The 57,262-nt window shown below is 70.2% G+C and carries 47 protein-coding genes and 3 pseudogenes (1 of these 50 cut by a window edge); 35 read left to right on the top strand and 15 right to left on the bottom strand.

The window, feature by feature from the left end; genetic code table 11:
* The 4 genes and pseudogenes from AQJ54_RS18810 to AQJ54_RS18800 form a co-directional block, all read left to right on the top strand.
* Positions 1-412, top strand: the 3' portion of a protein-coding gene (locus AQJ54_RS18810; RefSeq protein WP_211278559.1) for a universal stress protein. The gene continues 419 nt to the left of window position 1, outside the view; 412 of the gene's 831 nt are visible here — the last part of the coding sequence; its start codon lies beyond the left edge, outside the window; it ends in the stop codon at positions 410-412.
* Positions 413-539: 127 nt separating this feature from the next.
* The gene (locus AQJ54_RS18805) at positions 540-2,924 is read left to right on the top strand and encodes a phosphoketolase family protein (protein WP_062238775.1); all 2,385 of its coding nucleotides are present in this window, start codon (positions 540-542) and stop codon (positions 2,922-2,924) included.
* A gap of 111 nt (positions 2,925-3,035) precedes the next feature.
* Positions 3,036-3,137: pseudogene (locus tag AQJ54_RS47595) on the top strand (universal stress protein); the annotation flags it as partial.
* Between the two features lie 85 nt (positions 3,138-3,222).
* The gene (locus AQJ54_RS18800) at positions 3,223-3,909 is read left to right on the top strand and encodes a universal stress protein (protein WP_346265464.1); all 687 of its coding nucleotides are present in this window, start codon (positions 3,223-3,225) and stop codon (positions 3,907-3,909) included.
* Positions 3,910-3,942: 33 nt separating this feature from the next.
* Here the strand turns inward: AQJ54_RS18800 and AQJ54_RS18795 are convergent, their stop codons facing one another.
* The gene (locus AQJ54_RS18795) at positions 3,943-4,395 is read right to left on the bottom strand and encodes a pyridoxamine 5'-phosphate oxidase family protein (RefSeq protein ID WP_062238773.1); all 453 of its coding nucleotides are present in this window, start codon (positions 4,393-4,395) and stop codon (positions 3,943-3,945) included.
* Positions 4,396-4,597: 202 nt separating this feature from the next.
* Positions 4,598-4,996: a hypothetical protein gene (locus tag AQJ54_RS18790; RefSeq protein ID WP_062238772.1), complete on the bottom strand. Its 399-nt coding sequence runs from the start codon at positions 4,994-4,996 to the stop codon at positions 4,598-4,600.
* 216 nt (positions 4,997-5,212) lie between these two features.
* Between AQJ54_RS18790 and gap the strand changes: the two genes are divergently transcribed.
* Positions 5,213-6,241: a type I glyceraldehyde-3-phosphate dehydrogenase gene (gene gap / locus AQJ54_RS18785; protein WP_062238770.1), complete on the top strand. Its 1,029-nt coding sequence runs from the start codon at positions 5,213-5,215 to the stop codon at positions 6,239-6,241.
* A 116-nt stretch (positions 6,242-6,357) separates the two neighbouring features.
* Positions 6,358-8,082 carry a GAF domain-containing sensor histidine kinase gene (locus tag AQJ54_RS18780; protein ID WP_062238768.1) on the top strand — a complete coding sequence of 575 codons (1,725 nt, stop codon included), beginning with the start codon at positions 6,358-6,360 and terminating at the stop codon, positions 8,080-8,082.
* Between the two features lie 236 nt (positions 8,083-8,318).
* Here AQJ54_RS18780 and AQJ54_RS18775 read toward each other — a convergent pair whose 3' ends face one another.
* Positions 8,319-9,002 (bottom strand): DUF4389 domain-containing protein, encoded by a 684-nt coding sequence (locus AQJ54_RS18775; protein ID WP_062238766.1) that lies wholly within the window; start codon positions 9,000-9,002, stop codon positions 8,319-8,321.
* A gap of 329 nt (positions 9,003-9,331) precedes the next feature.
* Here AQJ54_RS18775 and AQJ54_RS18770 point away from each other — a divergent pair, with 329 nt between their 5' ends.
* The 8 genes and pseudogenes from AQJ54_RS18770 to ppdK all read left to right on the top strand — a co-directional run bounded on the left by AQJ54_RS18770 (position 9,332) and on the right by ppdK (position 16,259).
* Complete coding sequence (locus AQJ54_RS18770; RefSeq protein WP_062019262.1) at positions 9,332-10,072, top strand: CBS domain-containing protein; 741 nt, start codon at positions 9,332-9,334, stop codon at positions 10,070-10,072.
* A gap of 104 nt (positions 10,073-10,176) precedes the next feature.
* On the top strand, positions 10,177-10,740 hold the full coding sequence (locus AQJ54_RS18765; protein WP_062238764.1) for an Rv1733c family protein: 564 nt from the start codon (positions 10,177-10,179) through the stop codon (positions 10,738-10,740).
* 135 nt (positions 10,741-10,875) lie between these two features.
* Positions 10,876-11,004 (top strand): hypothetical protein, encoded by a 129-nt coding sequence (locus AQJ54_RS47395; RefSeq protein WP_279389246.1) that lies wholly within the window; start codon positions 10,876-10,878, stop codon positions 11,002-11,004.
* Positions 11,001-11,312 (top strand): Hsp20/alpha crystallin family protein, encoded by a 312-nt coding sequence (locus tag AQJ54_RS18760; RefSeq protein WP_243659379.1) that lies wholly within the window; start codon positions 11,001-11,003, stop codon positions 11,310-11,312. Before AQJ54_RS47395 ends, AQJ54_RS18760 begins: the two co-directional genes overlap by 4 nt.
* 194 nt (positions 11,313-11,506) lie before the next feature.
* Positions 11,507-11,788: pseudogene (locus tag AQJ54_RS18755) on the top strand (universal stress protein); the annotation flags it as partial.
* A 137-nt stretch (positions 11,789-11,925) separates the two neighbouring features.
* Entirely contained in the window at positions 11,926-12,192 is a 267-nt protein-coding gene (locus AQJ54_RS18750) for an SHOCT domain-containing protein (protein ID WP_062019256.1), read from the top strand.
* 15 nt (positions 12,193-12,207) lie between these two features.
* The gene (locus AQJ54_RS47590) at positions 12,208-13,515 is read left to right on the top strand and encodes an Acg family FMN-binding oxidoreductase (RefSeq protein WP_346265463.1); all 1,308 of its coding nucleotides are present in this window, start codon (positions 12,208-12,210) and stop codon (positions 13,513-13,515) included.
* 56 nt (positions 13,516-13,571) lie between these two features.
* Positions 13,572-16,259, top strand: a complete 2,688-nt coding sequence (gene ppdK, locus AQJ54_RS18735) for a pyruvate, phosphate dikinase (protein ID WP_062238759.1) — start codon at positions 13,572-13,574, stop codon at positions 16,257-16,259.
* Positions 16,260-16,468: 209 nt separating this feature from the next.
* Here the strand turns inward: ppdK and AQJ54_RS18730 are convergent, their stop codons facing one another.
* Positions 16,469-16,987, bottom strand: coding sequence for a DUF2231 domain-containing protein (locus tag AQJ54_RS18730; RefSeq protein WP_062238756.1), 519 nt, complete (start codon positions 16,985-16,987; stop codon positions 16,469-16,471).
* A gap of 767 nt (positions 16,988-17,754) precedes the next feature.
* On the opposite strand from AQJ54_RS18730, the gene AQJ54_RS18725 reads away from it, so the two are divergent.
* Complete coding sequence (locus AQJ54_RS18725; protein ID WP_062238754.1) at positions 17,755-18,612, top strand: NAD-dependent epimerase/dehydratase family protein; 858 nt, start codon at positions 17,755-17,757, stop codon at positions 18,610-18,612.
* A gap of 42 nt (positions 18,613-18,654) precedes the next feature.
* Positions 18,655-19,518 (top strand): LysR family transcriptional regulator, encoded by an 864-nt coding sequence (locus AQJ54_RS18720; protein ID WP_062238752.1) that lies wholly within the window; start codon positions 18,655-18,657, stop codon positions 19,516-19,518.
* Between the two features lie 116 nt (positions 19,519-19,634).
* On the opposite strand, the gene AQJ54_RS18715 is transcribed toward AQJ54_RS18720, so the two are convergent.
* The gene (locus AQJ54_RS18715; protein ID WP_062019212.1) at positions 19,635-20,018 is read right to left on the bottom strand and encodes a MerR family transcriptional regulator; all 384 of its coding nucleotides are present in this window, start codon (positions 20,016-20,018) and stop codon (positions 19,635-19,637) included.
* Positions 20,019-20,081: 63 nt separating this feature from the next.
* On the opposite strand from AQJ54_RS18715, the gene AQJ54_RS18710 reads away from it, so the two are divergent.
* Together AQJ54_RS18710 and AQJ54_RS18705 are read left to right on the top strand one after the other, a co-directional pair.
* Entirely contained in the window at positions 20,082-20,870 is a 789-nt protein-coding gene (locus tag AQJ54_RS18710) for an SDR family NAD(P)-dependent oxidoreductase (RefSeq protein WP_062238751.1), read from the top strand.
* A gap of 200 nt (positions 20,871-21,070) precedes the next feature.
* Positions 21,071-21,856: a DUF1963 domain-containing protein gene (locus AQJ54_RS18705; RefSeq protein ID WP_079069973.1), complete on the top strand. Its 786-nt coding sequence runs from the start codon at positions 21,071-21,073 to the stop codon at positions 21,854-21,856.
* A 57-nt stretch (positions 21,857-21,913) separates the two neighbouring features.
* Here the strand turns inward: AQJ54_RS18705 and AQJ54_RS18700 are convergent, their stop codons facing one another.
* Positions 21,914-24,295 (bottom strand): Orn/Lys/Arg family decarboxylase, encoded by a 2,382-nt coding sequence (locus AQJ54_RS18700; protein WP_062238749.1) that lies wholly within the window; start codon positions 24,293-24,295, stop codon positions 21,914-21,916.
* Positions 24,296-24,523: 228 nt separating this feature from the next.
* Positions 24,524-25,939, bottom strand: a complete 1,416-nt coding sequence (locus AQJ54_RS18695) for a non-reducing end alpha-L-arabinofuranosidase family hydrolase (protein WP_062019209.1) — start codon at positions 25,937-25,939, stop codon at positions 24,524-24,526.
* 496 nt (positions 25,940-26,435) lie between these two features.
* Between AQJ54_RS18695 and AQJ54_RS18690 the strand changes: the two genes are divergently transcribed.
* The 3 genes from AQJ54_RS18690 to pntB all read left to right on the top strand — a co-directional run bounded on the left by AQJ54_RS18690 (position 26,436) and on the right by pntB (position 31,129).
* Positions 26,436-27,896, top strand: coding sequence for an alpha/beta hydrolase (locus tag AQJ54_RS18690; RefSeq protein ID WP_428843802.1), 1,461 nt, complete (start codon positions 26,436-26,438; stop codon positions 27,894-27,896).
* A 203-nt stretch (positions 27,897-28,099) separates the two neighbouring features.
* Positions 28,100-29,656 carry a Re/Si-specific NAD(P)(+) transhydrogenase subunit alpha gene (locus AQJ54_RS18685; protein WP_062238745.1) on the top strand — a complete coding sequence of 519 codons (1,557 nt, stop codon included), beginning with the start codon at positions 28,100-28,102 and terminating at the stop codon, positions 29,654-29,656.
* 6 nt (positions 29,657-29,662) lie between these two features.
* Complete coding sequence (gene pntB, locus AQJ54_RS18680; protein ID WP_062238742.1) at positions 29,663-31,129, top strand: Re/Si-specific NAD(P)(+) transhydrogenase subunit beta; 1,467 nt, start codon at positions 29,663-29,665, stop codon at positions 31,127-31,129.
* A 129-nt stretch (positions 31,130-31,258) separates the two neighbouring features.
* On the opposite strand, the gene AQJ54_RS43580 is transcribed toward pntB, so the two are convergent.
* Entirely contained in the window at positions 31,259-31,537 is a 279-nt protein-coding gene (locus AQJ54_RS43580; protein WP_079069920.1) for a WhiB family transcriptional regulator, read from the bottom strand.
* A gap of 377 nt (positions 31,538-31,914) precedes the next feature.
* Positions 31,915-32,640: a glycoside hydrolase family 16 protein gene (locus tag AQJ54_RS18675; RefSeq protein ID WP_062019205.1), complete on the bottom strand. Its 726-nt coding sequence runs from the start codon at positions 32,638-32,640 to the stop codon at positions 31,915-31,917.
* A 283-nt stretch (positions 32,641-32,923) separates the two neighbouring features.
* Here AQJ54_RS18675 and AQJ54_RS18670 point away from each other — a divergent pair.
* A pseudogene (locus AQJ54_RS18670) lies at positions 32,924-33,349 on the top strand (winged helix-turn-helix domain-containing protein); the annotation flags it as partial.
* A gap of 23 nt (positions 33,350-33,372) precedes the next feature.
* On the opposite strand, the gene AQJ54_RS18665 reads toward AQJ54_RS18670, so the two are convergent.
* Entirely contained in the window at positions 33,373-34,224 is an 852-nt protein-coding gene (locus AQJ54_RS18665) for a patatin-like phospholipase family protein (protein WP_062238738.1), read from the bottom strand.
* Positions 34,225-34,279: 55 nt separating this feature from the next.
* Between AQJ54_RS18665 and AQJ54_RS18660 the strand changes: the two genes are divergently transcribed.
* Complete coding sequence (locus tag AQJ54_RS18660) at positions 34,280-34,870, top strand: TetR/AcrR family transcriptional regulator (protein WP_159055531.1); 591 nt, start codon at positions 34,280-34,282, stop codon at positions 34,868-34,870.
* 80 nt (positions 34,871-34,950) lie between these two features.
* Here the strand turns inward: AQJ54_RS18660 and AQJ54_RS18655 are convergent, their stop codons facing one another.
* A complete protein-coding gene (locus AQJ54_RS18655; protein WP_062238733.1) occupies positions 34,951-38,682 on the bottom strand; it encodes a S1 family peptidase in 3,732 nt (1,243 codons plus the stop codon).
* Entirely contained in the window at positions 38,679-38,993 is a 315-nt protein-coding gene (locus tag AQJ54_RS18650; protein ID WP_063802898.1) for a trypco2 family protein, read from the bottom strand. The genes AQJ54_RS18655 and AQJ54_RS18650 overlap by 4 nt, the downstream gene beginning before the upstream one ends.
* A gap of 550 nt (positions 38,994-39,543) precedes the next feature.
* On the opposite strand from AQJ54_RS18650, the gene AQJ54_RS18645 reads away from it, so the two are divergent.
* The gene (locus AQJ54_RS18645; RefSeq protein WP_062238731.1) at positions 39,544-40,011 is read left to right on the top strand and encodes a hypothetical protein; all 468 of its coding nucleotides are present in this window, start codon (positions 39,544-39,546) and stop codon (positions 40,009-40,011) included.
* On the opposite strand, the gene AQJ54_RS18640 is transcribed toward AQJ54_RS18645, so the two are convergent.
* Positions 39,993-41,204: an MFS transporter gene (locus tag AQJ54_RS18640; RefSeq protein ID WP_062019200.1), complete on the bottom strand. Its 1,212-nt coding sequence runs from the start codon at positions 41,202-41,204 to the stop codon at positions 39,993-39,995. The genes AQJ54_RS18645 and AQJ54_RS18640 overlap by 19 nt on opposite strands.
* Positions 41,205-41,694: 490 nt before the next feature.
* Between AQJ54_RS18640 and AQJ54_RS18635 the strand changes: the two genes are divergently transcribed.
* The 11 genes from AQJ54_RS18635 (at position 41,695) to AQJ54_RS18590 (ending at position 55,461) form a co-directional block, all read left to right on the top strand.
* On the top strand, positions 41,695-42,504 hold the full coding sequence (locus AQJ54_RS18635) for a phosphatase PAP2 family protein (protein ID WP_079069972.1): 810 nt from the start codon (positions 41,695-41,697) through the stop codon (positions 42,502-42,504).
* 783 nt (positions 42,505-43,287) lie between these two features.
* Positions 43,288-43,599 carry a WhiB family transcriptional regulator gene (locus AQJ54_RS43575; RefSeq protein ID WP_079069917.1) on the top strand — a complete coding sequence of 104 codons (312 nt, stop codon included), beginning with the start codon at positions 43,288-43,290 and terminating at the stop codon, positions 43,597-43,599.
* Between the two features lie 868 nt (positions 43,600-44,467).
* Positions 44,468-45,358: an SDR family oxidoreductase gene (locus AQJ54_RS18630; protein WP_062019198.1), complete on the top strand. Its 891-nt coding sequence runs from the start codon at positions 44,468-44,470 to the stop codon at positions 45,356-45,358.
* Positions 45,359-45,979: 621 nt separating this feature from the next.
* Entirely contained in the window at positions 45,980-47,395 is a 1,416-nt protein-coding gene (locus AQJ54_RS18625; protein WP_063806436.1) for an amidase, read from the top strand.
* 653 nt (positions 47,396-48,048) lie between these two features.
* The gene (locus tag AQJ54_RS18620) at positions 48,049-49,683 is read left to right on the top strand and encodes an ABC transporter substrate-binding protein (RefSeq protein ID WP_248845381.1); all 1,635 of its coding nucleotides are present in this window, start codon (positions 48,049-48,051) and stop codon (positions 49,681-49,683) included.
* Positions 49,684-49,693: 10 nt separating this feature from the next.
* On the top strand, positions 49,694-50,689 hold the full coding sequence (locus tag AQJ54_RS18615; RefSeq protein WP_062019194.1) for an ABC transporter permease: 996 nt from the start codon (positions 49,694-49,696) through the stop codon (positions 50,687-50,689).
* Positions 50,690-50,728: 39 nt separating this feature from the next.
* Positions 50,729-51,547, top strand: a complete 819-nt coding sequence (locus AQJ54_RS18610) for an ABC transporter permease (RefSeq protein WP_246090829.1) — start codon at positions 50,729-50,731, stop codon at positions 51,545-51,547.
* Entirely contained in the window at positions 51,544-52,539 is a 996-nt protein-coding gene (locus AQJ54_RS18605) for an ABC transporter ATP-binding protein (protein ID WP_062019192.1), read from the top strand. The genes AQJ54_RS18610 and AQJ54_RS18605 overlap by 4 nt, the downstream gene beginning before the upstream one ends.
* Positions 52,536-53,327: an ABC transporter ATP-binding protein gene (locus AQJ54_RS18600; RefSeq protein WP_062238725.1), complete on the top strand. Its 792-nt coding sequence runs from the start codon at positions 52,536-52,538 to the stop codon at positions 53,325-53,327. Before AQJ54_RS18605 ends, AQJ54_RS18600 begins: the two co-directional genes overlap by 4 nt.
* Positions 53,328-53,401: 74 nt before the next feature.
* A complete protein-coding gene (locus tag AQJ54_RS18595) occupies positions 53,402-53,878 on the top strand; it encodes a hotdog family protein (protein WP_062019190.1) in 477 nt (158 codons plus the stop codon).
* Positions 53,879-53,901: 23 nt separating this feature from the next.
* Positions 53,902-55,461, top strand: a complete 1,560-nt coding sequence (locus AQJ54_RS18590; RefSeq protein WP_062019189.1) for a class I adenylate-forming enzyme family protein — start codon at positions 53,902-53,904, stop codon at positions 55,459-55,461.
* Between the two features lie 59 nt (positions 55,462-55,520).
* Here the strand turns inward: AQJ54_RS18590 and AQJ54_RS18585 are convergent, their stop codons facing one another.
* Together AQJ54_RS18585 and AQJ54_RS18575 are read right to left on the bottom strand one after the other, a co-directional pair.
* Complete coding sequence (locus AQJ54_RS18585; protein WP_243659369.1) at positions 55,521-56,111, bottom strand: TetR/AcrR family transcriptional regulator; 591 nt, start codon at positions 56,109-56,111, stop codon at positions 55,521-55,523.
* 906 nt (positions 56,112-57,017) lie between these two features.
* Positions 57,018-57,262, bottom strand: a 245-nt coding sequence (locus AQJ54_RS18575) for a tyrosine-type recombinase/integrase (RefSeq protein WP_211278557.1), incomplete at its 5' end; no start/stop codon positions are given.

The following is a 57,262-nucleotide window of genomic DNA, read 5'->3' as shown; positions in this document are numbered from 1 at the left end:
CGACACCGACGCGGACGCGGCCGCCTACGCCTTCCAGGAGGCGGAGCGCCGCGGGGCCCGGCTCACGGTCCTGCACGCCTGGAGCCACCGGCACGAAACGCCCGAGCTGCCGTCGCTGCTCCCCGGGACGAGCCCCGCACAGCGGGATGCGGCCCGGCGCGAGGCGGGCGAGGAGGCGGTCGGACGCTTCGACGTGGCCGAACTGCGTCAGCGCCACGCCGGGGTCGGCGTCGCGACCGTGACGGTCCGTACCGATCCGGCGCACGCCCTGCTGGAGAAGACACGGGAGGCCGGGCTGGTCGTGATCGGGGCCCGCCGACACGGCCACGGCAGCACGCCGCGGCTGGGCACGGTCGGACACGCCCTGCTGCATCGCTCGCACTGCCCCGTGGTCGTGGTGCCGGCCCGATAGGGGGCACCTGGGCCGCAAGGGGTGGCCCGAACGGCCCTGTCGAGGGCCCCACAGACGGACGGAAGCTGGTTCTGTGCCGCACCGCGCGCACGTCCGACCCCGAGATCCGCCACGGAAGGGAAACCCGATGTCCGTCGACACGCAGCAGGCGCCCGCCGAGCTCACGGACGAGGAGCTGAAAGCCCTGGACGCCCACTGGCGCGCCGCGAACTACCTGTCCGTCGGCCAGATCTACCTCATGGCGAACCCCCTGCTGGAGGAACCCCTGCGCCCGGAGCACGTCAAACCGAGGCTGCTCGGCCACTGGGGCACCTCACCTGGGCTGAACCTCGTGCACACCCACCTCAACCGTGTCATCAAGGCCCGTGGCCAGGACGCCGTGTGCATCTGGGGTCCGGGCCACGGAGGGCCGGCCGTGCTCGCCAACTCCTGGCTGGAGGGCAGCTACTCGGAGACGTACCCCGACGTCAGCAGGGACGGGGCCGGGATGGAGCGGCTCTTCCGACAGTTCTCCTTCCCCGGCGGGGTGCCCAGCCATGTGGCACCGGAGACCCCGGGATCGATCCACGAGGGCGGCGAGCTGGGCTACTCCCTGGCCCACGCCTACGGGGCCGCACTGGACAACCCGGACCTGCTGGTCGCCTGTGTCATCGGCGACGGGGAGGCGGAGACCGGGCCGCTGGCCGCCTCCTGGCACTCCAACAAGTTCCTCGACCCCGTCCACGACGGCGCGGTCCTGCCCATCCTGCACCTGAACGGCTACAAGATCGCCAACCCGACCGTGCTCGCCCGGTTGCCCGAGGCCGAACTCGACGAGCTGCTGCGCGGCTACGGACACGTGCCGATCCATGTCACCGGTGACGACCCGATGGCCGTGCACCGGGCCATGGCCGCGGCCATGGACCACGCCCTGGAGCGCATCGACGCGATCCAGAGCAGCGCTCGCGAGGACGGGGTCTCCGAACGGGCCCACTGGCCGGTGATCGTGCTGCGCACCCCCAAGGGCTGGACCGGCCCCGCCGAGGTCGACGGCCTCCCGGTCGAGGGCACCTGGCGTGCCCACCAGGTCCCGCTGTCCTCCGTACGGGACAACCCCGAGCATCTGCGGCAGCTGGAGGCGTGGCTGCGCTCCTACCGCCCGCAGGAGCTGTTCGACGAGCAGGGAAGCCCGCGCTCCCAGGTCCTCTCCTGCGTACCCGAGGGCGAGCGCAGGCTCGGCGCGAGCCCGCACGCCAACGGCGGCCTGCTGGTGCGTGAACTGCCTCTGCCCGAACTGGAGTCGTACGCCGTCGAGGTCGACAAGCCAGGCGCGACGATGCACGAACCCACCCGGATCCTGGGCGATGTGCTGGAGTACGTCATGCGCATGACGCGCGAGCGGCGCGACTTCAGGATCGTCGGTCCGGACGAGACCGCATCCAACCGGCTCCAGGCCGTGTACGGCGCGAGTGGCAAGGCCTGGCAGGCGCAGACCCTGCCCGTCGACGAACACCTGGAACGGCACGGCCGGGTGATGGAGATCCTCTCCGAACACACCTGCCAGGGCTGGCTGGAGGGCTATCTGCTCACCGGCAGGCACGGACTGTTCTCCTGCTACGAGGCCTTCGTGCACATCGTCGACTCGATGGTCAACCAGCACATCAAGTGGCTGCGCACCACCCGCAGGCTGCCCTGGCGCGCGCCCATCGCCTCCCTCAACTACCTGCTCACCTCGCACGTCTGGCGCCAGGACCACAACGGCTTCTCCCACCAGGATCCCGGCTTCGTCGACCACATCCTCAACAAGAGCCCCGAAGCCGTCCGGGTCTACCTGCCGCCGGACACCAACACCCTGCTGTCCGTCGCCGACCACGTGCTGCGCAGCCGCGACTACGTCAACGTCGTGGTCGCCGGCAAACAGCCCTGCTTCGACTGGCTCTCCATGGAGCAGGCCCGGGTGCACTGCGCACGCGGCGCCGGGATCTGGGACTGGGCCGGTACCGAAGGCAGCGGCCGGGAACCCGACGTGGTCCTCGGCTGCGCGGGCGACGTGCCCACCCAGGAGGTCCTCGCCGCCGCCCAGCTGCTGCGCCGGCACCTGCCGGACCTGACCGTCCGGGTGGTGAACGTCGTCGACCTGGCCCGGCTGCTGCCGCAGGAGGAGCACCCGCACGGCATGCCGGACGCGGAGTACGACGCGCTGTTCACCCGCGACAAGCCGGTGATCTTCGCCTACCACGGCTACCCGTGGCTGATCCACCGCCTCGCCTACCGGCGGGCGGGCCACCCGCACCTGCACGTACGCGGCTACAAGGAGATCGGTACGACCACGACTCCGTTCGACATGGTCGTCGGCAACGACCTCGACCGGTACCGGCTGGTCATGGACGTCATCGACCGCGTACCAGGGCTCGCCGTGCGCGCCGCCGCCGTACGACAGGAGATGGAGGACACCCGGCTGCGACACCACGACTGGATCCGCGCCCACGGCACCGACCTGCCGGAGGTCGCGGACTGGACCTGGGACGGCTGAGCGGCACCGATCGGCGGCGGGGCCGTCCGGCGGCCCCGCCGGGACCTGTGGCCCCTTCTGCAACCGTCGTACCTCCGAGGAGAGTGGAGGCACGAACTCGAGGAGGACCCCATGTGCCGCACCGTCACCGTCGGTCTGGACGGTTCACCCGAGAGCCTCGCTGCCGCGGAGTGGGCCGCCGACGAGGCATGGTTGCGCGCGATCCCACTGCGCCTCGTGCACGCCGGGGACCAGCCGCTGCACGACTACGTACCGTTCGCGGGTCACCCCGTGGAGACTCCCGGCATGGACCGTGCCGTTGCGCGAGGTCGCGGCGGTCCTCGCGCATCGCCGGCCCGGGCTGCGTCTGAGGTGGGACCGGCTCGACGGGAGTCCGGCGGCCGCGTTGACCGGTGCGGCCCGCGAGGCGGACCCTCTGGTCCTCGGATCGAGGGGGCTCGGCCGTACCACCGGCCATCTGCTCGGTTCCGTGGCCTCGGCCGTTCTGGCCCGGGCCGAGCGGCCGGTCGTCCTCGTCCGGGCCGCGGCCGATCGACGGCCGGACGGGGCGGGAATCGCGTGGCAGCACGGTGCGGAACGTGATGTGGTCCTCGGCCTCGACCTGCGCGACGGCCAGACCGAAACCGTCCTGGACTTCGCCTTCGACACCGCTGCACGCCGTCGGGCGGCTCTGAAAGTCGTCCACGGCTGGAACCCCTCCGCCCTTCAGGACGCCGGCCCCGACGACGAACAACCGGGCCGCCGGGCCGAGATCCTCGCTGAAGCGCTACGGCCCTGGCGGGACAAGTACCCCCAGGGCGAGGTGGCCGAGGAGGCTGTGGTCGGCACCGCCGGATCGCATCTGGTGGACGCCTCGCGGGACGCCGGGCTCCTCGTCGTGGGCCGCAGGCGCCGCTCCGCGCAGCTGGGCCCGCACATCGGCCCGGTGACGCACCACGTCCTGCGGGAGGCGGTCCCGCCGGTGGCGGTCGTGCCGCACGACTGAGCCGCTCCCCGCGCCCGTCGGTCCGGCGACGGCTCAGGCGCCGGGCGCGGTGAGGCGGATCCCTGTGACCAGATCCGGCCGGATGCGGACCGCGTAGTCCATGGTCTGCTCCGCCCAGGGTCGCAACAGCGCCTGGTACCGGGCCAGTTCCTCCGGATCTGTGATCAGGCGGGCATAGCCCGTGACCACCACGCTCCAGCCGAGATGGGTGTCCGGGTCGATGTCGTCGGCCTCGTACGCCACGACGACTCCGAGATCCCGAGCCTGCCGGGTTCGTGTCGTCAGAGCCGCGCCTGCATGGGTGCGGATGACGATGTCGCCGTCGGCCAGGACGTGGTTGACCGGGCGGATCGTCGGCAGCGCCTGCTGGGTGAAGACGATCCGCCCGAAGGAGACACTGCCCAGGAGCCGCAGTGCCTCGACGCTGTCGATACCCGTGCTGCGGCGGGGCTCGAAAGGGACGGGCTGGGCGTTGCCGAGGATCATGGCGGATTCCCTGAGAACGTGCGGATCGTTTGTTCGTGGTTGAAACATCTGAGCCGCTCGACGCCGGTGCCGACAGGGCCGATCGGCCCCGATGCGGTACCCACCCGGACCCTCCGCATGCGGAGACGAGATCTGTGTGGTGCTGACGGCCGCGACGACAAGGGGCTCCCCGGACTTCGTCCCGGGGAGCCCCTCGCCCCTGCTAACCCTGCCTCTCGCCCGCCCCGCCGCCCCGCCACGGAGGCGGTTCTGCGCCCCGGCGGGCGGCATCCGCGCGGTGCGTCAGGCGCTCCACCAGGCCGCGCAGCCGGTCCTGCAGCCGGTCGGCGAGCTCGTGCGCGCTCGCCTCCCGGGCGTGCACGACCACCACGTCGCGTCCCACCCGTATCTCACCGCCCGCCGTCCAGGGCAGCCCGGCGTGATGCGCGATCGCACGGGAGATCCGCACCTCACCGATGGCGGGCGGGAGACCCGGGCGGTCGAGTGCCGCCCGCACCTTGGCCCGGATGTAGGCGAGCTCCTGCTCGTCCACGTCGCCCTCGGCCCGAACCCCGACGGGCCCCGCGACGGGGTCGACGGCCCCGGTCTTCCTGGGAGTCATGCGTGCCACCCCTTCGATCTCGTGCCGACGATTCCAGAGTGGCCGGTGTGCCACGCCGCTCCCAGAGGCCACTCGGCCCTCCGGTGGGGCCGTCGGGTCCCGCCGGAGGGCGTTGGGCCGGACGTCCCCCGGTTGCCCCGTACGGCCCAAGCCCCGCTGCCGGCCCCGGCAGCAGACTGGCAGGCAAACGGACATCGACCGGGGAGGACGACGGACATGAGCGTGCGCGTGGGCATCAACGGCTTCGGCCGTATCGGACGCAACTACCTGCGCTGTGTGCTGGAGCGCGCCGAGAACGGCACCGGCACACCGGTGGAGGTCGTCGCCGTCAACGACATCACCTCGCCGGCGGCACTGGCCCATCTGCTGGCCTACGACTCGACGTACGGTCGCATAGGCCGCCCCGTCGAGCACGACGAGGGCTCCCTGACCGTGGACGGGCACCGCATCACGGTCACCGCCGAACGCGACCCGGCCGCGCTGGCCTGGAGCGAGCTCGGCGTCGACATCGTCATCGAGTCCACAGGGCGGTTCCGCACCCGCGAGCAGGCCGGGGCCCATCTGAAGGGCGGAGCGCGCAAGGTGCTGCTGTCCGTACCGGGCAAGGACGTGGACGCCACACTCGTCATGGGCGTCAACGAGGGCACCTACGACCCCGAGCGCGACCACGTCGTGTCCAACGCCTCCTGCACCACCAACTGCGTGGCCCCCATGGTGAAGGTGCTCGACGAGCACTTCGGCCTGGTCAAGGGGCTGATGACGACCATCCACGGCTACACCAACGACCAAGTCGTCCTGGACGGCCCGCACAAGGACCTGCGGCGTGGCCGCACCGCCGCCGTCAACATCATCCCCACCTCCACCGGGGCCGCCCGCGCGGTCGGCCTGGTGCTTCCGGAGCTCGCCGGCACGCTGGACGGGATCGCCGTACGGGTGCCGGTCGAGGACGGGTCGCTGACCGACCTCAGCGTGGTGCTGGAACGGCCGGTGACGGCCGAGGAGGTCAACGCGGCCTTCCGCGAGGCCGCCGACGGGCCGCTCAAGGGCGTCCTGCGAGTGTCCGACGCTCCGATCGTCTCCCGGGACATCGTGGGAGACCCCGCGTCCTGCGTCCTGGACGCCCCGCTCACCCAGACGCACGGCGACCTGGTCAAGGTGTTCGGCTGGTACGACAACGAGTGGGGTTACACCAACCGGCTCGTCGACCTGACCCAGTACGTCGGCGAGCGCCTGCCGCGCATCTGACCCCACGGCCACGCGTGCGGGACCACCGCTCGCCTGATCCCGTACCGTCCGGACCCCCGGACCACTACCGTGGCACTCGACGGTACTGGCCCGGCCGGGGAGCTGGAGGATCACACGTGGGTGGCTCGGACGGAACCGAAAAGGCCCGCATCAGGCTGCCGCAGCTGAGGCTGGACGAGCTCCTGGAGGAATTGCAGGCCCGACTCGACGCGGCCCGCGGCACCCGCGACCGGGTGCACAGCCTCCTGGAGGCGGTGCTCTCGGTCGGCCGTGAACTGGATCTGGAGCAGGCGCTGCACAGCATCGTCGAGGCGGCCGCCGCACTGGTGGACGCCCGGTACGCGGCACTCGGCGTGATCGGCCCCGACGGCAGGAGCCTGTCCGCCTTCCACACCGTCGGAGTCACCGACGAGCAGATCGCCAGGATCGGACCCTATCCGGAGGGCCACGGCATCCTCGGGGAGCTGATCCGCCACCCCGAGCCGCTGCGGCTGACCAAACTGTCCTCGCACTCCGCCTCGTACGGGTTCCCACCCCACCATCCGCCGATGAACACCTTCCTCGGCGTCCCGATCCGGGTCCGGGACCAGGTCTTCGGCAACCTGTACCTGACCGAGAAGCGAGGAGGCGTGCAGTTCGACGAGGAGGACGAGGCCGTGCTGTCGACGCTGGCGGTGGCCGCCGGCGTCGCCATCGACAACGCCCGCCTCTACGAGGACTCCCGCCTGCGCGAGCGCTGGCTTCAGGCCAACGCGGAGATCACCCACAACCTGATGTCGGGCGGCGCGCACACGGAGGTTCTCCGGCTGATCGCGGACCGGGCCCGGGAGAACACCGGCGCCGCCCTCGCCCTGGTCGCGACCCCTATGGGAGACACCGAGTCGCTCACCGTGGAACTTGCCGTCGGACAGGGAGCCGAGGCGCACCGAGGGCTCGTCCTTCCCTTGGACAGCAGTCTCATCGGACACGTCTTCGCTTCCGCCTCACCGGTGACCAGCGTGGATGTCTCCACCGACGAGAGGATCTCGTCGGCTCCCGAGCGCTTCGGCGGCCTGGGGCCGGCCGTCGGAGTGCCGATCGGCTCCGGCGCCGACGGGGTACGCGGGGTCGTCCTGCTGGTCCGCGAGGCCGGTCGGACCCCCTTCACCGACAAGGAGATCGAACCCCTGCGCGGTTTCGCCGCGCAGGCCGCCGTCGCGATGGAACTCGCCGAACGCCGCCGGGACGCGGAGGAGATCGCGGTGCTCAAGGACCGCGACCGCATCGCCCGCGACCTCCACGACCTGGCCATCCAGCGACTGTTCGCCACCGGCATGACCCTGCAGAGCGTCGGGCGCCGCATCGAGAACGCCGAGGCCGCCGAGCGCGTGGTACGCGCGGTGGACGACCTGGACGAGACCATCAAGATCATCAGGTCCACCATCTTCGGTCTGCGCTCGCGCGAGGACGGCGCCGGAACAGGGCTGCGGGCCCGGACCGTCCGGGTGGTGGGGGAGGCGGCACCGGTGCTGGGATTCGCCCCCAGCATCCGGATGGAGGGCCTTGTGGACACCGACGTGCCCCGGGAGACCGCCGACGACGTGATCGCCGTCCTCTCCGAGGCACTGACCAACGTGGCCCGGCACGCACGCGCCGGACGCGCCGACGTGGTCCTGGAGACCGACGGGCGCGAGGTCCGGCTGACCGTGTCCGACGACGGGGTGGGCATTCCGGCCGAGGGCCGCCGCAGCGGGCTGCGCAACATGGCCGAACGGGCGGAAGGGCTCGGCGGGGACCTGACCATTGACTCTCCCGAGGCGGGCGGCACCACCCTGGTGTGGCGGGTCCCGGTGACCGACTGAGCCGACTCGGCAACAGGGGCCCGGCGGACAGGTGTTACGGTCGGGCGACCCATCGCTCTGTTTCGCGTGCCCGACGACCGTTGACGGTGAACCTCTCAGCACACCGCCTCCAGGAGGCCTTGGCGCGGGGGGCCGTTCGACCGCTGCGGACCGTTCCTGCCGGTGGCTGGTCGTCGTAAGGTCCCGAGGGGAGCCGCCTGTCCCGGCTCCCCTCGGACCCCGGAGAAACCGCGTACTCACCGGGTGAGCGCCGAGGCGTCCCGCTGCTCCGGTCCGGCCGGTTCCGCGCCTCCCATGTCCAGGCGGAACGGTGGGTACTGGTCCGTCATCAGGGCGACATAGGCCGCGACCCTCAGCACCCAGCGGTTGAGGCCGAGCACCAGGTCGAAGATCTGCTTCGGGTACTTCTCGGTGAAGGTCAGAATCACGGCCGCGACGAGCGTCAGCACGGCGATCAGCCCGCCGTCCCACCAGCCCCTGCGCAGGCCGCCGAGGAAGAACCCGATGACGACGTAGTGCGGAATGGCCAGCAGCCACCACTTCACCAGCACCAGACCGCGGGAGAGGTGCTCGGGGTAGGCGACGTCCAGCCGTGCCGGATAGTCCGGCTCCTCCTTGAGGCTGAACGGCGGATAGCGGTCCGTGGCGAGGGCGCCGTAGGAGTAGTACGCGACGCGCCAACTCCAGCGCAGCACGCCGAGATTGAAGTCGAACAGGGGGAGTGGGTACCGCCCGGTGAACAGGATGGCGAAGAACGCGACCACGCTCACGAAGACGAAGCCGACCCAGAGGAAGAACAGCACCACGTAGTGGGGGATGACCAGGATCCACTTCACCAGCCACAGCCATCGTGACAACGGCGCGTCGAGCACCGCTTCGACCCGGACCGGTCGGTCCGGTACTCCAGTCAGGGTCGTCATCTCGATCAGCTCCTTCGCCCCGGGCGGGACAGCCGAAACCCCTCCTGTGTCCAGCGTGAACGCCGCACGCACGCGGCCGCCAGGGCCGTCCGGACCCGCCGACGGGTCCGAGGGCCCAGGCCGGACGAACCTGCGCCAAGACCGGCACCAGGACCAGCCGAGGCGCCTGAGCGTGGGACCACCTCCGTCCGCGGGCACGGCTCAGGACCTTGACAGGGACCGATCGGCCCATGTGCTTCGCACGCCGACGACGGAGTCTGTTGTCAGGACGCGGTACGCCCGCTCAGGAGGGCACGGCCGTTCGTATCTCGGGAGCACCGGAGGCCACCATGCACGGCACCCCGCACACCGTCGCAGACGTGATGACCCGCACCGTCGTCGCCGTGGTGGGCGACACGGTCTTCAAGGACATCGTGAAGGCCATGAGCCGGTGGCGCGTGAGCGCCCTGCCTGTCGTCGACGGTGGCCACCGGGCCCTGGGTGTGGTGTCCGAGGCGGACCTGCTGCCCAAGGAGGAGTTCCACGACGGCGACCCGGACCGATACGCCCGGCTGCGCCGTCTTTCCGACCTGGCCAAGGCCGGGGCGCGAACCGCCGAGGAGTTGATGACGGCGCCCGCCGTCACCGTCAGGGCCGACGAGACCCTCGCCCGGGCGGCGCGGATCATGGCGCGCGGCAAGGTCAAGCGACTGCCCGTGGTGGACGCCGACGGAGTCGTGGAGGGGATCGTGAGCCGTTCGGACCTGCTCAAGGTCTTCCTGCGGGACGACGAGGACATTGCGGACGAGGTACGTCATCAGGTGGTCGCGTTCCTCTTTCCCGATCCGGAGAAGCCGATCCGGGTGGTGGCGCACGACGGTGTCGTGACCCTGACCGGGCGGGTGCGCGACACCTCGATCGTGCCGGTCGCGGTCCGTCTTGTGAGGGCCGTGGAAGGAGTCGTCGGCGTGGACTGCGAGCTTCTGGGTCCACCCCGCAGGCCGGATCTCGACGCGGACCTTCCCGACGCCCCACCTACGGACGATGCAGCCCAGGACCGCGAGATCGCGTCGGACGGCTGCTCGTCCTGACGGACGTGCCGGGACGGCCCTGTCGGAGGTCCGTCCGCTCACAAAGCGGTTCGAGAGGAAGGGACAGGGGGTGTCGGACCATGGCAGGGACGAGGCACGCGCGTATGAGGAGGAAGCTGCTGTGGCGGTGGCGGCGCAATCCGCTCCGTCGGCGCAGTGACAGGGTGGAGACCTGGATCGTCCTGACCACCTGGATCGTGGCCCTGGCCGGCGGCCCGCTCGCGGGAAAGGCGGCGGGCTCGGCCATGGAGGACGACCTCGCCCACCGGAGAGCCGCTGTGCACGCCGTGTCCGCGGTGCTCACCGAGGACGCGGACGCAGCGCCCGCCGTCACGGAGGACGGCATCGGTGACATGGTGCACGCGAAGGTTCGCTGGACGGCCCCCGACGGTTCCGCACACACCGGACTGACCCGGATCGAACCGGGGCGTGTGAAGGGGAGCCCGGTCGCCGTGTGGATCGATCGCCAGGGCGACCTGGTCCGTGCACCGCTTGCTGCCGACCAGGCGGGTCTGCAGTCGGCGTTGACGGGCGTGCTGGTCGCGGCCGGTACCGGCGCCGTTGCCTTCGGCTGCGGCCGACTCGCCCGGCTCCGTCTGGACCGTCGGCGGATGCGGGACTGGGAGTCGGAGTGGGCGCGCGTCGCGCCGAGCGGGGGAAGGACATGACCGGCGCGGCAGAAGGGCAAGGACGTGACCGGGCGAAAGAGCCCGACCGGATCCCTCGCAGGGCGGACCGGCTTACGCGCGTGCCCCTCCTCGCGCGTGACGCTTGAGTCGTCAAGAGGGAAGGAGACGGCGGACATGGACGGCATGCTCGAGCGGCTCACCGGCCGGCCGACCCTGCCCGACCTGTTCGGCTGGGTCGAGACCGGGCTTCCCGTGGTGCACACGCGCCGGGGACGCACGGTATCCGCATCGAGGAGCGGTTGACGGACGGCACGTACGTCCTGCGCGCGGAGCTGCCTGGCGTCGACCCCGCGAAGGACGTCGAGATCACCGTCACGGAGGGGGTGCTCGTACTGCGCGCGGAGCGGACCGAGGAGACCGAGGACAAGCACCACACCGAGTTCCGCTACGGCACCTTGACCCGTTCCGTACGGCTCCCGGCCGGAGCCGAGGGTGACGATGCCACGCCAGAGTACGAGGACAGCGTGCCCACCATCACGGTTCCGGTATCGGAGCTGGAGACGGGGGCGAGGACCATTCCGTGCAGCAGGGCTGAACGCGTGCAGCGGTGAGCGGGAGCAGTGGGTGTGCACCCGGACCGTTGCCCAGGCGCACACCCACTCACGGCGTGCTGCCACTGGGCCTCGCTCCTGGCCTCCCAGGCGGGGGCCGAACGGCCTCTGGCGGCGCCCGGCCGACCGCGCGACCGTGATGGTGGACCCCTGAGCCGTACACCCGCACGGTACGACGAAAGGCGGTGAGGACGATGGAGCTGCCCCTGATCGTGGGAGTCGACGGATCGGACTTGAGCCTGGTGGCGCTCGACCGGGCGACGGACGAAGCGGTCCGGCACGGCACCGCCGGGGAGCGCGTCCAGCGGCGCCGTCCCGAGGTGAAGGCTTCGGCGGACGTGGTTGCCGAAGACGCGGCGGTGGAGGTGCTGTTGCGTGCGGGCCACAACGCCTGCGCGCTGTTGACGGGCTCCCGTGGACGCGGCGGGCTGAAGGGCTTGCTGCTCGGCTCGGTCGGTCTGACCGTGGCCGCCCGGGTCGTCGGTCACCGGCTCGCCGAGCGGCTCGTGGGACCCCGAACCGGTCCCGTCACCAAAGGGGCCGTCCAGCACCTCGACTGTCCGGTCGCTGTGGGCCGCACCCCTGAGGACTCGGCAGCGAGGGAGTGAACGCCATGTATCCGAACCACCACGACATGTCAGGCTGGGACTGGTTCGCCGCATCGGTCGGCGGGGTCCTGTTCTGGGCCCTGATCATCACCGTCGCCGTCCTGCTGTACCGATCCCTGACGGTTGGTCCGCAGCAGCCGCCCACCCACGTCCCACCGTCCCCCGAGCAACTGCTCGCCGAGCGCTTCGCCCGGGGCGAGATCGACGAGGAGGAGTACCGGCGCCGTATGTCCGTGCTGGACTCCGACGACGTCGGTCTCACCAAACGCTGAGGGGAGGTGGCAGCCATGCATGCGCCTCCGTACGACGAGGAGACCGTCACGGCGTTGGTGACGGCCGCGACGGCCGCTCCCTCGCTGCACAACGCCCAGCCGTGGCAGTTCTGTTGGCGCTCCGCCACACGCACTGTCGAACTGCGCGCCGACCTCCGCCGCGCGATGCCCCGCACCGACCCCGACCACCGTGCCCTGCACCTCGGTTGCGGCGCGGCCCTGTTCAACCTTCGCGTTGCGGCGGCGCACCTGGGCCTGGACATCCAGTCCCGGCTGCTGCCCGATCCATCCGACCCGTACCTGCTGGCCGCGGTCCGCATCGGTGGCCTCGGCCCGCCCGACCGCGAAGCGTCCACGCTGTTCCCCGCGATCGAGCGGCGCCACACCAGCCGCCAGCCGTTCGCCGACCGGCCTGTACCGGCCGACGTGCAGCAGGCGCTGCGGGACGCCGCCGCCCGGGAGGGCGCACAGCTCCTCTTCCCCGGTGCATGGCACCTGGAGGCCCTGCTCGACCACGTCCGGGATGCGGAGGGGCGCGACGCGCTGGATCCGGAGCGCCTGGAGGACCTGCGGCGGTGGACTCACAGGGGCGCACAGGCCACCGACGGGATCCCGGACCACGCCCTCGGGCCGCGCCCACGCTCCGGCCGCTGTCCGCAGGTGCGCTTCGAGGAGGAGCAGGTGGAGGGGCCCGCCACTGCGGCCCTGTTGCGGGCGGCCGCACAAGCGGACGTGCTCGTGCTGGGCTCACGAGGGCTGAGCGGTTTCACGGGATTCCTGGTGGGATCGGTCGCCCTCGGCGTCGTCGCGCGGGCCGCTCGGCCGGTCGTCCTCGTACCGGCGGGCGGAACGGGCGCGGACGGGTACGAGACCGCCGGGCCCCAGGGGAGCGGTCGGCGGGACGTGGTCCTGGGACTCGACCTGGCGGACCCGTGCGACGAGGTGATCGAGTTCGCCTTCGAGGCCGCGCGGGATCGTGGGAGCCGGCTGCGGGCGGTGCATGCCTGGCAGTCGCCTGTGCCGTTCGGATTCGGTCCCGGGGAGATCGGTCTGATCGAGGCGCCGTGGCGCGCCGACGAATGGCGGGACTTCATGGCCGCCGTCCTGCAGACCTGGCGCGACAAGTACCCCGGCGTCGAGGTCGTCGAGACCCTCACCGAGGGCCGGCCCGCCGCTCCGTTGATCCACGCTGCCTCCGGAGCGAGCCTGCTCGTCGTGGGCCGCCGGATCGCGCAGGGGCCGGCGCCCGCCCGTACCGGGCCCGTCGCGCACGCAGTCATCCAACACGCCGGCTGCCCCGTGGCCGTCGTTCCCCATGAGTGAGATCCATCAGCGAGAGCCATGAGCGAGATCCCACGAGCGAGAGGTCTGGAGCCGTGATGAGCACGCCGACGAAGTACGTGTACACGTTCGCCGAGGGCAGCCGGGAGATGGCCGCACTCCTGGGCGGCAAGGGCGCCGGACTGGCCGAGATGACCCGGCTGGGACTGCCCGTGCCGCCCGGGTTCACGGTGACGACCGAGGCCTGCAAGGTCTATCTGGCCACCGGCGAGGAGCCGCCCGAACTGGGTGTCGAGGCCGCCCGGGCCCTGGCCGGACTGGAACACGCCATGGGCCGCACCCTCGGCGCCGACGACGACCCGCTGCTGGTGTCCGTCCGCTCGGGCGCTCGCTTCTCGATGCCCGGCATGATGGACACGATCCTCGACATCGGCCTGAACGACGACTCCGTCGCCGGGTTCGCCAAGGTGACCGGTGACGAACGCTCCGCCTGGGACTCCTACCGGCGCCTCGTGCAGATGTTCGGCCACACCGTGATGGGGGTGGACGGCGACCTGTTCGAGGAAGCCATCGCCGCCCACCGGACCGCGCTGGGAGTGGCCACCGACCACGAACTCGCCACCACCGAACTCGTCGTGCTGGTGGAGGAGTTCAAGGCGCTGATCCGCAGGGAGACCGGCGAGGACTTCCCCCAGGACCCGGCCGAGCAGCTCGCCCGCGCCGTCCGTGCCGTCTTCGACTCCTGGAACGGCGAACGCGCCCGTGTCTACCGCCACCGTGAGCACATCCCCGAGGACCTGGGCACGGCCGTCAACGTGCAGGCCATGGTCTTCGGCAACCTCGGTCCGGATTCCGGCACCGGAGTCGCCTTCACCCGCGATCCCGCCACCGGCGCGCGCGGGCTGTACGGCGACTACCTGCCGGACGCCCAGGGCGAGGACGTCGTCGCGGGCGTACGTGACGCGCTGCCGATCAGCGAGATGAAGCAGCTCGACCCCCGCTCCTACGTCGAACTGGGCGACCACATGCGGACGTTGGAGGGCCACTACCGCGACCTGTGCGACGTCGAGTTCACCGTGGAGCGCGGGCGGCTGTGGATCCTGCAGACCCGCGTCGGCAAGCGCACCGCCGAGGCCGCCTTCCGTATCGCCCACGACCTGCGCGAGGAGGGCACCGTCACGGCGGACGAAGCCCTCACCCGGGTGAGCGGCGCCGAACTCACCCGCCTGATGTTCCCCCGCTTCGACGTCAAGGCCACCGACGCGCCCCTCGCCCACGGGATCCCCGCCTCGCCGGGTGCCGCCGTCGGCGCCGTCGTCTTCGACTCCGCCGAGGCCGTACGGCGGGCCGCCGCCGGTGAACAGGTGGTCCTGGTCCGCAGGGAGACCACCCCCGACGACCTGCCCGGCATGATCGCCGCCCAGGCGGTGCTGACCAGCCGGGGCGGAAAGACCAGTCATGCGGCGGTCGTGGCCCGCGGGATGGGCAAGGTGTGCGTGTGCGGCGCGGAGGACCTCTCCGTCGACCCCGTCGCGCGCCGCTTCAGCACCTCTTCCGGCACGGTGGTCCACGAGGGCGACACCGTCTCCGTCGACGGCACCGCGGGCACCGTCCACCTCGGCGCCCTGCCGCTGACCGCGTCCGACGTCGGTCGCGCACTGGAGTCCGGCACGGGCGAGGGGGCGCTCACCGAGGCCGTCCTCGGCGCGCTGGCACACGCCGACGCGGTCCGGCGTCTTCAGGTGCGTGCCAACGCCGACACACCCGAAGACGCGGTACGGGCACGGGCGTTGGGCGCCCAGGGCATCGGACTGTGCCGCACCGAGCACATGTTCCTCGGTGAGCGCAGGGCCCTGGTCGAGGCGATGATCCTGGCCCGCGACGACACCGCGCGCGCTCAGGCGCTGGAGGCCCTGCTGCCGCTCCAGCGCGCGGACTTCACCGCCATCCTGGAGGCGATGGACGGCCTGCCGGTGACGATCCGGCTCATCGACCCGCCGCTGCACGAGTTCCTGCCCGACCGCACCGAACTCGCCGTCCGCCTCGCCCAGTCGGTCCACCCGGACCCCCACGACCGTCAACTCCTGGACGCCGTCGAGCGGATGCACGAACAGAACCCCATGCTGGGCCTGCGCGGGGTCCGTCTGGGCCTGGCCGTGCCCGGGCTGATGGCCATGCAGGTGCGGGCGATCGCCGAGGCGGTCGTACGGCGCGTGGGCGACGGCGGCCGACCGTGCGCCGAGATCATGATCCCGTTGGTCGGCACGGTGGAGGAACTCCGCCTGGCCCGCGCGGAGACCGAACGGGTCCTTGCCGAGGTCGCCGCCGAGACCGGCACACCGCTGGACTGCCCGATCGGCACGATGATCGAGCTGCCCCGCGCCGCGCTCACCGCGGCCCGGATCGCCGAGGGCGCCGACTTCTTCTCCTTCGGCACGAACGACCTGACCCAGACGACCTGGGGGCTGTCCCGCGACGACGCCGAGGCCTCCTTCTTCCCGCTCTACCTGGACAAGGGCGTCTTCACGGTCTCGCCCTTCGAGTCGATCGACCAGGAGGGCGTGGGCAGGCTGGTGGAGATGGCCGTCGCGGCGGCCCACGAGGTCGATCCGGGACTGGAGACGGGCGTGTGCGGCGAGCACGGCGGTGACCCGGCCTCCATCCACTTCTTCCATCGGGCGGGCCTGGACTATGTCTCCTGCTCGCCCTTCCGCATCCCGGCGGCGCGTCTGGAGGCCGGCCGGGCGGCGCTCGTCGACACCACGGCCACCAGCGAGACGAGGTGATCCCTCGACGGGGGACGCTGGGTGGCCCTCACCCGGAAGGCGGGCAGTGGTGGTGAACGCATCCGACCGGGCACGCAGCCTCCGGCACACCGCCGCGCACCAGGGACTCGGCGATGCCGCGGTCGTCCTCCACGACCAGCACCCGCGTCTCCTCGGCACCGCCTCTGGTCCGGCCGCTCGCCCCGAACGCCGGGGCGAGCGGCTGCGGGTCAGTGATCGTCCCCGTCGCCGCCCGAGGCAGTCTTGGAGTAGCCGTCGTGCCACGCGGCCTTCGCCCCCGAATCACCGATGCGGTAGACGTCCACGGAGGCTCCAGCGGCTATGACGAGTGACAGAACGGCCATCGCGATGCGCACCGGCGCGGCGGACGGGCGTATGCCGCGCGACGTCTCGGACCCGGACGTGGTGGCGCGGCGGGCCGCCCACCAGACGAGGACCGCCAGAAGGAACAGGCCTCCGGCCCAGGGCAGCAGGCCGTCGCCGAGGTCGGCGTGCCGACGCACCAGGGCATTGCTGTCGACGTGTGCCTCCAACCACTCCCCGGCCTGCGTGGCCAGGGGAACGCTCACGAGGGTGACCAGGGCCAGCAGCGGCAGCACGATGCCCATGCGCTGCGCCGCGCTCGGCCAGATCGCGCAGACCGCGAGTGCCAGTGCGGTGAGCGGAACGAGCACGACGACGAAATGCACGATCAGAACATGCGCGGGCAGGCCGTTGATCAGGCTCATAGGTGTTCCTCCAGCAGGTTGGTCACACGCGATGTGTCGAAGGCGCGCCAGCCTCGCACAGGAAGTTCTCAACCTCCTCTGAGCCCCTCGGACCATCTCCTACGTCGTGAGGCTGTCGAGCTGCGCGGAGCAACACAAAGATGGCAAGGGCGAGAACGTCCAGGCGGTTGCGGGGGAATGCCGCTCGTAGCGGAGGCTGAGTCGGCGGTCGCGGGACAGCGGCGAATCGGTGGAAGATTCCGGGCGGGTCCGCCGCCGGAGCGACCACGGAACCGTTCGCTCCAGGTGACCGGATCATCACCGAAAAGGCCTGCCGCTCGCTCCTCACCCAGGTCTGGAGAGGAACTCTCACCCGATCAAGTCGCCGGCTGGCGCCTACGGTTGGTCGAAAACATCGGATACCGGCTGAGACTTCCGTGAGCTGCCCACCGAAGCTGAGGCCAGCGATCCGAGAGGGACTGCCGTCCCAGGATTCAGACATCCCGATCGGCACCGGCGACGTTACCGCCCCCGGCCCCGAGAACCCTGCCTCACCGGACTCGACGACTGCTGTGCGGGCCTGCCGCGGACCGCGAAGGTGGCGAGCGAACCGGGCGTCGACCTCGGCCGTCTCGGCATCGCCGGGGAGAGCGTGGGAGGCGGCCCCGCCGCAGGGAGCCACCACCTCTGTGATGCCGCACCGGCATCACAGAGGTGTAAACAGGTCTTGGACGCCGAACGGTTCCCACGACCAGGCTGGAGGCATCCCGAGCGAGAGGCACCTCACCATGAAGGTATTCGTCACTGGCGGCTCCGGTTACATCGGGCAAGCCGTCATTCACCGTCTGCGTCGGCACGGACACACCGTCACCGCCCTCGCCCGCAGCGAAAGCTCCGCCACGGCGGTCAGCTCCGCGGGCGCCACGGCGGTTGACGGATCCCTGACCGACCTTGCCGGCCTGAACCAGGCCGCCGCACGCGCGGAGGCCGTCATCCACCTCGCGCAGGCCGACACCGGCGAGGCCGACCTCGCCGCGGCCACCGCGATGCAGGACGCCCTGGGCACCGGCACCTACATCCACACCGGCGGCACATGGGTCTACGGCAACACCCACGGCCTCGTCGACGAGGACGCCCCCTGGGACCCGCCCCAGCTGGTCGCCTGGCGCCGCCCCGTCGAGGACGCGGTCCTGGCCCGGGCCGAACACGGAGGCCACCCGGTCGTCATCCGCGCCGGACTGGTCTACGGCGGAGCCAACCGGCTCATCGACACCTTCTTCACCCAACCGGGCGCCGCGGCCGGAGCCATCCCCTACATAGGGGACGGCTCCCAGCACTGGGCCCTGATCCACGTCGACGACCTCGCCGACCTGTACGTCGCCGCCCTGCACGCAAAGCCCGGCTCGGTCTACGCGGGCGTGGGCGGCATCAACCCCACCGCACACGACGTCGCCCAGGCCATCAGCACCGGCCAGGGGCTGCACGGCAAGATCCGCTCCCTCACGCTCGACGCGGCCCGCGCCCAGATGGGCTCCATCGCCGACGCCTTCGCCCTGGACCAGCAGCTCACCCCCGCCCGCGCCCTGACAGAGTTGAACTGGCAGCCCCAGCACACCCGCCCCCTCGACCATTTCGCCCGCAGCTGACCCCACCTCCAGGCAGCCCGGCCCGAACAAGAAAGATCCCCTATGGACGTGGACCTGAGGAGACTGCGCTACTTCGTCGCAGTCGCCGAGCAACTCCACTTCGGCCGGGCTGCCGACGCCCTGCACATCGCCCAGCCCGCCCTCTCCCGACAGATCCGCGCCCTCGAAGACGATCTCGGCGTCGCCCTGTTCCTCCGTGACCGGCGCGGCACCACCCTCACACCGGCCGGCCGGCAACTGCTGCACGACGCCGGACCACTGCTGGCCGCGGCGCAGGCTGCCGTCCGCCGCTGCGTACAGGCCGCTGCCCCCACGCAGCGGTTCACCATCGCCTTCATGCCCGGCATCACCGTCACAGCAGCTGTCAAAACCCTGACCGCGCAGCACCCGCACCTCGACATCCGGCTGCTGCGCACCAGTTGGGACAACCAGACCGAAGTGGTCCTGGACGGCCGTGCCGATGTCAGCATCGTCCGGCTGCCTGTCGATCCCCAAGGCCTCCGGATCCAGCCGCTGTTCACCGAACCCCGCGTGGTCGTCATCGCGCGCGACCACCCCCTGGCCGGCAAAGACGCACTCAGCCTCACCGATCTGGCCGGCGCCCATCTGCTTCAGGATCCCGCAGCAGTGCCCGAATGGCAGGCAGAGACCCGCGCACCCCACGCCAACGCGCCGACAGCAGTCCCGGTCGCACACAGCGTGGAGGAAAAACTCGAACTCGTGGCCACCGGCGCCGGCTTCTGCGTCCTGCCCCAGTCGACCGCATCTTTCTACACCCGGCCCGACGTCGTCGTCCGGCCCGCACCCGGCCTCGCCGACAACGAGGTCGCTCTCGTCTGGAGCAAGGCCCACGAGACACCACTCGTCCACGCCTTCGGCGCCGCCGCGCACCAACTCCAGCCCTGAACACACCAGACGGCATCCTGGCCGGCGTCGTCCCGGCACCCAGCGAAGACCAGCGAAGGTTCACCACCTGTGCAAGGACGCCAACCGCCCGCAGGGGCCACCAGGTTGCGGGTCCTTCAAGCGGAGCAGTCGGGCTGGTCGCCGAGGCCGACGGGGGTCGCCGTGCCGGAGAGGTACCTGTCGAGCATCTCGCGCCGCTGGGCGATCTGCTGCTCCTGGCGGGCGAGTTCGTCGCGGACCCGCCGGACGCGGGCCAGGAGTTGTGCGCACTCGCCGGCAGGCGGGGTCGGTGTGGTGCAGGGAAGGATGTCCCGGATGACCTCGGAGGGCAGTCCCGCGCGGTAGAGATCCTGGATGAAGGCCACCTGGCGTACGGCGTCCTCACCGTAGTCCCGGTAGCCGTTGGAGCGGCGGTCGCTGGAGAGCAGCCCTTGGTCCTCGTAGTACCGGAGCGAACGGGTGCTGGCCCCGGTAGCCCTGCTGAGTTCTCCGATGCGCACGCCGTCTCCTCCACCGAGCCAGGCTTGACATTGACGTCAATGTCAAAGTTTACCGTCCTGGACATGAGGAGCAGAGAAGACATGAGGCGGCGCACTGCGGTCGTGACCGGCGCCGCGACGGGCATCGGGGCCGCGATCACCGAGCGCCTGGCCGGAGAAGGAATGCATCTGGTTCTGGTCGCACGGGACGGCACACGCCTGGAGGCAGCGGCCAAACGCCTGCACGACGAGCACGGGGTCGAGGTGTCGACGCTGGCGCTGGACCTGTCGCACCAGGGCGCTCCCTCCCACCTGGCCGCGTGGCTGGCGCGTGCGGGAACCCATGTCGACGTGCTGGTCAACAACGCCGGCGTCGGCTTGCTGGAACCGGTCGCCGCAAGCGATCCCGCGCGGGTGCGGGCACTGGTCGACCTCAATGCCGGTGCGGTGGCGGAATTGACCGCGCTCCTGCTGCCCGCCATGGTCGCGCGGGGGAGGGGAGTGATCGTCAACATCGCGAGCACCGGTGCTTACACGCCTGCTCCGTATGCGGCCGCCTATGCGGCCTCGAAGGCTTTCGTGCTCTCCTTCACCCAGGCGCTGTGGGCCGAGACAAGAGCGACGGGGGTACGGGTCGTGGCGGTCAGTCCCGGGCCGACCGACACTGCGATGATGACACGGCGCATGCGGGGAAAGCGTGCGCCGGATGCCGTCGCGGACACCGTCATGGCCGCCGTGCGCGGCCGCGGCCCCGCAGTCGTCGACGGCCGTCTCAACAGGGTCCAGACGTTCGTCTTCAGCCGCCTGTTGCCCGCGTCGGTCGCCACCCTGATCGCGGAACGAGCCTTGCGCAAGGCGGCGCGCGGTGATTGAAGCTCCGCGTCCGCCCCGGATCCATGACGTCCTGCCAAGAAGCAGCACGGCGATGGTCGACTCCCCATCCGGCTGCGCGGAGAGCCAAGTTACAGCCCTGATCAGCGCATTGCCTGGCCGTCCGACCGCACGGTACATGGTTCTGTCCGGCGGGAGTTGAGGGTCAGTCGGTGTCAGTGGCTCCTGGCATGATCGCGACCATGACGACGTCGAACGTGCGAGAACTTGTTCTGCGGACCGCCGAGAAGCATGGCGTCCCGGAGCCGGTGGCACAGGAGTTGCTCGCCCACTCCCGACCGTGCCTCCACCTGGTCCACTTCCAGGACCTGACGCCCGCCCAGCAACAAGGGGCCCGACCCGTCGCGCGCACGGGAGGCCTCCCCTGCCTGCCGGAGGGCGTCGACTGGCCCGAGGGGCGCAAACCTCTGGTGTTGACCGTCGATTGCGGAGCGCTCCCTCGCGAAGCCCTGGACATCGAACTGCCGTCCGACGGCAGCCTGTTGTTCTTCACCTCGATCGAGTACGAGCCGGAGTCATCGGTGGTGCTCCACGTACCTGCCGACGCGTCGACCACGCAACGCTCGGCGGCGTACGAGCTCGACGGCCGGCCGGAGCAGGTCCGGGTCTACGAACCGGACGTTCTGTATCCCGTACCGGGACTGACCGTCTCACCCGATTGGCGCGACGCCCCGGCGACCAGCGCGTTTCTCGGCAGTGGGGTCGACGGGGACGACGTCCTGGACAACTTTGAGGACGCCGTGCGGAGAGCCGCAGCGGGCGGGGCGTCCTACGGAGTCGCCGTCCAGTTGGGAGGTTTCTCGAGCCCCTGGCAGTCGGCACCGGACGAGGGAGACCTTGTCCTCCTCGCACAGATACACGGTCAGGCGATCGACCTCGACGTCTACACCCAGACCCTCATTGTCGGCACGCGCGAGGACATCGCCGCACGCCGGTACGAAGCCTTGGAGTTCGAGCAACAGGTCTGAACACCCACCGGACCTTCCCTGCAAACCCTAACCGGCACGCCCGGACGAGTTCTCCGGTCACCGCTCCGCGCCCTGGGTCAGGCACTCGATCAGATAGTCGCCCGTGCCGTCGTCGATGATCACGCCGTGGGTCTCGCTGCGGAAGCCTGGGAAGCAGCGGTCGAAGGACTCCAGAGCGGTGAGATAGCGCAGCAGCGGCCCGTCGAGTGCGCCGACGGATTCGCCCGGCATCAGCACCGGGATTCCGGGCGGGGTGACCGTCACCATGGCGGCCGCCACTCGGCCCGCCGCCTCCGAGATGCGGACCCGTTCGGTCTCCCCTCGCACCAGCCGCTGGTAACAGTGCTGAGGTGGCGCGACGGGCTGAGGGAGCTGCTGAAAGGCTGTGTCCAGGAGCTCCACCAGGCGTACCGAGCGCAGTTGCTCGTGCATCTCCTGGCACAGCCCGTGCAGGGTCAGGCCGGCGTACCGGCGGGGGTACGCGGCGACGGCTTCCGGCAGTACGCGCTCCAGTGGGGCGTCCGCGTCGTAGAAGGCCTTGAAGTCCGTCAGGGCGTCCAGCAGGGTGCCCCACTTGCCCTTGGTGATGCCCATGGAGAAGAGGACCAGAGTGGTGTAACTGTCGGTCTTCTCCACCATGACCTTCCGGGTGGCCAGATAGGCGGTGAGCACCCGGGCCGGGATGCCTTCCTCGGCCATGTCGCCGGTGGCGTTGATCCCCGGACAGGTCAGCGTGACCTTGACGGGGTCCAACATGCAGTGGCCCTCGGTCAGTCCGGGGAAACCGTGCCAGTCGGCGCCGGGTTCCAGCAGCCAGCAGGACTGCTCGGTGCGCAGCAGTTCCGGCGGGGCTTCCTCGAACGGCAGCCGTTCACCGGTCAGCGGGTCGGTGACCGTGTCGGGCTGCCACACCCCGAAGAACCACGGCGGCCGGTCCCCGGCGCTCTCGATCCGCCGACGCAGGTGCACCATCTCCTGACGGAAGCGGATCGCCTCGGTCACCGCTTCGTCGATCAGCCACTCGCCCTGCGGGCCGTCCATCATCGCGGTCGCCACGTCGAGCGAGGCGATCATGGGGTAGAGGGGCGAGGTGGTGCCGTGCATCATCAGGGCCTCGTTGAACCGGTCATGCTCCACCGGTGCTCGCGGTGCGGATCGCACATGCACCATCGCACCCTGCGACAGCGCTGCCAGCAACTTGTGCGTGGACTGGGTCGCGAACACGGTCGGGCGGTCCTGGCCGGGGAAGGTCTGTTCGTCCATCGACATGCCGTAACGGCCGGCGTAGAGCGGGTGGAAGCGGGCGTACGCGAACCATGCCTCGTCGAAGTGCAACCGGGGCGTGCTGGCGGCGAACGCGCGAGCGGTGGGAGCGGCGTCATAACTGAGGCCGTCGTATGTGGAGTTGGTGAACACCGCGTACTGGGGGAGTGGGGACACCGCGCCCTCGGTGAGCGGGTTGGCGGCGATCCGGGCCGCCACCGTGTCCGCGGCGATCTCGGCCGCGGATAGCGGGCCCGCCAGCCCGTAGCCGTTGCGGGTCGGTACCAGGTAGACCGGCCGGGCGCCCGAGACGACCAGGCCGTGCAGTACGGACTTGTGACAGTTGCGGTCCACCAGGGCGATCTCGTCGCGGGTGACGCTGAAGTGGCCGACCAGGCGGTTGCACGTGGAGTCGCCGTGCAGCACGAAGTAGGTGAGTTCGGAGCCGAACACCCGGGCCGCGTTGCGTTCCGCCTCGCCGATCGGCCCTGTGTGCTCGAACAGCGAGCCCAGTTCCTCCACCGAGATCGACAGGTCGCTGCGCAGCAGGCGCTCCCCGAAGTAGTCGTGGAAGGCGCGTCCCGCCGGTGACTTGAGGAAGGCGACACCGCCGGAGTGGGCCGGGGTGTGCCAGGAGTACTCGTGGGCGTCGTCGAAACGGCGTAGTGCCCGGAAGAACGGCGGCAGCACTGCTTCCCGGTAGGCGCGGGCGGCGGTGGTGATGCGGCCCGCGATGAAGCCCGGTGTGTCCTCCAGCGGCCAGACGTAGCCCACGACAGACTCGGAGACCCACAGCGGCAGGTTCCCCAGGCCCTCGTCGGCCATCACCAGGAAGACCGGCAGGTCCTTGAACCGCCGGCCGATCCGTTGCAGCACGGCGCTGCCGCCCGGTGTCCCGTCGAGGGTGCGGCCCGTCCGGGCGAACGAGCGGGCCGGCGCGGCGAGCGCGGTGCCGGGCCCGTCGCCGGAGACTTGCGGAAGGTCCCAGGCCACCAGTGCGGCAGCCAGACCGGCTTCGGTCCGCAGTACGGCGTCCGCGTCCTCGGCCGTGACCGCCCACCGGACTTCGAAGCCGGCTGTCTCGATCGCGTCCCGGATCATCCGTAATTGCTGGGGTCCGGCACCCTCGCCCTGCGGGTGTTTCGGTACCGCGACCAGGATCCTGCTGTCGGCCATGCGATCTCCCGCCCTCCGCGGCGGCGCCCCCGGCCGCACCATGCCAGTGTCCTGACGGCGCACCGGGCGGAACGGCGGCCGGGTCGGCAAACCACCGCTACGGCGGAAACCGACGTCCGGACGTTGACGTGCAAGGAAGCTGGGGGTGCGCTGGAGCGACGAGATCCGTTGCCGAGCCCAGCCGGCGGCCGGCTGGGCTCGGGGGACGGTGGGCGTCGGTCGGGCGGGTCAGCGCTGGAGCGTGAGCAGGCCGGGGCGGTACGGCAGTTGGATGTAGGGGGTGCCCGACGGTGTGTTGGGGGAGAGCCCCTGGTAGAGCAGTTGCAGGTTGCAGGGATCGACGGTCATGGTCTGGTCGGGGTTGTTGCGGACCAGGTCGCCGTGACTGATGTCGTTGGTCCAGGTGGCGCCGCTGTTGGCCTTGCCGGCAAAGGGATTGGACTCGGTGGCGGCCTGCGGCGTCCAGGAACCGTTCAGGCTGGAGGCCGTGAACGAGCGGAAGAACCGCTGCTCACTCGCGCCCCGGGCCTCGACGATCATGAGGTACTGGTTCTGGCCCTGGACCTTGTAGACCTGCGGCGCCTCGAACAGGTTCTTCACCGTGTCGCTCATGATCGTCGTGTAGGACGAGCCGAAGCTGGCGGGGAAGTTCCCGAGCGGCATGCTCGACCTGTAGATCTTGCCGTTGTCGCCGGCGAAGAACAGGTACATGTTCTGGCCGTCGGCGATCACGGTCGGGTCGATCGCGCTGCCGTCGGGGACGCTGCCGGTGAACAGCGGCTGTGCGGCGGACCAGCCGTTGGGGTTGGTTGGGTCGCTCGACGTGCGGTAGACGAACGGCCACTGGGTGCCCCAGCCGTTCGAGGTGAGTATCCAGATGTTCTTGGGCGCGAAGTAGAGCAGCGTGGGCGCCACCGCACCCTGGCTCATCCCGGTCTGGCCGGCCGACGCCATGTCCGACCAGTTCGTGAAGGGACTGAACGCCATCGACTTCCATGACGACCCGTCAGAGGCGGTCGCGTAGACGAGGTGCTTGCCGTTGTACGTCACGGTGGTGAAGTCCTTGAGCGCCGCCCATCCGTTGGCGGGCTGCGCCAGTGGGCCGGTCGAGCTCCACTTGTAGGTCGACGGAAGAGTGCAGGTGCCGCCGGCCGGTGCGGTCAGCCCGGTCCACTTCTGGTTGTTGCCGCCGCCGCAGTTCCACAGCTGCACCGCAGTGCCGTTGGCCGTTGCGCCGCCCGACACGTCCAGGCACAGCCCGGACTCCACGGCGACGATCGTGCCGTCGGAGTTGACGCGCCACTGCTGGTTGGTGCCACCGTTGCAGGACCAGATCACGGGCCGGGTGCCGGCCGTGGTGGCGTGGCCCGGAACGTCCAGGCACTTGTTGCCGTAGACCGTCAGCTGGTTGTTGTCCGTCAGCGTCCACTGCTGGTTGGACGCGCTCGTGCAGTCCCAGATCTGCACGTTGGTGCCGTCGCTCTGGCCGGCGCCCGACACGTCGAGGCACCGGCCGGAACCGACTCCGCGCACGGCGGCTGTGGTGGCCGCCTGAGCCGGAACGGCGACGAGCAGCGCTGCGACCGCGAGGAGGGCCGCGAGCATCACGGACAGATGCTTACGGCGGGGTGGATGCCTGAGCATGGAGTCCTCATTCCTGAGTGAGCGTTCGGGATGTCGAACGATGGTCGAAGAGTCGAGCAGATGTGAGGCGGAGAGCGGCAAGATCTATTGCGCAGGAGGGATCGATTTACTTCCCTGATACATGGGATGGATTAGCAGGTACGAATGCGTCCTGTGTCTAGCCCCGCGACACAAATTCCCTTTGAGGGGCGGCTATTGCCCTGTTGGCCTTGCGGCGGGCCGAGAAAACATGGGTGTTCTGGCTATGGAGTGTGGGTAGCTTCGCGTGTGCGTGTCCCGTCGGCGTGCGCTCCGGCCGCCCTGATCGGTCCCTGAGGCGACCCGGAAAAGCCCCTGAGGCAAAGGCCACTTGAGGGATCGCGGGCCTAACGTGACGACAGTGCCCCAGCCGGGCCGCACGCCTGTCACAACCACTCTCCCGACTTGAGGAGGACTCATGCCGTCAGGGGGCAGCTCCGCACTGCGGCGGATCACCGTCCGGGCCGCGGCCGCCGCCATGGCTGGGGGAGTAGCCCTGGCCGTCGTCACCGGCCTCGCCGCCGCCCCGACAGTCCACGCGGCGCCGTCCTCCGCGGGAACCCTGCGCTGGGTGCCATGCGGCGATCCGGGTAAAGACGATCCTGAGAAAGGCGACCCGGAGAAACCGGGAGCCGAGTGCGCCACCCTGCCGGTGCCGGTGGACTGGGCCCACCCGAACGGGCCGAAACTGGACCTGGCCGTGGCTCGCCGCAAGGCCACCGCCCCCGACGCCGTCGTCGGCTCGATGGTGTTCGGCCCGGGTGGGCCGGGTGACTCGGGTGTGCATATGGTCGTGGGCAATATCAGCCGCTTCAGCCCCGAGGTCCGCCGCAGGTTCGACATCGTCAGCTTCGACCCGCGCGGTGTGGGCGCCAGCAACCCGGTGACCTGTTCTTCTGCCCTGCTCGCCGAACGGCCGTCACCGGTGCTGAGGAGCCAGGAGGACTTCGACGCCACCCTGGCGTACAACAAGCGGCTGCGTGCCGACTGCCGTGCCCGTACGGGCCCGGTGTTCGACCACCTCGACACCGCCCAGACGGTCCGGGACCTGGACGCCCTCCGAACAGCCCTCGGCGAGCCGAAACTGACCTTCCACGGCAGCTCGTACGGCACGCTGCTCGGCGCGCAGTACGCCGAGACCTACCCGCGCCGTGTGCGTGCGATGGTGCTGGAGAGCGTCATCGACCACAGCGTCTCCACCACCCGTGACTTCCTGCACGCCGAGGCGGCCACGGCGGAGGACTCGTTCCAGGAGTTCGTGAAGTGGTGCGAGCGTGCCAGGGACTGCGCGCTGCACGGCCGTGACGTCCGCACCGTCTGGCGGGGCCTGTTGGCCCGGGCGGAGCGCGGCGAGCTGGAGGACCCGACGAAGCCAGGCTCCTCGCTGTCCTCCTCGGACATGGTCAACAAGATCGCGTTCCGGAAGTTCTACCAGGCCGACTACCGGGGCCTGGCAACCGCGATCGCGGGGATGGACGCGAGCAGGCCGCTGCCCGCCTCGCCCACGTCGACAGCGCCGCTTCCCGCGGCCGCCCCGGTCTTCTGCTCCGACTGGCACCTGCCCGTACGCGACTACCGCGACTACGCCGCCGTCGTCACCATGATGAACCGGGCCGCGCCCGACCTGCCTCACCTGCTGCCCCTGCACATGACAGCGGCCTGCCTGGGCGCGCCGACCGCCAACCCGCAGCACCGCCTGCGCGTGCACGGCGCCCCGCCGATCCTGGTGTCCAACGCGCTGCACGACCCCGCCACCGGATACCCGTGGGCGGTCTCGGTCGCCCGCCAACTGGGCCGCAGCGGCGCGCTCCTCACCTACGAGGGCCACGGCCACGGCAGCGTCACCAGCGGCCCGTGCATGGAGGGCGCGGTGAACAGCTACCTCACCGACCTGGCCGTCCCGCCACCGGGCGCCAGGTGCCCGGCCGAACCGCTCTGACCGCTCGCCCCGGGGCCGGCGAGGGGGATGCCACCGGGGGCGGCCGGTGCGAGGCGCCTACCAGGGGGTTCCCGATCGCCGGACCAGCCCCAGCGGCACGTACTCGACCGGCGGGTTAGGTACCGGCGATCACGGGGCAGGACGTCGTAACCCACGCAGCGCAGATCTCCCTTTCGCACCTCCTCTGACGAGAGATACAGGACATGTCTGCTCAAGAACGCGCACACCACCCACCGCGCCGAATCGGCGTCGTGGCCGAGTCCCGCTCCGGAGAGACTCGGGTCGCGGCGACACCGGCGACGGCACGGCTGCTGCTCGGCCTGGGGTACGAGGTCGTCGTCGAGTCCGGGGCCGGCCAGGCCTCAGGCTTCGACGACCAGGCATACGCCGACGTCGGCGCGCGCATCGCCGAGGCCTGGGACGCGGACGTCGTCCTGAAGGTGAACGCTCCCACCGAGGCCGAGATCCGCCGGTTGCGCAGAGGAGCCGTCGTGACGGCCCTGATGGCCCCGGCACAGCATCCCGAGCTGCTCCAGGCACTCGCCGACGCCGGGGTGACGGCCCTGGCGCTGGACGCGGTGCCACGCATCTCGCGGGCACAGTCGATGGACGTGCTGTCGTCGATGGCGAACATCGCCGGATATCGCGCGGTCGTCGAGGCCGCACACGTCTTCGGACGGTTCTTCACCGGTCAGGTCACCGCGGCCGGAAAGGTGCCGCCGGCGAAGGTACTCGTGGCCGGCGCGGGCGTGGCGGGGCTCGCGGCCATCGGCGCCGCCTCCAGCCTCGGAGCGATCGTGCGTGCCACCGACCCCCGTCCGGAGGTCGCGGACCAGGTGAAGTCGCTGGGCGGTGAGTACCTGTCGGTGAAGGCCGCCCAGGAGGCGAGCACCGACGGCTACGCCAAGGCGACCTCCGCGGACTACGACCGTGCCGCCGCCGAGCTCTACCACGAGCAGGCCCGGGACGTGGACGTCGTCATCACCACGGCGCTGATCCCGGGGCGGCCGGCGCCCCGCCTGCTGACGGCCGAGGACGTGGCCGTGATGAAGCCCGGAAGCGTGATCGTCGACATGGCCGCGGGGATGGGCGGCAACGTCGAGGGCACCGTGCCGGGCCGGATCGTGGTGACCGACAACGGCGTGACCCTCATCGGCTACACCGACCTGGCCGCCCGGCTTCCGGCCCAGGCCTCGCAGCTGTTCGGCACGAATCTGGTGAACCTGCTGAAACTGCTGACCCCCGGCAAGGACGGGCAGCTGACGATCGACTTCGACGATGTCGTGCAGCGGGCGGTGACCGTGACGCGGGACGGCGACGTCACCTGGCCGCCGCCCCCCGTCGCGGTCTCGGCAGCCCCTGCCGCACCACCCCCGGCCGCACCCGAGGCGTCCGCACCCGAGCGGCCGGGACTGACGCCCGCCCGGCGCTTCGCCCTGATCGGGTTCGGGATGCTCGCGATGTTCCTGTTGGTGGCCTTCGCCCCGGCTCAACTCGCCGGCAACTTCACGGTGTTCGCGCTGGCGGTGGTGATCGGCTACTACGTCATCGGCAAGGTGCACCACGCTCTGCACACCCCGCTCATGTCGGTGACCAACGCGATCTCAGGGATCGTCGTGATCGGCGCACTCCTCCAGATCGGGCACGAGAGCCAGCTCGTGACCGTGCTGTCCTTCGTGGCGATCCTGCTGACGAGCGTCAACATCTTCGGAGGCTTCGCCGTCACCCGCCGCATGCTGTCCATGTTCTCGAAAGGCTGAGCCGAGATGACCTCCCTGACAGCCTCCCACGCGGCCGACCTGGTCGCCGCGCTGCTGTTCATCCTCAGCCTGGCCGGCCTGTCCCAGCACCGCACGTCCCGTGCCGGCGTCGTCTACGGCATCGCCGGCATGGGGCTGGCCCTCGGGGCCACCGTGGTGGTCGCCGCGCAGAGCATCAGCGCCGGGGCGGTCGCGCTGATCGTGCTGGCGATGGCGCTCGGTGCGGTGCTGGGCCTGTGGCGCGCCCGGCGCGTCGAGATGACGCAGATGCCCGAACTCATCGCCGTCCTGCACAGCTTCGTCGGACTGGCCGCCGTGCTGGTGGGCTGGAACAGCTACCTGGAAGTGGAGTCCCACGGGGCGGCCCAGGACCGGATCGCCGCCGACCTGCTGGCCATCCACCACGCCGAGGTGTTCATCGGCGTCTTCATCGGCGCGGTCACCTTCACCGGCTCGATCGTCGCGTTCCTGAAGCTGTCGGCGCGCATCAATTCCCGGCCGCTGATGCTGCCGGGCAAGAACGCGCTGAACGTCGGGGCGCTCGTGGCGTTCGTCGCGCTGACCGTGTGGTTCACGATCAGCCCGAGCCTGCCGCTCATGATCACGGTGACCGTGCTGGCCATGGCGCTCGGCTGGCACCTGGTCGCCTCCATCGGCGGCGGCGACATGCCCGTCGTCGTCTCCATGCTGAACAGCTACTCGGGCTGGGCGGCGGCCGCGGCCGGCTTCCTGCTCGACAACAACCTCCTCATCGTCACCGGCGCGCTGGTGGGCTCCTCCGGCGCCTACCTGTCGTACATCATGTGCAAGGCGATGAACCGGTCCTTCCTCTCCGTCATCGCGGGTGGTTTCGGCATCGAGGCGCCGTCCGGGGACGTCCAGGAGCAGGGGGAGCACCGTGAGGTGCGGGCGGCCGAGGTGGCCGAGATGCTCGCCCAGGCCCGCTCGGTGATCATTGCCCCCGGCTACGGCATGGCCGTCGCCCAGGCCCAGCATCCCGTCGCGGAGCTGACGCGGCAGCTGCGGCAGCGGGGCGTCGAGGTCCGCTTCGGCGTCCATCCCGTCGCAGGGCGCCTGCCCGGTCACATGAACGTGCTGCTGGCCGAGGCGAAGGTGCCCTACGACATCGTCCTGGAGATGGACGAGATCAACGACGACTTCGCGGGCACCTCGGTCGTGCTGGTCATCGGCGCGAACGACACCGTCAACCCGGCCGCGACCGACGACCCGGCGAGCCCGATCGCCGGGATGCCGGTGCTGCGGGTCTGGGAGGCCGAGCAGGTCGTCGTCTTCAAGCGCTCCATGGCCTCCGGTTATGCGGGAGTGCAGAACCCGCTGTTCTTCCGGGAGAACAGCGGCATGCTGTTCGGCGACGCCAAGCAGAGCGTGGAGGAGATCCTCCAGGCGCTGGGCGACGGCACCTGGCCCGACGCGGCACCGGTGACGCGGCAGCCGACGGTACCCAGTCGCTGACGGGCCCGTCCCCGCGCTCCAGCACGAGGGGGGGGAGGGGCGAAGGTCGGTCGGCGAGCCCCGGCGGTCGTGGGCCGACCCCTGCCCTGCCTCGTGTGCGGCGCCCGTACCTCTCGTCCCCCACCCCGCTCAGGCGGATCCGGACGGACGATCGCTGCGGAGCGTGCCGCGGATCGCTCTGCGTTGGCTCGCGGTCGTGTCGCCCCAGACCCCGTCCGCTTCACCGTGCCGAACGGCCCAGTCCCGGCAGGCGTGCAGCACCGGGCACCGGCGGCACACGGCCCGGGCACGCGCCGTCTCACTGTCCGTCTCCACCAGGGGGAAGAACAGTTCGGGGTCCTCGCCCACGCACAGCGCCCGAAGGCGCCAGGCGGAGCCATGATTGTCGATCGATGGTGTACGAGCCATACCGCACCTCCGCGGTCGGACCAGGGCACAGGTGTGGCCGTGGCGGGGGAGCCACGGTCCCGGCAGAGGTGCACGACATCCTATTCCGCATGGCCGAAAAAAGGCCATAGGGGATTTTCGAGGCATTGTGGGTGACGTCCCGCCGAGCGACGTCGGCGCGGTGGGCATGCAGCCCACTGCGTCGTCGCCACTGTCTGTGAGCGGGTGGGCCGCCATGAGCTCCATCGGAACATCTGCCTGGCATCTACGGCGATATGCACCCGGTGGAAGGGTCGTTCCGGACTGCCTGTTGCTCCGGAAGCATCCGGAGCAACAGGCAGGCTGCTAGGTGACTCAGCCCTGCACTGGGGCACCGTCCGTCGGCTGTACCGCCATGATCACGGGTTGTACGGGGTGTACGTGATGGAGGAGACCTTGAGGTACCTTGCGCCGTCCGCCGTGGCCCACGTCGAGTTGTTCGGGTTGCCCGGCCAGTCACCGCCGACAGCGGTGTTGACGATGAAGTGCATCTTCACACCCGGGGCGGTGGTGTACCACTTCGTTCCGGTGATGGTCCCGTCGACGGCGAAGTCGATGTGATCGGGCCACCAGGTGAACGAGTAGGTGTGGTACGAGTTGGTCCAGCCAGCTGCGTTCGTCTTGGAGAACTGGGTCTGGTTGTTGTTGGGGTCGTGGAAGGTCTGGTAGACGGTGTTCGGGTTCTGGCCGACGATTTCGGCGGCGTCGAACTCAGGGAGCCACGGATTCAGGAAGGCGGCCCACACGGCGGGCAGGAGGCCCTGGCCGTTGGGCATGTTCGCGGTGAAGCTGTAAGTGCCGTAGCCGTACAGCGCCTTGGACTCCACACGCCCCGAGTAGTAGGTGTTGCCCGACTTGTAGGTCTTGATGACGAGGGTGCTGCCCTCGTACCACACGCAGGCGGGAGTGTAGGTCTCCAACTCGTTGTTGGCGGTCCACCGCCCGTTGATGGTGTTCCACGAGTTGACCGTCTGGGGAGTTCCCCAGGACGCCGCGTGGGCTTGCGGGTGTCCCAGGACAAGCAGCGAAAGGGTCGCCAGGGCGACCATCATCAGGCGTCCAGGTGTGGCACGGGCAGAGGACATCGCGGCTCCATCGCTCGGATGACACGGGGCGTGGGAGCGATCCCACGCAGCCTTCATCGGCGGACTCTAGGAGTCCGTTTATTCTTTGACAAGATGCGCGGCACGATCCGTGTGCTGCCTTTGGGAGTTGAAGGAAGGGCGCGCCGCGGGAGTGCTGATCGGAAGTGGATGCGCCCCCCGACACCCCCCATGAAGTCGCAGCACGCGTCGGCCCCTGCACTCACGCCGGACTCTCGGCGACGCCGGCAGACTCGCCGCCCCCGTCCGATGCACGCTCCTACGGTTGCTCGCGCGCCGAAGTGGGTTACTGACGCCTGTGCGGATGCAGGCGGCTGAGCTGTTCGAGCGGAAGATCAAGCCGCCGGAGGTGGCGCGGCACCTGCGGGTGAGCCCGAAGTCGGCGTACCGGTCGCACCTGTTGTGGCCGGGAGCCGGTGGGAAGGCCCTGGCGTCACGTGGCCCGAGCGGGTCGCGATGCCGTCTGTCCCCGCGCTGTGTGGAGAAGCTGGCCGCAGATCTCGACGGGGGACCGGCCGCGCATGGGTGGGTGGAGGACCACGTGTGGACCGCGGCAAGGGCTGCCACGCCGATCGGCAGGAAGTTCCACCTCTCCTACAGCGTCTCGGATGCCACGAGGCCGATGCACCGGCTCGACTTCAACCCGCAGGTGCCTGCACGGCAGGTCGCCAAGCGCGACGAGCGGGCCGTCGCCGCCTGAAGGGAGGCGACGAGTCAGTATGCCCAGACGGCTCCGACGGCGGGGGCGAGGGCGCGGCCCTGTTGCCGGCCGGCATCGGCGGCTGGTTTGGCCCGGGCCGGGTCGTAGGGGTTCGGCCCGATGGCGGCGCGGCTGGTGGCATCGGGGGTGGCAAGCACAGTCTGCGCACTCTCGCTCAGCCGGGCGACGTCGTCCTGGGCGCTGGGGATGCCTGCGTGCCCCTCGGGCATGGGGGCCACGACGACAATGCGGTCGTGGCCGGCCGCAAGGAGGGCGTTTGCGGCGGAGACCATGCCGGCGTCGATCCATTCGCGCCCGCCGAAGTGCACGCTGGGCCATATGCCGGGAACGGCACCGCTGGCCGCCGTGGCGGTTTCGATCGCGATCCCCGCTTCGGGCCCGAGCAGTTCAAGGCGACCGGTGTCCGCGTCGGTGACGGCGACCCGCATGGTGGCCGGCCACTGCTCAGTGCGCAGGCGCGCGCGGACCACGGCCTGGCGCGTCCGGGGAGAGACGTTCGCCCCGAACTTCCGGGCCACCCGGCCGAAGCCGGCGCCCACCGCCTCGGGTGCACCCGCGCCGGAGCGGAAGGCTTCTGCCCAGCCCTCGTATACGGCCGGGTCGGTCCGCACCGCCGGTTCGTGGTCGGCGACGCGCGCCTGGTCGGCGAAGAGTGCCTCCCAGTCCGTGCCGGAGGTGAAGTTCGTTCCGACGAAGGAGCCGGCGGAGGTTCCGATCACCGTGTCGGCGGTGCGAAGGTCGATGCCCTCGTCGAGCAGGCCCGCGAGCAGGCCGACTTCCCAGGCTATGCCGGTGACGCCGCCGCCACCGAGGACGAGTGCGCGGGTCGGGTTCGGGGGAGTCACAGCGGCCACCTTTCCGGTAATTATTATTTCCGATAATCTACGTTACCGTAAGTGGATGCAGCATGTGCCCCGTGGCCGTCCGCGCCGAGCCGACATCGACCGTGTCGCCCTCGAACACGCCCTTGCTCTCCTCCAAGAACGCGGCTACGACGGACTGCGGATGAAGGACGTCGCCGAGTCGGCTGGCATCGGTCTCGGTGCGCTCTACCGGCGCTGGGCAGGGAAGAAGGAGTTGGTCATGGCGGCCCTGCGGGCCGACGTGACCCAGCACGAGACGGATGACACCGGTGATCCCTTCGCGGATCTGGTCACCGCTCTTGAACGCATCGGCGACGCCGTACCCCATGGCCTGGGCAGGCTGATCGCCGCCTGCCTTACCGATCCGGACTCGGAACTGGCACGCGTGGCCATCGAGGCCAAGGTCACCCCCATGCTCGACGGCCTGACCGCCCGGCTGGAAAGGGTGGCCGGCCCCGCGCCCGACGTGCGGCTGCGCGCCGAAAGTGGCCTGCTGTACCTCCTGTGGCGCACAGCCGTCGACGGGCAGACAGCCGACGCGACCACCCTTCACCGGCGAGTCCTGCAAGTCATGGGAGTCCCCCCACCGCCGGGCCCGGAACAGAGCAGCACGGCTACGGGAGTCTGATGGTCAGCCTGGTCTGCCGTTTCCTGACTTCAGCGCATTCGCACTCGGGGGACACCGGGGCGACCCGGACCAGTGTCGCGTCACCGGTGTTTTCTGCGCCCGGCTGCACCCTGGCGGCCTTGACGGCCGCGCAGGCGGGGCTTGGGCTGGTGTCGCTTGCGCCGCTTGCCCGATCGGTTCACGGAGGTCTGCGCGCGCGCCTGGGCGGGGGGACCGGATTGCCGCAGGCTGTCGATCGTGTCCTCGATCGCGTGCAACTCCGCCTCCGCACGCCCCGGTTCCTCCGCGTCGAGCCGCGCGAACGCGTCACGTGCCTGCTCATGAGCGCGCAGCACCTTCGCCCGGGGGCGGCCTCGGCCCCCGTACGACTGGGCCAGCACCGCCTGCGCACGCGCCCTGTTGAACCTGAGCTGCCAGGCACGTACGTCCAACTCGTCGTACAGCGTCAGTGCCCGCCGGGCGGCCGCCTCGGCCCGTCCGCAGGTCTGCCGGATCGCGGGTGCGGCACGCTGAGATCGGCCCGTCGCGTCCAGCGCGAGCAGGACCTCCGCCTCCAGACAGCTCGTCCAGGCCTCGTGGACGCGATTGGCCCACCGGTCCTCCTTGCGCATCCCCTCGTACTGGTGCAGCGCCTGCTCGACGTGTTCCAGCGCCTCGACCAGGTCCTCCTGCCGACTCTCCGCCGGACGGGCGCGCGCCCGGCCCAGGTGCGCCTCCGCCAGTCGGCTCAGCGCGAGCGCGTGCTGCGGCCGTACGGCCTCGCGGTACTCCCGCTCCAGGGCGTCGTAGTGACGGCGCAGGGCTTCGGTGTGCCGGTCGACGCTCTCGTCCCACTCCTGCCGGGCGGCATGCTGGGCGCCCAGCACGGACAGGGCCTCGGCGATGTCCCGTTTCCACAGTCCCGGACACCGCTCGCGCAGGGCCTCGTAGATCTCGACGCTCTCCGAGGCCGTGGTCACCGCTTCGTCGACGCTTCCGCTCGCACCGAGCTGCCAGGCCAGACCGCGCAGGGCGAACGCCTTCATGCCCTGGATCTCGTCCGGCCCGTGCTCGTCGCCCTCCTGGGCCCGCGGCAACCGCTTGATCAGCTCGCACGCCTCGGTCGCCGCCTGAAGGGCCTCGCGCTGGCGGCCGATGCGGTGGGCAGCCGTGGCCAGGGTGCACAGCGCCTTCACCAGACCGAAGGCGTTCCCCCGGCTGGGGTTGCGCTGGAACAGCGGTTCCAGACGCCGTATGGAGTCCCGGGCGCAGAGGTCCGCGTCCTCGAACCGCCCCACGTCGACGAGCCGGTCGGCCAGGTCCTTGAGGGCCTCGGCCAGGGCGAACTCGTGCTCCTCGGACGGACTGAGCTGGTGCAGCGCGTGGTACATGTCCACGGCCTGCCCGGCGATCTCGTGCGCCTGGATGCGCAGCCCCGAACTGGCCAGATACAGCGACCAGCGCTGAAGGGCCCGGGCCAGTGCTTCCCGGTTGTCCTGCGTGGGCGCCCCGCCGCCCTGGCGGTAGTGCTGCACCGCGTGTTCGGCGACGGCCGTGGCCAGCTCCAACAGCACGTCCGGGCAAGCGAGATCGAGTTCCCCGAGGACCTGGGCGGCGACCTCCTGGGCCGACTCCTTGCGCAACGTGGAGTTCAGCGCACAGGCCAGCGAGGTGCCGATGGCGCTCGCGAACTGGTCCTGATCGGTGGCCGCGACCTGCTTGACCAGCCTGACGAGGGGACGGGCGTGACCGCGCAGCGCGGCGTCCAGCGCCTCGCGGGCCCGCTGCTGGGCCGACGGCTCGCCCGTTCCGTCGGACCGGCAGCCGTCGGAGCCGGCGGTGAGCTGAAGGACGTGCAGCACATTGAGGATCTGGCGCGCCTGATCCGTCGCGTCCTGAGGGATGCCCGGGCCGTCGCCGCCGACATCGAGCAGGCGCGGCGCGATGTCGGGAAACGCTGCGATGACCTTCGCGCCGAGCCGCTCGGCGAGCCTCAGCGGCTGGAGGGACCGCAGGTAGCCCTCTCCGGCAAGCTCCTCGTGCTGCCATCGGGCGAAGGCACGCGTGAGCCACTCCGGTTCGTCGGCGAGGTCGGGGACGAGCCGCAGCCGGCGCGCCGCCTCGGTCTCCCGCTCCCCGTCCGTCTCACCGTCCGCCACCGCCAGGCTCGACACGGCGACGATCCTTTCGAGCAGGACCGGGTCGTGCGGCAGCCGCTGACGTTCGGCGGACGCCTGCCACCGCTGGCGCTCGACGTCGAGGGCGTAGTCCAGCAACGCGTTGGCGCGTGAGCGCGTGGGCGGTCCCGAGGTGGCCGAGTGCGTCTTGTGCAGCAGGGTGCGGGCGTCCACCAGCGCCTGGATGAGGATGAGCAGGTAGCTGCCGAAGTCGGGCTCGTCGAGGCCGGGTACGCCCGGGTCGGTGTCCGCGACGACGTCCGTCCCGGTCTCACCCTCCGGCCCGGCGCCGGCATGCACTGCGGCGCGGGCATTGCCGTCGCTCTCCTCGTACCAGCCCCGGAAGGCGGCGTAGGCCGCCCGGTACACGTCCGCACGGTCGGCTTCAGGCAGCGGCGGGAGCGGGGCTGGATCCTCCACGTCGACCAGTGCCTCGTAACGCCGTCTGACCGCGTCCCACCACGGACCGCCGCGGTGGGCGACCGCCAGGACGCGCAGTGGGTGGTGGCCTCCGCGCTCGGTGGCCTCGGCCAGGAGGATGTGCAGCTGCCCGGCGTGGGCGTCGGCGTCGTCGATGACGAGCAGCCGGCTCTCGGGCAGGGCACATACCCCGGTGAAGTCCACGTGCAGCGGGTCGACGAAACCGGCGACCCACCCCCGGCCGGCCATCGTGCGGCACAGCTCACGGGCGAGACGGGTCTTGCCGACCGTGCTTCCGCCCGTGAGCAGCCGTACGCTCTGCCCGCCGTCCCGGTCGTCCGCGTGCTCACACCAGTCGACGAGCGCCCGGAGCTGTCCCGCTCGTCCACGGAAGGGCACGACACCGTGGCGGGATTCGAGCAGGTCCGCCTCGGACCAGTGCTCGCGTGGCGGCAGGGGGATGTAGGCAGGCTTCAGGATCTCGCCACCCGCCCAGACGGGGTCCAGCGGGACGCGTTGCGTGGGTGTCGCCTCGCCGGGTGCGACCTCGCCGGGTCCGGCCTCCCCATGGGCCGCCAGCAGGCGGGCGTTGGCCTCGGCCTGCCCGTCGTCGCCGAAGACCGCGGTGACGGGCAGCGCGATCAGCCGCCCCTCGATCGTGGCGCGGTCCTCCGTGATCACACCGATGAGGTGATCCCCGCTGAACAGGGCCGCACCCGACATGCCGCTCCACAGCGACCCGCCCCGCGCGAGCGAGGACGAACCTGTCCTGATCTGAAGGTTCAGACGACGCACCGCACGCCGCGACCCGGTGAGCGGAAGGACGCGGCCGCGCACGTCCTCCGGGTTCACCAACCGTCTCGCCCCGGCCTGCTCCACCCCTGACTTGGGGAAACCCAGCGCCTGGGCGGCGACGGCGCCCTCGCCGATGAGCCGGCCCAGACGCACCTCATCCAGGGGGCCGTCGAGTGCCCTCCGGAACGGATCGTCGGCGGTGGATTCCAGAAGCGCGTAGTCGTGCTCCGCATCCCCCCGCGCGGTGACCCGGAAGGTGTGCGGCTGCGAGAGGTCGTAACTCCCCTCGTGGCGGCCGTAGGCGCGGACGGTGACCGCGGAGCCCTTCGGTCCGACGCAGTGACCCGCGGTGAGGACGAGCCCCGGTGTCAGCAGATACCCCGAGCCTCGTCTGCCGTCCGAGGAGAGCGAGACCAGCCGTTCGGCGTCGAGCCCGGTCATTCGGCGCCGTCTCCCTCGTCGGAGATGAGCGTGGTGGGCGGCAGGGTGAGGTTCAGCTTGATCCGGTGTGTGGTGGCATTGCCGCGCGCGTAGTCGCCACCGGCCTGGACCACCCAGAACTGGATTCCCGCCCGGCCCGTGGCGTTCCGCGTGATCTGGACCGTGGCCTCCACCTCGACATCGGCGATGCCGAAGCGCAGCTCTTCTTCCGTGGCTCGCCGCTGTGCGTCTTCCAGTTCGCGTCGCAGGCCACCGAGCATGTCCGCCAGCCCCAACCCATCGGTGGGGAGCGCCTGTTGCCTGTCTGCCATTGCCGTACTCCTTCGCAGGGGAGTTCCCGATCACGAGGAGCGGAAGGGCCCGGCGACAGAAGACGGCGACACCGTCAATTGTCTGATTTCGCCCGAGAACGGGCAACTCGACGTTCGACCTTCCCACGGGCGCCGACACCCAGAACTCCACGTTCATCGGGCCCGGAGCGATGGCCGAGCTCGCCGCGCTCCTCGGCGAGCAGGACCCGCTGCCGGTACCGGTCGCCGACTTCGGCGGGCCGGTACTCAGGACAGACACTGGCGAGAGGCGGTCTTCGCCACCGAACTCACCGCCGTTCGCTCACCGTGCGTGATGGCGGACGCGGGGGCTGGGACGCTGCTGACCCAGTGGTCGGCCTTCTCGATGGCGTGGCGGGGAACCTGGCTCTCCCGCTTTCCGAAGCGGCGCAGGTCGTCGCGGCGGTTCGTGAGTGGGCGCGGCAGCCGCCTGAGCCGAACGCGCACTGCTCTGTTCGAGTGGTGAGCGCGGGTCCGCGGTCGTAGCGTCAGGGAGGGGACATTTGTCGGCCAGCGGCAGCGGGGATCGGCCATGCAACTACGCGCACTCACCACGACGGTCGCGCTCTTCGCCGTGGCCACCCTCGGCACCGCCGCGGGCACCTCGCCCGCGGCCCCGCCCGCACCCGAGCACGTGACGCAGACCGTCCAGCAACGTACCGGCCCTCCGGTCCTCGTGGACTGCCTGTGGCACCCGCGGGTGCGTCCGACGAACTTCATGCTCGCCTGCGGGGACGGCAACAGCCGCCTGGCCTCCCTGCACTGGACCCGATGGGACGCGCGCGGGGCGCGGGCCGACGGCGTGAACTGGGTCAACGACTGCAAGCCGTACTGTGCGGCCGGGCACTTCCACGCCTACCCGGTGACCGTACGACTGGACCGTACGCGGCCCTGGAAGAAGCACCCCCAGGTGTCGCACTACTCCCGGATCACGCTGACGTACCCGGCCGCCCGGCCGGCACAGTTCGGCCCGACCGTGTCCTATCCGCTCTGGGACTGAGGGGCCGCGACCTGTTCGGGCCGGGCGCCCGTGATCACCTCGGAGCGGCTGCCGCCGCGGTCCATGAAGTCGCCCATGAACGCCAGCCCCAGTCCGGCGACGCCGAGCGCCGCGCCGACCAGCGACGGTGACGCCCAGCCCCAGCCCGCCGAGATTGCGACACCGCCGAGCCAGGCGCCGCCCGCGTTGGCCAGGTTGAAGGCCGAGTGGTTGGAGGCCGCCGCCATGGTCGGGGCGTCCTTCGCCTTGGCCATCAGCAGCATCTGGACGGGCGTGGTGATGAGGGCACCCATCGCGCCGATCAACGTGATGGTGACGAGGGCGGGCACGGTGCTGTGGACGGTGAAGTAGAACGCCACCAGTGCCGAGGACATCAGCGCGAGTCCCGCGTACAGCGTCGGGCGCAGGGCGCGGTCCGTGAGGGGGCCCGCGACGAGCGTGCCGACGGTCATGCCGACGCCGTAGAGCGCGAGGACCAGCGTGGTCGAGGAGTCGGACAGGCCCGTGAGATGGGTGAGCATGGGCACGAGGTAGCTGTAGACGGCGAAGAATCCGCCGAATCCCACGACGGCCGTGGCGAGGCCGATGGCGACCTGCTTGTTGCGCATGGCGCGCAGTTCGTGCCGGACGCCGGTCTGCGGGCCGCGCGGCTGGTGGGGGACGAAGAGGGCCAGCGCCACCAGGGCGACGAGGCCGATGACGGCCACCGCGACGTAGGCGGCCCGCCAGCCCAGTTGCTGCCCGAGCGCCGTACCGGCCGGGACGCCCACGATGTTGGCTATGGTCAGCCCGAGGAACATCTTGGAGACCGCGCGTGCGGCCCGGTCGGGGGCGACCAGCCGGGACGCCACCACCGCGCCCACCCCGAACAGTGCCCCGTGCGGCAGCCCGGCGAGGAAGCGCGCGGCGAAGAGCAGGCCGAAGCCGGGGGCGAGCGCGGACGCGAGGTTGCCGAGGACGAACAGCCCGGACAGGAGCAGCAGCAGCCTCTTGTGCGGGATGCGTGCGCCGATGCCCGTCAGCACGGGGGCACCGACGACGACACCCAGTGCGTAGGCGGAGACGATGTTGCCGGCCTGTGGCACGGACACGCCGATTCCGTCAGCGATCTGGGGCAGCAGCCCCATCGTGGCGAATTCCGTCGTACCGATGCCGAAAGCGACAACAGCCAGGGCCAGGAGAGCCAGTGGCATGGCGCAGGAGAACCTTTCGGAGGTGGTGCAGAAGGACGCGGGGGTGGTTCTGGACCGTGTCGAAGCGGCTTCCCTCACCCGGCATCGTCGCCCGGCGCCCCCAGGGCATGGTGAGCCCACAGCGAGTACAGCAGCGCGGGGGAACAGGGCATTCCAAGATCCGGGCCCGCTTTCCGTGACCCATGTCACCCCTGTGTCGGCACGGCTTGCTGGATCGGACAAGCTGTGAGCGCTGCCCGGGCGTCTGGGAACGGCCCGTCCGCTGGAGTGGAGTGACCGCAGGGTTGCGACGGAGGCAGCCCCGAGCGGGACGAGTGCGCTGCCCTGGGGCCTTGCCGTCTGCCCAGGAACACCGAGGTTCGCGCCAAGTGGGCGGAAGTCTTGGGGTGAGGCCCCGATGTGGACGTGGCGCTGACGGCCGTAGACCGGGAGCAACGGCGGAGCGGCGACCGAGCCGCCCCCACAATCCCCGAGGATTGCCATGCCCTCCATGACGCGTCCCGGTCCCCAGGTCTCTTCCGCCGGGGAAAGCTCCAGCGGTCCCGCACGTTCCACCGCCGTGCGGCGCGCGCTGCGCGAAGTGGCCCTGGTGCTGGTGCTTCTCCTCGCCTACAAGTTCGGGCGATGGGCGGCGGACGGGAACGTCGGCGCCGCCTTCCAGAACGCGGAGAGCGTGTGGCACTGGGAGCGGATGCTCGGACTGCCCTCGGAGAAAGGCGTACAAGGCGTCCTGCTGGACCACCCGGGAGCGATCCGCTTGGCGAACGGCTACTACGCGTGGGTGCACTTCCCCGCGACGGGGCTGTTCCTGCTGTGGTTGTACTGCCGCAGGCCCGCGCACTACCGGTGGATCCGCAACGTGATGACTCTGCTGACCGGCTCCGCCCTGCTGCTGCACATGGTGGCTCCGCTGGCGCCGCCGCGGATGCTCGCGCGGGCCGGCATGACGGACACCGCGCACGTGTGGGGGCCGGCCGTGTACGGGGACCCGCGCACGGACGCGGCGGCCAACCAGTACGCGGCCATGCCGTCCCTGCACGTCGGATGGGCCGTGGTGGTGGCCGTCGCCCTGATCGTCGTCTCACACGGCAGATGGCGCTGGCTGTGGCTCGCTCACCCCGTCCTGACCGTGCTGGTCGTCGTGGCCACGGCCAACCACTACTGGCTGGACGGCGCTGTGGCCTGCGTACTCGTTGCCGGCGCGTTCTGGGTGGTCCGCCGCCCTCAGTGCGAACCACACCCGCCGGCACGACCGAAGCGCCTGACCGATATGCGGTCGGGAGCGCAGAAGCGCCGGTGAGAGCGGCCACCGCTCATGGCGACCGCGGCCGTTCGTTGGCGGACTGTGCGGGGATGCTGCCGGGCCGGTGGACGGAGAGCGATCAGCACGGCCGCGTGTGCGCCTGTGTGCTTCCCTCTGCGCGATCCCACGGGGGCGTGACGCCCGGACTGACATCACCAGGGGCCGACGCTCGCAGATTCCGGTACCGGTGAAGCGAACCGCCGCCTCGGCTCGCGTGCGCGCGGCACGCAGCGAAAACCTAGGGACGTCCCCCAACGCGAAGGACGCGGTCGGAGCCCGAGCATCGGTGGCAGGCGCTCCACGCGCCCCACCCGCACTTCACCGTCCGACCCTGGGGGAATCACCATGGCCTCTCCCGAACATCCCGCTCTGCATGCCACCCCAGGCGGCCCGGCGGGACCCGACCTGTTCGTGCCCCTCCACCCACCGGCCCTCGCGGGCGCGATCGGGAGCTGAGCACCGCGCTCCAGGTGCTGCCTGTGCGACCAGGCAGCGCGCAACGGCCTCGCATCAGCACCATGGTGGCGTAAGCGGCACAGATGATCATCGTTGTGGCGGGAGGGCAGGTGACGTGGTGGCGTTGCAGGCCCGACTGCGGCTCGCCGCCTGATCCGGGTTGGCGCCATAGCGTCGCTACGGGCAGAAGGCAAACGTCGCTCACTCGAAGGTGTGACGCTTTGCGGCTGCAGGATCGGTTTCCCGAACAACGTAGTGTCATATGCCTGTTGCTTCCGGCGCGAGGCAACACAACACGGGCCAGAGGAGAGGGTGGCATCGCGGATGGCGGATACCGGTTGGAGTGAGCAGGGGCTGTGCCGGACGGCCGATCCCGACGACTTGTTCGTCGAGGGCGCGGCGCAAAACCAGGCCAAAGCACTGTGTACCGGCTGCGGTGTTCGGACCGAGTGTCTCGCGTACGCCCTGGACCAACGCATTGAATTCGGTGTGTGGGGAGGAATGACCGAACGCGAGCGTCGAGCACTGCTGCGGCGCCGGCCGACTGTCACCTCCTGGCGGCGGCTTTTGCAGACGGCGCGTGCGGAGTACAACCACGCTCATAGCGCCACGGGGGTCGTGCCTGAGGCGAGTTGACGGCCACCAGCCCCTGCAGCAGCACACGGCGCGCAGGGTAGGCGTCTGCGCAGGGAGGACGTCGGCTTCGACCAGCGGCGAGACGGCTGGGCATCCGGTCATGCGTTGTCACTGCTTCCGAAGAAGCCCGCCGAGCCTCCTGGACGATTCGTGTGCGGACCGCGGCGCTGGCAGGTGTCGAGGTAGGCCGCAGGCGTCGGCTCGGCTCAAGCGTGCCCATAGGCAGCGGTACTTGTTCTTGTCCTCTCTGCGGTAAGTGCTGGCTCAGGCCGGGGTGGAGGCGCCTCAGGACAGGCCGACGACCGCAGGGGGCTGCAGAAACGGATCAGCCCTCGTCCCACTCACCGTGGCAGAGATACGGCGACTTCTGGACATTCTCCAGCCGCGCCCACGAGCCGACCGCAATGCCGTTATTAACGCGCGCTGAAGTGGTCGGCCTGGAGAAGACGCCGCCAAGCCATCGCCCGCCGCTGCCGCTATCGGATACGCAGCTCAGGACACGAACCGCTGCTGGAGTATCTGGCTCTCCGCTCTCGCCAGGCAGTCGGTGACGCCTCAGTCCGTGGAGATGCCTGTCCCGCCGAGCACCAACACACGGCCGGTACGGCGCCTCGACGACCGGCTCCAGTTCCGTGGTGGTTCCTGGCGGCTGGCAGATTCTCGGGAGGGGCCCAGATCAGGAGGAGGCATGCGCAACGCTCGGCGTAGTAAAGACCGAGATCCCCCGGCTCCCGCCATGCCTCCCCCCGCCGGCGACTGCACCGCACCCCACCCAGCTGTCCAGCTGTCTGGACGGGAGGTGGCTTCCGTCAGGTGAATGTGGGCACCCGGTGATCCAGAACACCGCAGGATCACCAGGGAGGCCTACGTGGGCGACGAGCAGCACGCTCAGCAGGATCCGACGACGCAGCACCCCAGGCCCGGCTTCCCCTCGCAGGACCAGCCGCATCCGGGGTGGACGGGCCCGATGGACCCGCCGCCGGACCATGGCGAGGACTCCTACCGGGGCTCCGGTCGGCTGGAGGGCCGTAAGACGGTCATCACGGGCGGCGACTCCGGCATCGGCCGGGCCGTGGCCCTGGCATTCGCCCGTGAGGGCGCCGACGTGCTCTTCACCTACCTGGAGCAGGAGGCGAAGGACGCGGCGGAAACGACCCGACTGGTGAACGATGCAGGACGCAAGGCCATTGCCGTGCCCTGCGACATCCGCGAGGAGGACGAGTGCCGGGCGCTCGTCGACAGGGCGGTCGAGGAGTTCGGCCGCATTGACGTCCTGGTGAACAACGCGGCGTACCAGATGTCTCAGCCCGACGGAATCGAGGCGATCTCGACAGAGCAGTTCGACCGGGTGATGCGAACGAACCTCTACGGCATGTTCTGGCTGACCAAGCACGCGGTGCGACACATCCCGGAGGGCGGCAGCATCATCAACTCCACCTCCGTGCAGGCGTACAAGCCGAGTCCGCACCTGCTGGACTACGCGATGACCAAGGGCGCGATCGTCACCTTCACGCAGGGACTGGCACAGATGCTGGCGGAGCGCGGCATCCGCGTCAACGCTGTTGCACCCGGCCCGGTGTGGACGCCGTTGATCCCGGCGACCATGCCCGACACGGCGGAGTTCGGAAAGCAGACCCCGCTGGGCCGACCGGCGCAGCCGGCCGAACTGGCCCCCGCGTACGTCTACCTCGCCTCACAGGAAGCGAGCTTCATCACCGCAGAAATCCTCAATGCCACCGGCGGCACCCCCCTGCCGTGACGCCACCGCGACGCCGCGCCCCATCCTGCGCTGCCGATGGCCCCTTCTTCGGCTGGATGGTCCACACGTACGAGGCCGCCCTCCGCGACCGGATGGAGAGCCTCGGCGGAATGAGCGTCCGGATCGACCACCCCACGCCATCCGGCGACGCGAATCCAACCAACCTCCCCCTGGGCGCTTGCTATGCCTGGCCAGCGAGCGGCACTCCACTCGCACCGGAGGTCACTGCCGCCGTCACTCAGTACGGGCCTCCCTCCTTGGGCTTCGTGCGCGACCGCCACGACCTGGGCATGCTCCTGCTGGCAGATGCCCACGTTCACCGAGGCAGCGTCTGGTCCTTCGCGCCGACGAACAACGAACCAGCCCGACTTACGAAGGCGATCCTGTTGGCCAGGCATTCCGGAGACCAGGATCTGGGGGGGGGGCGGCCCTTCGTGGCTGGTTTTGAGGGTGCCGAGGAAGATGTGAACAGCGCAGACCGCTCCAGCAACCCACGTTGACCGGTCACAGGATTCTCCAGGGCGCGCCAACCGATCGCTCCCACCACTTGACGCAACAAGCCGAAGGCGTTCGTATAGCACCTGCTTCATTAAATCGGATGCGGATGAGGGTGGTACCGCCATGGCTGACGACCTGACATGGCTCAGCGCATATGAACTCGGGCAGCTGTACCGAAGCCGGCAATTGTCGCCGGTGGAGGTGGTCGGTGCGGCGCTGGACCGCCTGGATCGGGTGGACGCCCGGTTGAACGTCATGGTGACGGTCACCGCGGACGCCGCCAGGGAGCAGGCGCTGAAGGCCGAGCAGCGCTTTGCCGCCGGGGACGAGTTGCCTGCGCTGTACGGAGTTCCGATCACGGTGAAGGACCTCACCGACACGGCCGGTGTGCGCACCACATACGGCTGCGTCGCCTACGCCGGCCACGTGCCCGACAAGGATGCCGCCGCCTGGTCCCGGCTCAAGGACGCCGGGACGATCCTGCTGGGCAAGACCACGACCCCCGAGTTCGGATTCCTTGGCGTCACCGAGAGCAAGCTGACCGGCACCACCGGCACTCCATGGGACCCAGCCCGTGCGGCCGGCGGCTCCAGTGGTGGCGCCGCGGCCTCGACCGCCGCAGGCGTCGCGCCCGTGGCCTGGGGCTCCGACGGCGGAGGCTCCATCCGCGTTCCCGCCTCGCTCTGCGGAGCGGTCGGGGTCAAGCCCTCGACCGGCCGCATTCCTCACCTCGCCAACACGGAGCCGGACACCACCGAGGGTCCCATCACCCGCCGTGTCGTGGATGCCGCGCTCCTCCTTGATGCCACCGTCGGCCCCCACCCCCTCGACCGCCTCTCCCTGCCCGCCACCGGCGAACGGTATGCCGACGCGGCCCTGGGCGCGGGGGACCTGAGCGGCCTGCGCATCGCGGCTGACCGCGGCCTGCTGCACGGCCCCGTGGACCGGGAGACGCAGCGCGTCTTCGCCGCCGCTCTGGAGGACCTGAGGGCCGCCGGAGCGGTGGTGGAGGAGACCCAGGTGGAAGTGCCGGACCCCATGGTGTTCGCCGTGGCCTACTGGGGCCCCGAGTACATGACGATCGTGGAGCAGATGCGCGCGGCGGAGCTCGACATCTGGCCTCTGGCGGTGGACATGGCGGACCGGGCGGCGCGCCTTTCGCCCGTGGACGTGGGACGTGCCGCGCGCGAGACGAAGACGGCCATCTACCTCGCCTATGCGGAAGTGTTCGCCGACTTCGACCTGTTGGTCACCCCCACCACGCCCTTCCCGGCCTTCCCCCACGCCGGGGACGTGGGCGGTCCCGCCACCGTGAACGGGCTGCCTCTCGCCGATCCGGGATGGCACCTGCACCGGCTCACCGAGTCGCCCAGCCATGCCGGACTCCCCGCCGTCTCCGTGCCTTGCGGCTTCACGGCCGGAGGTCTTCCCGTCGGCCTCCAGATCATCGGACCTCAGCACGCCGACGAGGCCGTCGTCTCCGCTGCCGCCCGTTACGAGCGCGCCACCGACTGGTGGACACGGCACCCCGCCCTGTGAGTTGACCGAGTTCACCGAGTTCACCGAGTTCACCCGCACGCCGCAGCCTGGGCTGAGCAGACGAGGACTCGCCGACCACACATGCGGCTGAAATCGGCGCCCCTCTGTCTCAAGCTCGGCGGTGGAGAGGTCGCCAGGCCCCGTCGCCGGTGACCCCGGGTGCACGACAGCATGGACTGGAACCAAGGTCGACCCACCGGCAACGACGGGACACCGAGCCGACGCGGGGTGGCGGCGCACGGCACCGTCCGCCACCGGCTCCTCCGCCGTCGCCCAGAGCGCGCGCCGTGCTGCGCCCTCCCGACGTGTGCACAGCACCCGGGACTCGGCGCTCACGTCGGTGCTCGCGTTGTGGTCCGGTGCCCTCGGCTCGGACCACAAGTGGGCCAGGACGCATCGTCCCCACCTGGGGCACGCGTTGGCGGCAGAGCGCCACCATGCGGCAAGTCCGGTTGCGATGCGCGCCCGACGGGCGTCGTACAGCTGTCGCGATACGCACGGTAGCGACACCGGCGCAGAGGGGTGCTGCCGGATGAAAGTTACGACCTGGAAAACCCCGCACTTGACTCATTGCCTGTTGTACATCAGTCGCTATACATTCGCCGTCAACTTGGCTCGAAAGCGGCCACAGGCTGCGCCGAAGGAGCGTCCCGATGGCTATACGACACATTCCAGGAGCCGCGGTGCTCAGCCTCGCACTGGCCGCGTCCACGCTCACCGCGTGTTCCGGTGGCTCATCGGGCGGGCAGAAGCCGGTCTCCGCCGACGACCTGATCCCCTCACTTCCGGCCGCAAAGGCGGACGTCGACCGCATCACGTGGAACCTCACCGGTGGCGAGCCGGAGACGCTGGATCCGGCCAACGCTGCGACGCCCCAGAGCGGCCAGGTGGTCCGCAATCTCTGCGACTCCCTGCTGACCCTGGACGCGAAGTTCAACCTCAAGCCCAACCTGGCGAGCTACGACCAGCAGTCGCCGACCAAGCTCGTGCTCACGATCCGCCCAGACACCAGATTCTGGGACGGGTCCACCGTCACCGCGGAGGACGTCGCCTTCAGTCTGCGCCGGGCAGCCGATCCGGCGAAGATCGCCAGCTATCTCTTCGCCAACGTCGATTCCATCAAGGCGACGGCAGCCGACAAGGTCACCGTCACCTTCAAACAGCCGGACGAGATGTTCACGAGCGAACTGGCCAACATGGTGGTCCTGAAGAAGGCGTTCGTCGAGAAGGCCGGCTCCAAGCTCGGCACCCCGGCCGGCGGCCTGATGTGCAGCGGGCCGTTCAAGCTCGACAAATGGACCAGCGGCGACAGCATCACGATGAGCCGCAACGACGCCTACTGGAACCGCGAGCGGCGCCCGTTCGCCAAGTCGGTGAGGTTCACGTTCGTCACCGATGCCACCTCCCTCGCCCAGTCGCTGAACGCCGGCGAGATCGACGGCGCCTACGAGCTGTCTGCTTCCTCCGTGCCGGCCTTGCAGAAGTCCAAGAAGGGGCGACTGGTCTTCGGGCTCTCTCCTCAGTCGATGAACATCTACGTCGCCCGTCCGGACGGTGTGATGGCCGACGGCAAACTGCGCGCCGCCCTGCAGCGGATGATCGACCGTGAGGCCCTGGCGAAGGCCGTGTACCACGAGGCCGCCACCCCGCTGTACACCATGACACCCCCCGCGACCTGGCCGAACGCCCAGCGCGCAGCGTACGAGAAGGCGTACAAGGCCTTCGAGACCGCGCGGTCCTACGACATGGACGCAGCCAAGAAGCTGGTCAAGTCCTCCTCCTACAAGGGACAGCAGATCGTCCTGGCGATCGCCGCGGGCGATGACACTCAGTCGCGCACGGCGCAGTTGCTGCAGCAGCAGGGCCGGGAAGCCGGCCTGACGATCAAGATCCAGAGCATGCAGCCGCTGGTCTACGCACAGGCGGGCTACGACGCTTCCAAGCGCAAGGGCGTCGACCTCATGCTGTCGTCGAACTTCAGCGCCACGCCGGACCCGTTGGAGACCATCGGCTTCACGTTCCTGCCCAAGCAGACCTACAACTACGTCAACTACGACGACCCGCAGGCCACCAAACTGTTCGACGAGGCACGCAGCACCTTTGACGGAGCCCAGCGAGCCGAGAAGATCGTCGAGATGCAGGCGCTGTACGAGAAGGCCGACGCGATCATCCCGCTGGTCTCCACCAACACCACGACCTTCCTCAATGACCGGCTGACCGGGGCGATCACCTCGTTCGCCTACTGGTCCATGCCGCAGATGGCCTACGTCGGCGCCGCGCAGAAGTAGGAGCGACGAGATGTCCGTGTCCACTTCCGCGGCCGGTGTGCCGGCCCGGCTCCGCACCTCCTGGCGCCACCCCGCCACGGCCCTCGCGATGACCTACGTCGTGGGCCCCGTCCTCACCATCCTGTGCGCCTCCTTCCTCCTGTTCGCCGTCCTCACCCTGTCTCCCGGAGACCCGGTGGCCCAGTTGCTGGGGCCGCACGCCTCCGACTCCGCGCGCGCCGCGATGCGGGTCAGGCTCGGGCTGGACGACCCGCTGCCGGAGCGATACTGGCACTGGTTGACCGGCGCCCTGCACGGAGACCTCGGCACCTCGCTGACCTACCGGGAGCCGGTCTCCGATCTGCTCGCTCCCCGGCTGCTCACCACGTTTGTGCTCGTCGGCATGGCAGCGGTCCTCATCCTTGTCGCGGGCCTGGTCCTCGGCGGGATCGGCGGGACGAGTCCGCGGTGGCGCCCGCTGGTCAACGCCCTGGCCGGGCTGGGCATCGCCGTGCCGGCCTTCGTCGCCACCACCTTTTTGATCAGTGTCTTCGCGGTGAACCTCGGATGGTTCCCGACCGGCGGCGCGGGCAGCGGCTTCACCGACCGGCTGTGGCACCTCACCCTCCCCGCCATCGCGCTGTCCATCGGGTATGCCGCCTATCTGATCCAGATGACCTCCAGTGCGATCGGCGAGGAGGCCGTGGCCGAGCATGTTCTGACCGGCCGCGGCCGGGGACTGCCCGGCTCCTGGGTCTTCCGGCGGCACATTCTGCGCAACGCGGCACTGCCGATCCTGACCGCTTCCGGTCTGACCGTGGCCGGGCTGGTGGCCGGCGCGGTGGTGGTGGAGCCCGCCTTCGGTATCGACGGCATCGGCTCGCTGCTGATCAGGAGTGTCTCCGCCAAGGACTACCCGGTCGTGACCGCCGTCAGCGCGTTGATCGTCACCGTGTTCGTCGTCGTGACCACGTTGCTCGACGCCGGTCAGCACCTGCTGGATCCGCGACTGAGGAAAGGACGCTGACCGATGGCCACGCTCACAGCCACTCTCCGTCTGCGGAGAATGAGTACCAGGCGTCCCGGTGACCCGCTGCTCATGGTCTCGGCAGCGCTGGCCGCCGGCCTGGTGGTGCTCGCGGTGATCGGCCCCTGGATCGCGCCGTACGACCCGGCGGCCACCGACGTCCTCGCCGCGAGCCAGGGACCGAGCGGCGCCCACCTGTTCGGCACCGACTCGCTGGGCCGGGACATCTTCTCCCGGGCCCTGACCGGGGCCCGGCTGAGTTTCGCGGGACCGGGCATCATCGTCCTGGGCAGCGCCGGCCTGGGCACTTTGCTGGCGCTCGCGGCCGCCTGGCACGGCGGCTGGGTCGACCGGCTACTGAACCGGCTGCTGACCCTGCTGTTCGCGATTCCCGGCGTGCTCGTGGCCGTCGTCGCCGCGGCCGTGTTCGGCGCCGGCTTCTGGGCGCCGGTCCTGGCCCTGACCCTCGTCTACACGCCGTACGTGGCCCGGGTGGTGCGCAGTGTCGCCGTGCGGCAGCGACAGCTGCCCTACATCGAGGCACTGCAGCTGGCGGGTCTGCCGACGTGGCGAATCTGCCTGCGGCACCTGTTGCCCAATGTCGCACCGATCGTGCTGGCCCAGGCGACGATCGGCTTCGGATCCGCGCTGATGGACTTCGGGGCTGTGTCGTTCCTCGGGCTCGGCATGCAGCCTCCGACGGCGGAATGGGGAGTAATGGTGGCCGACGGCCGGTCCGAGGTGCTGGACGGCGCCGTGCAGCAGAGCATGGCGGCGGGCTTGTGCATCGTCATCTCGGTGGTGGCGTTCAACGTGCTGGGGGAGCGCCTCACCCAGCGGTTCGGAGGGACCCGATGAACAACGCACCCCTGCTGGAGTTGCGGGGCGTCGGCATCACTGCCGGGGACCGCAGGAACCGGCGCACACTGGTCCGCGACGTGGATCTGACCGTGGCGGCGGGCGAGACCGTGGGGCTGGTCGGCGAGTCGGGCTCGGGCAAGTCGATGCTGGTCAAGTCCGCCATGCGACTGCTGCCACGGCATGCCGCGACGTCCGGACGGATCGACTTCGAGGGACGTTCGGTGCTCGGGTTCTCCCGCCGTGAACTGAGCGCGTACCGGTCCCGGGACGTCGCGCTCATCCACCAGGACCCGCGCGCCCACACCAACCCGCTGCGCACCATCGGGGACTTCCTGGTCGAAGGCGTCGTGGCCGGCAAACTGCTCGGCCCCCGAGAGGCCAGGCAGCGGGCCTGCGCACTCATGGCGGCCATAGGCATCACCGACCCCGAGCACCGCCTGACCCAGTACCCGCACCAGCTCTCCGGCGGCTTGCTGCAACGCATGATGATCGTAGCCGCGCTGCTGCCCTCCCCCAAGCTGGTCTTTGCGGACGAGCCCACCACCGCGCTGGACGTGACCGTGCAGTCGGAGGTCATGGCGATCCTGCAAGAGCAGATCCGCGAGCGGAACCTCGGGCTGCTGTTCATCTCTCACGACCTGGACCTGGCCGCCGCTGTGACCGACTCCCTGGCCGTCATGTACGCCGGGACCGTCGTCGAACGGGGAACCACCGCGGAGGTCTACTCCCGTCCCCTGCACCCCTATACGGCCGGCCTGCTCGCCTGCCGTCCCAGCGCGACGGCCGTGACCCGGCTGAAGCCGATCCCGGGCCGGCCGGTCTCGGCGTACGAGGTGGCCTCGGGCTGCGCGTTCGCCGCACGCTGCCCTTTCGCCACCGAGGAATGCCGGAAGGACCGGCCACAACTGCGCACCGTGGAGGACCGGTTGGTCGCCTGCCATCGAGTGGAACAGATCGGCGCCGAGCTTGCCCAGGTGGTGCACTCATGACGACCCGATCAGTCATCGCTCCCGCACTCGTCGTGGAGGGTCTGCGTAAGGAGTTCCCCGCCCATTCCCGGGGCGGCAAGGCGCTCGTCGCCGTCGACGACGTCAGTTTCACCCTGGAGCGCGGTGGCTCGCTGGCCGTCGTGGGCGAGTCCGGCTCGGGCAAGACCACGACTGCGCGCATCGTCGCCGGGCTGGAGCGGGCCACAAGCGGGACGGTCACCGCCGCGGGCAGCGGGAAGGGGACCGCGCGCCCCGTGCAGATGGTCTTCCAGGATCCCTTCGCCTCCCTCGATCCCCGCCAGCGCATCGGCGCCGGTCTGACGGAACTGCTGCGCGTGCGCATCGGACTCGGGCGCGCCGCGGCCCGGGAGCGCGCTGTGGGTCTGCTGGCCGAGGTCGGGCTCGACGAGCAGCACGCGGCGCGGCTCCCGCGCGATCTGTCCGGCGGACAGCGGCAACGCGTGGCCATCGCACGGGCATTGGCCCTGGAGCCGGAAATCCTGATCCTCGACGAGGCCGTCGCCGCCCTCGACGTCAGCGTGCAGGCACAGGTACTGAACCTGCTCCGCGACATTCGCGAGCGCACCACAGTGGCGTTCCTGTTCGTCTCGCACGACCTCGCGGTGGTCCGCCAGGTCACCGACCAATGCCTGGTCATGCGCAACGGTCGCGTCGTGGAACAGGGGCCCACCGCAGAGGTGCTGGACCACCCCCGGGACCCGTACACCCGGGAACTGCTGGACGCGGTGCCCCGGCCCGGCTGGCAGCCCCGCCGCCGAAGCGCCTGACACCCCGCGCCCGCCGGCCCTCTGGGCCACGTACGCCCTCGTAGTAAATCAATCGCTATACAAAGGAGCCGACCATGGGCATCCTCTCCACCGAGGGAGCCACGACCCTGACCGTCCCCCACCCCTCCCAGGCACCGGCTCTGCTGGGCGGGACGTTCACCACGCCCTGGTTCGTCGTCGACGACGAGCGCACCAAGGACTTCGAGAAGGCGTCGTACCACGACGAGTACCCGCACGCCTACGAGGGCGAGGACGGGTACGGCGACGGCCTGGTGGAGGGCTTCCACCTGCTCAGCCTGCTGGACGTGCTGTGCAACCACTCCGTGTGGTCCGAGGGCCCGTGGATCGCCTGGAACTACGGGCTGGACAACGTCCGCTTCGTCTCGGTGATCCGCACCACCGACCCCTTCCGCGTCCACGGCCACGTCCGCGAGGTCATCGACCGCGGGGACCAGGGCCACCTCGTCGTCACCGACCTGCGCGCCGAGGTCAGGGGCCGGGAGCGCCCCGGATTCGTCGCGACGCAGCGCGCCCTGTGGTCCACCGTCTGAACTGCCGTAGAGAGGCCGAGAACATGGAACTGGACGCACACCAGCAGTACCTCCTCGACAAGACCATCCCCGAGGGATTGGACTACGCCGCCGGGCAGTGGCCGGACAACCTCGCCCTCACCCACATCGAGGGCGGTGGCCCCACACTGACCTGGGCGGAACTGCGCGAGCGGATCAGCCGGGTGCGCACCGGCCTCGAACGCCTCGGCCTCACGCCCGGCGACAAGGTCGGCATCCTGCTGCGCAACCAGGTGGAGTTCCCACTGACCTGGCTCGCGGTCATCGAAGCCGGCGCGGTCGCCGTGCCGATGAACCCCAAGTACACCCCGCGGGAGATCGACTTCGTCCTCGGCGACGCCGGCGCCCGGTGGCTCGTCGCCACCGACGACGTCGTCACCGGCACACTCACCGATGACGGCATCGGCCCCGTGGCGAGTGAACGGATCATCGTCGTCGGCCAACCCGTCACCGGCCTGCACGACTTCGCCACGCTGGCCGCGCACGAGCCGACGCCGCGCACCCACCGGGCAGACCCCGGTGAGGTGGTCAACATCCAGTTCACGTCCGGCACGACCGGGCTCCCCAAGGGATGCCTGCTCACCCACACCTACTGGATCCAGATCGGCGTCTACGGCTCGGCGCTCGGCGACGCCCAGCGGATCCTGGCGGACCACCCCTTCTACTACATGCAGAACCAGGCCTATCTGATGATGGCGCTGGCCGGCGGAGGTGGCCTGTACGTCACCGCGGGGCTGAGCCGGCGCAAGTTCATGAACTGGCTCGTCGACCACCAGATCGACATGGCCTGGATCGACGAGGGCATGCTCGATCTCCCGGAGAGCGAGGCCGACCGGAAACTGGCCCTGAAAAAAGCACCCGTGTCGGCCATGCCGCCCTCCCTGCACGAGCCCCTGGAGCGCCGCTTCGGCCTGCGGGCGCGCGAGGTCTACGCCAGCACGGAGGTCGGCAACGGCACCTTCGTCCCGTACGAGCGCACCGACACCGTCGGCACCGGTTCCATGGGCTGGTGCTTCCCCCGGCGTGAGTCGAAGATCATCGACCAGAACGGCGAGGAGGTCGAGCCGGGCCGCTCGGGTGAACTGTGCCTGCGGGGACCCGGCATGATGCTCGGATACCACAACCGCCCGGAGGCCAACGCCGAACTCTTCCTGCCCGGCGGCTGGTTCCGCACCGGCGACATCGTCCGCAAAGACGCCGACGGACAGCATTACTACGAGGGCCGCGTCCGCGATGTCATCCGCCGCAGCGGAGAGAACATCGCCGCGGCCGAGGTCGAACTACAGATCATGAGCATGCCGGAGGTGGAGGAGGTCGGTGTCATACCGGTTCCCGACCCCCAGCGCGACGAAGAGGTGAAGGCGGTCGTCGTACTCAAGCCGGGGGCCAGCCTGACCGCCCAGGAGATCGAGGCGTGGTGCCTGAGGGGGCTCGCCCGCTTCAAGGTGCCACGCTACATCGAGTTCCGTGACAGCCTGCCGCACACGGCCAGCGGCAAGATTGCGAAGGCGGAACTCCGCGCCGAACCCCACCGTGCACACGCCGTCGATCTGCGTCCATCCTGAGGCAGAGCAGCGGATCGACCAGATGCCACCGGCCGATCCGCTCCCTCGCTGCGGTCCGCTCAGCCGGCCGGGAGCTCCACGAGCGACAGCACCTTGAGGAAACGCTCCAGCGCGGCCAGCTGACGCTCAGGCGTCCAGATCTCCGGGTGCTCGACCACGGACAGGGCTATGCCGGACACCCAGACCCGCACCATGTCGACCGTGCCCTCCAGCTCGTCGGCCGGGACCAACTCCTCGACGGCCCGCACCAAAACCGCTCGCATCGCCGGCTCCATCCGCGCCAGGTTCCGCCGGATGACCGGCTCCGCACCCTGATGCGTCAGCAACGCCACCCGCGCGCGCTCCTGCCTCAGCCCCTCCTCGGTGTCCGGCAGGAACCACTGCAGGGCGACCCGCAGCCGGTCCCGGGGCTCGGCAATCTGCTCTATTTCCTCAAGGACGACGTCCGCATCAACCAACACGTACTCCATGACGGCATCCAGCAGGGCCTCACGGTTGGCGAAGTAGTGCGTGATCAGCGTGATGGACCCGCCCATCCGCTGCGCGATCTTCCGAAGCGTCAGCTCGGCCAGCCCTCCCTCACTCAAAGCCTGCAGGGAGGCCGCGACGATGTCGCGAACACGCTCCTCCGGATCCACATACCGCGGCACTGAGACCTCCCCGCCCGCGCACCCGGCCCTCGCCCGGCACGACTCACAGACATCGAAATATAGCAAGCGAAACATATCCCGGAGGTGTGTCATGAGCTTCACCGTCGTCGAGACCATGGCCTCGGAGCCGCCGTCCGTGCATGCCCGCGAACACATGGTCACCATGCGTCACGGAGTCGACCCGCACCGTGGCCTCGTGGCCTCAGGTGCCTCGGCCGCCCGTACCGGTGCATGGGACGCCTTTCTTGGCTCCGGCCATCCGGGCGTAGATCTGGTCGACCGCCTTGCCCGTGGCGTCGTCGGAGGCATGCCACAGGGTGCCGATGACGTGGCGTGGAAGGCCGTGGCAAGCGTGATGACCTCGTCGGGCAGTGTCAGCCCGCCTGTGTGGGTCTCGCACGCGGCGAGCCGGACCTCATGGTCCCGGGTGCCAGGTCCTCCCCACGGAGGGTCGGGGGTGGCCGCTATCGCCCGGCTGGGGAAGAGCGACGAGCTCAGACTGGCTGACGCTTCCGCGCCTGGGGGCGTCGGCGTTCGCGACGGTCAGGGATCATCGCCGTTTGCGGCTGGTGACAGCATTCTTACCGGCACTCCAAGTCGGCGTGGGCCTGTGTGACGGCCTCGGGGTACCCATCCTTCCCCCTCGAAGAACTTCCTTTCGCAGCGTTTGGGGCTGGCGGCGGATCACCGCGCGGGGGCTGGCGTCGCCTCAGCGGATTTTCGCCAAGGCCTTGTCCGGGTGGGCTGCTTGGACGTACCTGACGGCGGTGTGGGGGTGGATGCCGAAGACGCGGACGAGGTGAACAGGATCGACAGTGTGTCTGGCTTCGTCGAGGTCGCGGTCGGCCCACAGTTGCTTCGGCAGCGTGCCGGTCTGGTCGAATGCGGCCCTCAGTGCGCAGTAGCTCATGGGTGGCTGGGCGGGGTGGGGGCGCAGTGGCTTGTGATGAGCAGGTGCGGGTTGTCCGAGGTGGGCCAGTTCTTGCGGCGCTCGGTGAGCCAGGCGGCGAGAAGCTGCAGAGTCAGCACGTCCAGGTGGACGACGTGCTGGTGGCCCTTGCCGCGCCGGATGCGCAGGGTGCGGCGGTGCAGATCGAGGTCGGCGAGTCTGAGCCGCGTGACTTCGAGAGGCCGCATTCCGTGGACCACGA

It is taken from the genome of Streptomyces griseorubiginosus, assembly GCF_001514195.1.
Lineage (GTDB): Bacteria > Actinomycetota > Actinomycetes > Streptomycetales > Streptomycetaceae > Streptomyces > Streptomyces griseorubiginosus.
Note: the sequence above shows the minus strand (reverse complement) of the source record. Positions and strands in the feature narration are given on the sequence as shown.

What these genes read in the sequence shown, in the direction of transcription:
- AQJ54_RS18805 (WP_062238775.1), top strand. Translation starts at nt 540, where the DNA reads ATGTCCGTCGACACGCAGCAGGCGCCCGCCGAGCTCACGGACGAGGAG.
- AQJ54_RS18795 (WP_062238773.1), bottom strand. Translation starts at nt 4,395, where the DNA reads ATGATCCTCGGCAACGCCCAGCCCGTCCCTTTCGAGCCCCGCCGCAGC.
- AQJ54_RS18790 (WP_062238772.1), bottom strand. Translation starts at nt 4,996, where the DNA reads ATGACTCCCAGGAAGACCGGGGCCGTCGACCCCGTCGCGGGGCCCGTC.
- gap (WP_062238770.1), top strand. Translation starts at nt 5,213, where the DNA reads ATGAGCGTGCGCGTGGGCATCAACGGCTTCGGCCGTATCGGACGCAAC.
- AQJ54_RS18775 (WP_062238766.1), bottom strand. Translation starts at nt 9,002, where the DNA reads ATGACGACCCTGACTGGAGTACCGGACCGACCGGTCCGGGTCGAAGCG.
- AQJ54_RS18770 (WP_062019262.1), top strand. Translation starts at nt 9,332, where the DNA reads ATGCACGGCACCCCGCACACCGTCGCAGACGTGATGACCCGCACCGTC.
- AQJ54_RS18765 (WP_062238764.1), top strand. Translation starts at nt 10,177, where the DNA reads ATGAGGAGGAAGCTGCTGTGGCGGTGGCGGCGCAATCCGCTCCGTCGG.
- AQJ54_RS47395 (WP_279389246.1), top strand. Translation starts at nt 10,876, where the DNA reads ATGGACGGCATGCTCGAGCGGCTCACCGGCCGGCCGACCCTGCCCGAC.
- AQJ54_RS18750 (WP_062019256.1), top strand. Translation starts at nt 11,926, where the DNA reads ATGTATCCGAACCACCACGACATGTCAGGCTGGGACTGGTTCGCCGCA.
- AQJ54_RS47590 (WP_346265463.1), top strand. Translation starts at nt 12,208, where the DNA reads ATGCATGCGCCTCCGTACGACGAGGAGACCGTCACGGCGTTGGTGACG.
- ppdK (WP_062238759.1), top strand. Translation starts at nt 13,572, where the DNA reads ATGAGCACGCCGACGAAGTACGTGTACACGTTCGCCGAGGGCAGCCGG.
- AQJ54_RS18730 (WP_062238756.1), bottom strand. Translation starts at nt 16,987, where the DNA reads ATGAGCCTGATCAACGGCCTGCCCGCGCATGTTCTGATCGTGCATTTC.
- AQJ54_RS18725 (WP_062238754.1), top strand. Translation starts at nt 17,755, where the DNA reads ATGAAGGTATTCGTCACTGGCGGCTCCGGTTACATCGGGCAAGCCGTC.
- AQJ54_RS18720 (WP_062238752.1), top strand. Translation starts at nt 18,655, where the DNA reads ATGGACGTGGACCTGAGGAGACTGCGCTACTTCGTCGCAGTCGCCGAG.
- AQJ54_RS18710 (WP_062238751.1), top strand. Translation starts at nt 20,082, where the DNA reads ATGAGGAGCAGAGAAGACATGAGGCGGCGCACTGCGGTCGTGACCGGC.
- AQJ54_RS18705 (WP_079069973.1), top strand. Translation starts at nt 21,071, where the DNA reads ATGACGACGTCGAACGTGCGAGAACTTGTTCTGCGGACCGCCGAGAAG.
- AQJ54_RS18700 (WP_062238749.1), bottom strand. Translation starts at nt 24,295, where the DNA reads ATGGCCGACAGCAGGATCCTGGTCGCGGTACCGAAACACCCGCAGGGC.
- AQJ54_RS18695 (WP_062019209.1), bottom strand. Translation starts at nt 25,939, where the DNA reads ATGCTCAGGCATCCACCCCGCCGTAAGCATCTGTCCGTGATGCTCGCG.
- AQJ54_RS18690 (WP_428843802.1), top strand. Translation starts at nt 26,436, where the DNA reads ATGGCTGGGGGAGTAGCCCTGGCCGTCGTCACCGGCCTCGCCGCCGCC.
- AQJ54_RS18685 (WP_062238745.1), top strand. Translation starts at nt 28,100, where the DNA reads ATGTCTGCTCAAGAACGCGCACACCACCCACCGCGCCGAATCGGCGTC.
- pntB (WP_062238742.1), top strand. Translation starts at nt 29,663, where the DNA reads ATGACCTCCCTGACAGCCTCCCACGCGGCCGACCTGGTCGCCGCGCTG.
- AQJ54_RS43580 (WP_079069920.1), bottom strand. Translation starts at nt 31,537, where the DNA reads ATGGCTCGTACACCATCGATCGACAATCATGGCTCCGCCTGGCGCCTT.
- AQJ54_RS18675 (WP_062019205.1), bottom strand. Translation starts at nt 32,640, where the DNA reads ATGTCCTCTGCCCGTGCCACACCTGGACGCCTGATGATGGTCGCCCTG.
- AQJ54_RS18660 (WP_159055531.1), top strand. Translation starts at nt 34,280, where the DNA reads ATGCAGCATGTGCCCCGTGGCCGTCCGCGCCGAGCCGACATCGACCGT.
- AQJ54_RS18655 (WP_062238733.1), bottom strand. Translation starts at nt 38,682, where the DNA reads ATGACCGGGCTCGACGCCGAACGGCTGGTCTCGCTCTCCTCGGACGGC.
- AQJ54_RS18650 (WP_063802898.1), bottom strand. Translation starts at nt 38,993, where the DNA reads ATGGCAGACAGGCAACAGGCGCTCCCCACCGATGGGTTGGGGCTGGCG.
- AQJ54_RS18645 (WP_062238731.1), top strand. Translation starts at nt 39,544, where the DNA reads ATGCAACTACGCGCACTCACCACGACGGTCGCGCTCTTCGCCGTGGCC.
- AQJ54_RS18640 (WP_062019200.1), bottom strand. Translation starts at nt 41,204, where the DNA reads ATGCCACTGGCTCTCCTGGCCCTGGCTGTTGTCGCTTTCGGCATCGGT.
- AQJ54_RS18635 (WP_079069972.1), top strand. Translation starts at nt 41,695, where the DNA reads ATGACGCGTCCCGGTCCCCAGGTCTCTTCCGCCGGGGAAAGCTCCAGC.
- AQJ54_RS43575 (WP_079069917.1), top strand. Translation starts at nt 43,288, where the DNA reads ATGGCGGATACCGGTTGGAGTGAGCAGGGGCTGTGCCGGACGGCCGAT.
- AQJ54_RS18625 (WP_063806436.1), top strand. Translation starts at nt 45,980, where the DNA reads ATGGCTGACGACCTGACATGGCTCAGCGCATATGAACTCGGGCAGCTG.
- AQJ54_RS18620 (WP_248845381.1), top strand. Translation starts at nt 48,049, where the DNA reads ATGGCTATACGACACATTCCAGGAGCCGCGGTGCTCAGCCTCGCACTG.
- AQJ54_RS18615 (WP_062019194.1), top strand. Translation starts at nt 49,694, where the DNA reads ATGTCCGTGTCCACTTCCGCGGCCGGTGTGCCGGCCCGGCTCCGCACC.
- AQJ54_RS18610 (WP_246090829.1), top strand. Translation starts at nt 50,729, where the DNA reads ATGAGTACCAGGCGTCCCGGTGACCCGCTGCTCATGGTCTCGGCAGCG.
- AQJ54_RS18605 (WP_062019192.1), top strand. Translation starts at nt 51,544, where the DNA reads ATGAACAACGCACCCCTGCTGGAGTTGCGGGGCGTCGGCATCACTGCC.
- AQJ54_RS18600 (WP_062238725.1), top strand. Translation starts at nt 52,536, where the DNA reads ATGACGACCCGATCAGTCATCGCTCCCGCACTCGTCGTGGAGGGTCTG.
- AQJ54_RS18595 (WP_062019190.1), top strand. Translation starts at nt 53,402, where the DNA reads ATGGGCATCCTCTCCACCGAGGGAGCCACGACCCTGACCGTCCCCCAC.
- AQJ54_RS18590 (WP_062019189.1), top strand. Translation starts at nt 53,902, where the DNA reads ATGGAACTGGACGCACACCAGCAGTACCTCCTCGACAAGACCATCCCC.